General features: G+C 44.9%; 47 protein-coding genes (1 of these 47 only partly in view). 20 read left to right on the plus strand and 27 right to left on the minus strand.

Translation table 11 applies throughout. The features are described from left to right. The first annotated feature begins 191 nt into the window (after positions 1–191). Positions 192–1,337 (plus strand): DUF748 domain-containing protein, encoded by a 1,146-nt coding sequence (locus ALT761_RS19610; protein ID WP_129740447.1) that lies wholly within the window; start codon positions 192–194, stop codon positions 1,335–1,337. A gap of 92 nt (positions 1,338–1,429) precedes the next feature. On the opposite strand, the gene ALT761_RS19615 is transcribed toward ALT761_RS19610, so the two are convergent. Both ALT761_RS19615 and ALT761_RS19620 read right to left on the minus strand, forming a co-directional pair. Then, positions 1,430–1,690 (minus strand): SlyX family protein, encoded by a 261-nt coding sequence (locus ALT761_RS19615; protein ID WP_129740448.1) that lies wholly within the window; start codon positions 1,688–1,690, stop codon positions 1,430–1,432. Positions 1,691–1,698: 8 nt separating this feature from the next. Next, complete coding sequence (locus tag ALT761_RS19620) at positions 1,699–2,631, minus strand: WD40 repeat domain-containing protein (protein ID WP_129740706.1); 933 nt, start codon at positions 2,629–2,631, stop codon at positions 1,699–1,701. 196 nt (positions 2,632–2,827) lie between these two features. Between ALT761_RS19620 and fkpA the strand changes: the two genes are divergently transcribed. Beyond that, on the plus strand, positions 2,828–3,607 hold the full coding sequence (fkpA, locus tag ALT761_RS19625) for an FKBP-type peptidyl-prolyl cis-trans isomerase (protein WP_129740449.1): 780 nt from the start codon (positions 2,828–2,830) through the stop codon (positions 3,605–3,607). 252 nt (positions 3,608–3,859) lie between these two features. Here the strand turns inward: fkpA and ALT761_RS19630 are convergent, their stop codons facing one another. Then, positions 3,860–4,147 (minus strand): hypothetical protein, encoded by a 288-nt coding sequence (locus ALT761_RS19630; protein ID WP_129740450.1) that lies wholly within the window; start codon positions 4,145–4,147, stop codon positions 3,860–3,862. Between the two features lie 175 nt (positions 4,148–4,322). Here ALT761_RS19630 and greB point away from each other — a divergent pair, with 175 nt between their 5' ends. Together greB and ALT761_RS19640 are read left to right on the plus strand one after the other, a co-directional pair. Further along, a complete protein-coding gene (gene greB / locus ALT761_RS19635; protein WP_129740451.1) occupies positions 4,323–4,808 on the plus strand; it encodes a transcription elongation factor GreB in 486 nt (161 codons plus the stop codon). 162 nt (positions 4,809–4,970) lie between these two features. Beyond that, positions 4,971–7,343, plus strand: coding sequence for a Tex family protein (locus ALT761_RS19640; RefSeq protein WP_129740452.1), 2,373 nt, complete (start codon positions 4,971–4,973; stop codon positions 7,341–7,343). A 187-nt stretch (positions 7,344–7,530) separates the two neighbouring features. Here ALT761_RS19640 and ALT761_RS19645 read toward each other — a convergent pair whose 3' ends face one another. The 3 genes from ALT761_RS19645 to bioH form a co-directional block, all read right to left on the minus strand. Next, a complete protein-coding gene (locus ALT761_RS19645) occupies positions 7,531–8,601 on the minus strand; it encodes a putative metalloprotease CJM1_0395 family protein (protein ID WP_129740453.1) in 1,071 nt (356 codons plus the stop codon). A gap of 17 nt (positions 8,602–8,618) precedes the next feature. After that, on the minus strand, positions 8,619–8,951 hold the full coding sequence (locus ALT761_RS19650) for a hypothetical protein (RefSeq protein WP_129740454.1): 333 nt from the start codon (positions 8,949–8,951) through the stop codon (positions 8,619–8,621). A gap of 201 nt (positions 8,952–9,152) precedes the next feature. Beyond that, positions 9,153–9,974 carry a pimeloyl-ACP methyl ester esterase BioH gene (bioH, locus tag ALT761_RS19655; RefSeq protein ID WP_129740455.1) on the minus strand — a complete coding sequence of 274 codons (822 nt, stop codon included), beginning with the start codon at positions 9,972–9,974 and terminating at the stop codon, positions 9,153–9,155. Positions 9,975–10,135: 161 nt separating this feature from the next. On the opposite strand from bioH, the gene ALT761_RS19660 reads away from it, so the two are divergent. Further along, entirely contained in the window at positions 10,136–10,855 is a 720-nt protein-coding gene (locus ALT761_RS19660) for a ComF family protein (RefSeq protein WP_129740456.1), read from the plus strand. 46 nt (positions 10,856–10,901) lie between these two features. Here the strand turns inward: ALT761_RS19660 and ALT761_RS19665 are convergent, their stop codons facing one another. Further along, positions 10,902–13,526 (minus strand): M14 family zinc carboxypeptidase, encoded by a 2,625-nt coding sequence (locus tag ALT761_RS19665; protein ID WP_129740457.1) that lies wholly within the window; start codon positions 13,524–13,526, stop codon positions 10,902–10,904. Positions 13,527–13,639: 113 nt separating this feature from the next. On the opposite strand from ALT761_RS19665, the gene nfuA reads away from it, so the two are divergent. The 6 genes from nfuA to ALT761_RS19695 all read left to right on the plus strand — a co-directional run bounded on the left by nfuA (position 13,640) and on the right by ALT761_RS19695 (position 17,593). Continuing rightward, positions 13,640–14,218 (plus strand): Fe-S biogenesis protein NfuA, encoded by a 579-nt coding sequence (gene nfuA / locus ALT761_RS19670; protein WP_126872128.1) that lies wholly within the window; start codon positions 13,640–13,642, stop codon positions 14,216–14,218. Positions 14,219–14,235: 17 nt separating this feature from the next. Continuing rightward, positions 14,236–14,469 carry a hypothetical protein gene (locus tag ALT761_RS19675; protein WP_126872129.1) on the plus strand — a complete coding sequence of 78 codons (234 nt, stop codon included), beginning with the start codon at positions 14,236–14,238 and terminating at the stop codon, positions 14,467–14,469. Between the two features lie 191 nt (positions 14,470–14,660). Then, positions 14,661–15,353 carry an aspartate/glutamate racemase family protein gene (locus tag ALT761_RS19680; protein WP_129740458.1) on the plus strand — a complete coding sequence of 231 codons (693 nt, stop codon included), beginning with the start codon at positions 14,661–14,663 and terminating at the stop codon, positions 15,351–15,353. Positions 15,354–15,389: 36 nt separating this feature from the next. Further along, positions 15,390–15,773, plus strand: coding sequence for a VOC family protein (locus tag ALT761_RS19685; RefSeq protein WP_013786722.1), 384 nt, complete (start codon positions 15,390–15,392; stop codon positions 15,771–15,773). A gap of 113 nt (positions 15,774–15,886) precedes the next feature. Beyond that, positions 15,887–16,540: a class I SAM-dependent methyltransferase gene (locus tag ALT761_RS19690; protein ID WP_129740459.1), complete on the plus strand. Its 654-nt coding sequence runs from the start codon at positions 15,887–15,889 to the stop codon at positions 16,538–16,540. A gap of 60 nt (positions 16,541–16,600) precedes the next feature. Next, complete coding sequence (locus ALT761_RS19695; RefSeq protein WP_129740460.1) at positions 16,601–17,593, plus strand: AraC family transcriptional regulator; 993 nt, start codon at positions 16,601–16,603, stop codon at positions 17,591–17,593. A 39-nt stretch (positions 17,594–17,632) separates the two neighbouring features. On the opposite strand, the gene ALT761_RS19700 is transcribed toward ALT761_RS19695, so the two are convergent. After that, complete coding sequence (locus ALT761_RS19700) at positions 17,633–18,901, minus strand: MATE family efflux transporter (protein ID WP_232043503.1); 1,269 nt, start codon at positions 18,899–18,901, stop codon at positions 17,633–17,635. 23 nt (positions 18,902–18,924) lie between these two features. Here ALT761_RS19700 and ALT761_RS19705 point away from each other — a divergent pair, with 23 nt between their 5' ends. Further along, positions 18,925–20,298, plus strand: a complete 1,374-nt coding sequence (locus tag ALT761_RS19705) for a polysaccharide deacetylase family protein (protein ID WP_129740462.1) — start codon at positions 18,925–18,927, stop codon at positions 20,296–20,298. Here the strand turns inward: ALT761_RS19705 and ALT761_RS19710 are convergent, their stop codons facing one another. The 6 genes from ALT761_RS19710 to ALT761_RS19735 are packed head-to-tail and all read right to left on the minus strand — an operon-like array spanning position 20,299 to position 24,837. Next, positions 20,299–20,892: a GNAT family N-acetyltransferase gene (locus ALT761_RS19710; protein WP_129740463.1), complete on the minus strand. Its 594-nt coding sequence runs from the start codon at positions 20,890–20,892 to the stop codon at positions 20,299–20,301. It lies immediately after the preceding gene. Between the two features lie 15 nt (positions 20,893–20,907). Then, positions 20,908–21,576 carry an SCO family protein gene (locus ALT761_RS19715; RefSeq protein ID WP_126872136.1) on the minus strand — a complete coding sequence of 223 codons (669 nt, stop codon included), beginning with the start codon at positions 21,574–21,576 and terminating at the stop codon, positions 20,908–20,910. After that, complete coding sequence (cyoE, locus tag ALT761_RS19720) at positions 21,573–22,523, minus strand: heme o synthase (RefSeq protein WP_126872137.1); 951 nt, start codon at positions 22,521–22,523, stop codon at positions 21,573–21,575. The genes ALT761_RS19715 and cyoE overlap by 4 nt, the downstream gene beginning before the upstream one ends. Beyond that, positions 22,516–23,583, minus strand: a complete 1,068-nt coding sequence (locus ALT761_RS19725; RefSeq protein ID WP_129740464.1) for a COX15/CtaA family protein — start codon at positions 23,581–23,583, stop codon at positions 22,516–22,518. Before ALT761_RS19725 ends, cyoE begins: the two co-directional genes overlap by 8 nt. Before the next feature lie 8 nt (positions 23,584–23,591). Further along, a complete protein-coding gene (locus tag ALT761_RS19730) occupies positions 23,592–24,137 on the minus strand; it encodes a hypothetical protein (protein ID WP_129740465.1) in 546 nt (181 codons plus the stop codon). Beyond that, positions 24,130–24,837, minus strand: a complete 708-nt coding sequence (locus tag ALT761_RS19735; RefSeq protein ID WP_129740466.1) for an SURF1 family protein — start codon at positions 24,835–24,837, stop codon at positions 24,130–24,132. The genes ALT761_RS19730 and ALT761_RS19735 overlap by 8 nt, the downstream gene beginning before the upstream one ends. 33 nt (positions 24,838–24,870) lie before the next feature. Here ALT761_RS19735 and ALT761_RS19740 point away from each other — a divergent pair, with 33 nt between their 5' ends. Continuing rightward, positions 24,871–25,080: a DUF2909 domain-containing protein gene (locus ALT761_RS19740; RefSeq protein WP_129740467.1), complete on the plus strand. Its 210-nt coding sequence runs from the start codon at positions 24,871–24,873 to the stop codon at positions 25,078–25,080. A gap of 24 nt (positions 25,081–25,104) precedes the next feature. Here ALT761_RS19740 and ALT761_RS19745 read toward each other — a convergent pair whose 3' ends face one another. The 7 genes from ALT761_RS19745 to ALT761_RS19775 all read right to left on the minus strand — a co-directional run bounded on the left by ALT761_RS19745 (position 25,105) and on the right by ALT761_RS19775 (position 36,722). Then, entirely contained in the window at positions 25,105–26,001 is an 897-nt protein-coding gene (locus tag ALT761_RS19745; RefSeq protein WP_126872141.1) for a cytochrome c oxidase subunit 3, read from the minus strand. A 25-nt stretch (positions 26,002–26,026) separates the two neighbouring features. Then, positions 26,027–26,614 carry a cytochrome c oxidase assembly protein gene (locus ALT761_RS19750; RefSeq protein ID WP_129740468.1) on the minus strand — a complete coding sequence of 196 codons (588 nt, stop codon included), beginning with the start codon at positions 26,612–26,614 and terminating at the stop codon, positions 26,027–26,029. Between the two features lie 100 nt (positions 26,615–26,714). Continuing rightward, the gene (gene ctaD, locus ALT761_RS19755) at positions 26,715–28,328 is read right to left on the minus strand and encodes a cytochrome c oxidase subunit I (RefSeq protein ID WP_129740469.1); all 1,614 of its coding nucleotides are present in this window, start codon (positions 28,326–28,328) and stop codon (positions 26,715–26,717) included. Positions 28,329–28,337: 9 nt separating this feature from the next. Beyond that, entirely contained in the window at positions 28,338–29,513 is a 1,176-nt protein-coding gene (gene coxB / locus ALT761_RS19760; RefSeq protein WP_442858134.1) for a cytochrome c oxidase subunit II, read from the minus strand. A 584-nt stretch (positions 29,514–30,097) separates the two neighbouring features. Continuing rightward, positions 30,098–30,724, minus strand: a complete 627-nt coding sequence (gene lexA, locus ALT761_RS19765) for a transcriptional repressor LexA (RefSeq protein WP_013786738.1) — start codon at positions 30,722–30,724, stop codon at positions 30,098–30,100. Between the two features lie 140 nt (positions 30,725–30,864). Then, the gene (locus tag ALT761_RS19770) at positions 30,865–34,452 is read right to left on the minus strand and encodes an FG-GAP repeat domain-containing protein (RefSeq protein WP_129740470.1); all 3,588 of its coding nucleotides are present in this window, start codon (positions 34,450–34,452) and stop codon (positions 30,865–30,867) included. Between the two features lie 155 nt (positions 34,453–34,607). Then, complete coding sequence (locus ALT761_RS19775; RefSeq protein WP_129740471.1) at positions 34,608–36,722, minus strand: TonB-dependent receptor; 2,115 nt, start codon at positions 36,720–36,722, stop codon at positions 34,608–34,610. Between the two features lie 209 nt (positions 36,723–36,931). Between ALT761_RS19775 and ALT761_RS19780 the strand changes: the two genes are divergently transcribed. Continuing rightward, the gene (locus ALT761_RS19780; protein ID WP_232043504.1) at positions 36,932–37,486 is read left to right on the plus strand and encodes a GNAT family N-acetyltransferase; all 555 of its coding nucleotides are present in this window, start codon (positions 36,932–36,934) and stop codon (positions 37,484–37,486) included. A gap of 145 nt (positions 37,487–37,631) precedes the next feature. Further along, entirely contained in the window at positions 37,632–40,079 is a 2,448-nt protein-coding gene (gene plsB / locus ALT761_RS19785) for a glycerol-3-phosphate 1-O-acyltransferase PlsB (protein ID WP_129740472.1), read from the plus strand. Between the two features lie 193 nt (positions 40,080–40,272). On the opposite strand, the gene ilvA is transcribed toward plsB, so the two are convergent. The 3 genes from ilvA to ALT761_RS19800 are packed head-to-tail and all read right to left on the minus strand — an operon-like array spanning position 40,273 to position 44,628. Beyond that, positions 40,273–41,814, minus strand: a complete 1,542-nt coding sequence (ilvA, locus tag ALT761_RS19790; RefSeq protein ID WP_129740473.1) for a threonine ammonia-lyase, biosynthetic — start codon at positions 41,812–41,814, stop codon at positions 40,273–40,275. Further along, positions 41,811–43,661 (minus strand): dihydroxy-acid dehydratase, encoded by a 1,851-nt coding sequence (ilvD, locus tag ALT761_RS19795; protein WP_129740474.1) that lies wholly within the window; start codon positions 43,659–43,661, stop codon positions 41,811–41,813. The genes ilvA and ilvD overlap by 4 nt, the downstream gene beginning before the upstream one ends. A 34-nt stretch (positions 43,662–43,695) precedes the next feature. Next, complete coding sequence (locus tag ALT761_RS19800; protein WP_129740475.1) at positions 43,696–44,628, minus strand: branched-chain amino acid transaminase; 933 nt, start codon at positions 44,626–44,628, stop codon at positions 43,696–43,698. A 447-nt stretch (positions 44,629–45,075) separates the two neighbouring features. Here ALT761_RS19800 and ALT761_RS19805 point away from each other — a divergent pair, with 447 nt between their 5' ends. Together ALT761_RS19805 and ALT761_RS19810 are read left to right on the plus strand one after the other, a co-directional pair. Then, the gene (locus ALT761_RS19805) at positions 45,076–45,690 is read left to right on the plus strand and encodes a trimeric intracellular cation channel family protein (protein ID WP_129740476.1); all 615 of its coding nucleotides are present in this window, start codon (positions 45,076–45,078) and stop codon (positions 45,688–45,690) included. 90 nt (positions 45,691–45,780) lie between these two features. Continuing rightward, the gene (locus ALT761_RS19810; RefSeq protein WP_129740477.1) at positions 45,781–47,295 is read left to right on the plus strand and encodes a YifB family Mg chelatase-like AAA ATPase; all 1,515 of its coding nucleotides are present in this window, start codon (positions 45,781–45,783) and stop codon (positions 47,293–47,295) included. A 108-nt stretch (positions 47,296–47,403) separates the two neighbouring features. Here ALT761_RS19810 and ilvY read toward each other — a convergent pair whose 3' ends face one another. Beyond that, positions 47,404–48,270, minus strand: a complete 867-nt coding sequence (ilvY, locus tag ALT761_RS19815) for an HTH-type transcriptional activator IlvY (RefSeq protein WP_129740478.1) — start codon at positions 48,268–48,270, stop codon at positions 47,404–47,406. A 154-nt stretch (positions 48,271–48,424) separates the two neighbouring features. Here ilvY and ilvC point away from each other — a divergent pair, with 154 nt between their 5' ends. After that, on the plus strand, positions 48,425–49,903 hold the full coding sequence (gene ilvC / locus ALT761_RS19820) for a ketol-acid reductoisomerase (RefSeq protein WP_129740479.1): 1,479 nt from the start codon (positions 48,425–48,427) through the stop codon (positions 49,901–49,903). 84 nt (positions 49,904–49,987) lie between these two features. Here ilvC and ALT761_RS19825 read toward each other — a convergent pair whose 3' ends face one another. Both ALT761_RS19825 and ALT761_RS19830 read right to left on the minus strand, forming a co-directional pair. Continuing rightward, positions 49,988–51,235, minus strand: coding sequence for a multidrug effflux MFS transporter (locus tag ALT761_RS19825; RefSeq protein WP_129740480.1), 1,248 nt, complete (start codon positions 51,233–51,235; stop codon positions 49,988–49,990). A 196-nt stretch (positions 51,236–51,431) separates the two neighbouring features. Then, positions 51,432–53,417, minus strand: a complete 1,986-nt coding sequence (locus ALT761_RS19830) for an alpha/beta hydrolase family protein (protein ID WP_129740481.1) — start codon at positions 53,415–53,417, stop codon at positions 51,432–51,434. 335 nt (positions 53,418–53,752) lie between these two features. Here ALT761_RS19830 and ALT761_RS19835 point away from each other — a divergent pair, with 335 nt between their 5' ends. Both ALT761_RS19835 and ALT761_RS19840 read left to right on the plus strand, forming a co-directional pair. Next, positions 53,753–55,570, plus strand: a complete 1,818-nt coding sequence (locus ALT761_RS19835; RefSeq protein ID WP_129740482.1) for an autotransporter assembly complex protein TamA — start codon at positions 53,753–53,755, stop codon at positions 55,568–55,570. Further along, positions 55,567–57,671, plus strand: the 5' portion of a protein-coding gene (locus tag ALT761_RS19840; RefSeq protein ID WP_129740483.1) for a translocation/assembly module TamB domain-containing protein. The gene runs 1,765 nt beyond the window's last position; 2,105 of the gene's 3,870 nt are visible here — the first part of the coding sequence; its start codon is at positions 55,567–55,569; the stop codon falls past the right edge of the window. Before ALT761_RS19835 ends, ALT761_RS19840 begins: the two co-directional genes overlap by 4 nt.

The following is a 57,671-nucleotide window of genomic DNA, read 5'->3' on the forward strand; positions in this document are numbered from 1 at the left end:
GCAGTAACTATTACGCATTCTGTGAAGATCCCGCCCACATTCGGCGTATCTTTACATAATGCGGCGTTAAAAAGCGCCATCTCCCACCACATTAACTCACTGATAAATAAGAGTTACTCAACCTCACCATATTTACATTAGGGTAACTTCGGGCGGCATAAATCTTGAAATACTTTTTTAAAGGAGTATTTATGAAAACCGCAAATCGTTACTTATTTATTTCGCTCGCCATTGTACTTGGATTGCTCATTATCATTCGTATGAGCATGCCTTATGCGGCCCAGTGGTATATCAATAAAACACTTAGTCAGCCGGGTGAATACAGCGGCCGAGTAGGTGACGTAGATTTAATGCTATGGCGCGGTGCTTATAGTTTAGAGCATGTGTTGTTGTACAAGTCTAACGGGCAAGTAGACAAGCCATTGTTTCGCGCCGATAAGGTTGAGTTCACATTGAACTGGCGCCAACTTATCAAAGGAGCCGCAAGCGGTACTGTAAACCTTACTCGCCCTGAAATTAACTTTGTCGATGGTGCCACCAGTGATAACAGTCAAGCCGGTAAAAACGAAGATTGGCTCAATATTGCAAATCAACTGTTCCCTTTAAGTATCGATAAACTCAGTGTTTCAGATGGGAAAATTGGTTTTTATAACCCTGAAACCTCGCCTGTTATTGATATTTCGCTGCACGATATTCAAGGTGAAGTCACGAATCTAGTGAATAGCGATACGTTATCTGACAATCGGGTGGCTAACGCTACAGTGAGCGCACAAACTGCCCAGCAAGGTACACTGAACCTTAAAGCAAAGCTAAACCCTGCCACAAAAAATCCCACTTTCGATCTCAATCTTCAAGCCGATAATGTGGCACTAATTAACTTTAAGAACCTGCTGGATACCTACGCGCCATTCGACTTAGAGGCTGGCTCACTTACGCTGGCTGCCGAAGTCGCTGCCGATGATGGAAAAGTAAAGGGTTACATAAAACCCATTTTGCACCATGTGGAAGTATTTTCATGGAAGGGCGATATTGAACGAGATGGCGATGGATTTCTTGAAGGTACCGTAGAGCTATTATCGGCTTTTATTACTGAGATATTTGAGAACCAAAGTGAAGATCAAGTTGCTACTCGCATTCCGATTGAAGGGGATTTAAGTAGCCCAGATACCGATGTATTTAGTGCGCTGGGCGCCATTATCAAAAACGCTTTTATCAAAGCAATCAGCGGCGACATTGAAGAGTCGGTAGAGTTAGAAACCTTATCTGAACCCGCATTGCCTGATTCAACCAAATCGACTGAATCAGACAGTCAAAGCACGTCACCTGATACGCGCTAGCTTTCTATGCACTAGCGCTCTGCGCCCTAACACAACAGGCCTTATCGAAACATCAAGACTCGCTAGTGTTTCGAAAGCTAGGGTTCGGGTTATTAATAATGGGGAGGCGGTGTTTCTTCTGAGTCTTTGGCCATGTTCGAAGGCTCAATTGACTTAACCTTGTCGATAACATGGCGTAACTTATAGGTAAGCTCATCTAGTTGTTGCTGCTGCGAAGACAGCGCTTCGTTTAAGGCTTCAATAGTATGCTCTTGAAACGCTATTTTCGTTTGGAGCTCTTCAATACTGCTGTTCGTACTATCGAGTTCTACCCTAAATGCGACACTGTCAGTACCACTATTTTTATCTTTCATAATCTACTCTATTTACTGCGCTGCCATACTTCGGCAAGACCACTGCTACTTTCTGTCACAATATTACCATCGGACATAAAGCCAACGCCATAAACAACTGCAGTTGGCGGTGAAACAGTGTCTCGTGATGCAACCTGCCAAGCATCCACTTCCTTTCCACTATTCAAATCCCATAAATACACTTGGCGTGATGGTGAGCCTGTTAGCAAATACTTACCATCATCAGAAAATACAGCATCAGTGAAGATTTTTTGTCTCGCAATAAAACTCAGCCCACTAATGGCCTCGCCAGTTTGCACGTTCCACACTTGTGATTTGCTTTGGCTATCGGCAGTAAAGGCGAAACGGCCTTTGTCGTCTAACGCCACTTTAGTTACCCGAGAAGGGTGCGTGAAGGTATGAATTATTTGCCCTGTATCTGTGCTCCATAAATACGCGATATAGTCGTTGCCACCGGTGAGCGCAAACTTGCCATTCGGGGAAATATCAATAGAGTTCACTTTTTCTTGATGCCCTAAAAACTCTAACCTGCGCTGAGTTTTAGGCTCAAAGAACATAACCTTACCATTCGAACGAGCCACCAAAATGCCATTACCGTTATTCGAGATAGCGACATCACGAATAGACGCTTCGTCAATACGCCAAAAACCAATTGGGTCGCCGGTTTCAATGCTCCACAGCGCAAACGCTTCTCTGTCAGCAGTGACTACATGAGTATTGTCGGCTGATATATGTAACGAAACGACTAAATTATTGCCTTCCCCTTGATGGCTCCATTGATATAAAGGGGTGTCTTCGCCTATTCGCCATACATTGATGCCATTATTGATACCTGATACAACGGAGATAGTGCCATCCGGCGATATATCAGCTGCATAGGCCCCTTCTTCCACATGCCGCCATTGTTTAATTGGCGTGGTCTCAGGGAAGGTACATCCTATAGATCCACTTATTAATAAGGTGAGTAACAATAATCTGGGGAACATTTGAGCCCTAAACATAATCAAATAGGTTTCGCTTTGTGAATGCTAGGTTTAACATAGCATGGATCACGCATCTTTCACTATCGTGCAGACTGCCCTGGATGCAGCAGTTTAAACATAGACGCATGATGATAAAAATTTATGGAGACGTTTTATGCAGAAGTCGCTTGTTGCCTTATCTACTATTGCTGCCCTAGGCCTTTTTGCCTGTCAGCCAAATACCTCTGATGAGGCCGCTACTACCGGCACTGACATCGCTGAAACCGCCGATGTTTCGACAGAATCAATGACAGACGTACAAAAACAAGCGTACGCTATGGGTGCAAGTATGGGCTTGTTCGTGAGCAACCGCGCACAACAGCAAGAGCAACTGGGCTTTCCGCTAGATGAAGCGGCGTTGAAAGAAGGCTTTGAAGATGGCCTTAACGATACATTGAAATTTACCCCACAAGAAATTCAGCAAATTGCTCAGCAAGGCGAAGAAGTACTTCGTGCTAAGCAACAAGAAATGGCGCAAAAGGCCGCACAAGACAATATTGAAGCCGGCGCGGCGTATTTAGAAGAGAACGCCAAGAAAGATGGCGTGACTACTACCGATTCTGGCCTTCAGTATGAAGTGTTAGAAGAAGGTGAAGGCGCAAGCCCAGCAGCTGAAGATGTCGTTAAAGTTCACTACCGTGGCACATTGTTAGACGGTACTGAATTCGATTCTTCATACAAGCGTGGTGAACCAGCTCAATTCCCACTTAACCAAGTTATTCCTGGTTGGACTGAAGGCGTGCAGCTTATGAAAGAAGGCGCGAAGTACCGCTTCCATATCCCTTCTGATTTAGCTTATGGCGAACGTGCTACGGGTTCAATTACACCTAACTCAACGCTAATTTTCGACGTTGAATTGCTAGAAATCATTAAAGAAGAAGCGGCTGCTGAGTAATATCACGCCGCGCTTTAACGCTGTGTAGCGGTTACGCTTTTGCGTTTGCCACTAACAATAAAAGCCGACACTTACATAAGTGTCGGCTTTTTAATGCGTTAACTAAGGGTAGTACTAGAAAGAACGAGTATAAGTGAAGGCTGCATTACAGACATCGCTACAAATACAGCAAATGCACACCTTGCCTGGAAGGTGTATTAGACAGTTAGCCATTCGATAACTCGCTGTTTATGCGGCCTATCGACAACCTATTTAAGTATGACGTGGTGGCGCGCGACGCCGTTCACGCTGCACTTTAAATACCGCAAAATGATTTAACAGATATTGCCCAAGCTTATACATCAATAAGCCAATCACGAGATATCCTGCGGTTATCAGGCTATCCATACGTACTACAATATCAAGCAAGCCGTACAGCACCATCAACGCGCCAGTTAAAAACAGCATGAACCCCGCTATAGTGCCGCCCATTGAACTGTTAGTTTCAGCTCGGCGCCTGTCTACAGGCTTTTTTTCCACCTTTCGTGCTTCATCTTCCATTCGAGTTTCCCGCTCATTAGCCGGTTGTTATTTATACTGCGACAACAACCTAAAGGTTTATGTTCAATATTTGCACAAAGTGGTTTAAATGGGAGATTTCGACGCATTTGTTTATTGCGTTCTATTAATTCACCCACATACACTAGCCATAAGATTTCAATTTAGCTAAATAATTGTGAAAACACCACTGATAACACGAAAAGGATATTTAAAGTTAAAACAGGAACTTGACCACTTGTGGCGGGAAGAACGACCTGAGATCACTCGAAAGGTAACCTGGGCTGCCAGTTTAGGTGATCGGAGTGAAAACGCAGATTACCAATATAATAAGAAAAAATTACGTGAAATCGACAGGCGAGTACGCTACATACGTAAGTGCTTAGAAAACCTGAAAGTAGTGGATTACAGCCCCGAACAAGAAAATAAAGTTTATTTTGGTGCTTGGGTAGAAATTGAAAATGAGCAAGGGCAGGTACTAGAACTTCGCCTTGTGGGTTACGATGAAATATTTGGCCGTCGAGATTACATTTCTATCGACTCTCCTATGGCACGAGCCTTGGTAGGGAAAGAAGAAGATGATGACATTACGGTAAAAACTGAAACAGATGTTAAAGAATGGTGGATAAACCGTATCTGGTACGATCCAACCGATAAACTGTAATAAAGTTAAAACGTTTTCCATGAATACTGACCATACAATCAGGCTTCTCCTGACCCGTCGCGGTGGTATAATTGCCGCCAGTTATTCCAACTAAAATGAAAGCGGTGTAAAAAGGCTAATGCTAGCCACTACATCCTTATTTGCTATTGCCTAGAGCGTATTATGATTATTAACAAAATTGCCGAAGAACTTGCCGTACAAACTTCCCAAGTCAGTGCTGCGGTTAAGCTTCTTGATGAAGGTTCAACGGTGCCGTTTATTGCACGTTACCGTAAAGAAGTCACTCAAGGGCTAGACGACACTCAGTTACGTACGCTTCAGCAACGTCTTACCTACCTTCGAGAACTAGAAGACAGACGCCAAGTCATCTTAAAATCTATTGATGAACAAGGGAAACTGTCTGATGAGTTGAAGCGCACTATAACCGGCGCTGACAGTAAGACCACATTGGAAGACTTATACTTACCTTTTAAGCCTCGTAGACGCACCAAAGGGCAAATAGCCATTGAAGCAGGTCTTGAAGGCTTAGCAGATACCTTATTTGCTAACCCTGACCAACCTATCGACGAATTAGCCGCTGAATATGTTAATGCCGAAAAAGGTGTGGCTGATATTAAAGCCGCGCTTGAAGGCGCTCGCTTTATTTTAATGGAACGGTTTGCTGAAGATGCGGCACTGCTTGGTAAAATTCGTAGCTACCTTGTTGAAAACGCACATATTAAAAGCACAGTAGCAAACGGTAAAGCGCAAGAAGCGGTTAAGTACAAAGACTATTTTGAACACAGCGAAAAGTACAAAAATGCGCCCTCGCATCGCGCCCTTGCTATGTTTCGTGGTCGTAACGAAGGCATGTTGAATATTCAACTTGATGCCGACCCACAGCAAGATGATGCCAGTGCGCCTTCTCACTGTGAACACCTTATTGCTAGCCACTACAATATTATGCACCGCCAACGTCCTGCCGATGACTTCTTAGCGCAAGTAGTGCAGTGGACGTGGAAAATTAAAATCGCCTTACACATGGAAACTGAGTTATTCAGTGGCCTTCGTGAACGCGCTGAAGAAGAAGCGATTGAGGTGTTTGCTAAGAACCTTAACGATTTGCTAATGGCCGCTCCTGCTGGCGCTAAGACCACCATGGGTCTTGATCCTGGTCTGCGTACGGGAGTAAAAGTCGCCATCGTTGATAAAACGGGCAAAGTTGTCGCTAAAAATACCATTTTTCCCCATGCACCTCAGAATCAGTGGGATAAATCACTGCGTACACTCACCACCGTATGTAAGCAACATAAAGTTGAGCTTATTAGTATAGGTAATGGTACAGGCTCCCGTGAAACCGATAAGCTTGTAGGGGAAATGCTGAAAAATAACCCAGAGCTAGGTGCACAAAAAATCGTGGTAAGCGAAGCCGGCGCATCGGTTTATTCTGCCTCTGAATTAGCCTCAAATGAGCTACCTGATTTAGACGTTTCCATACGTGGTGCAGTTTCCATAGCTCGTCGTTTGCAAGACCCGCTAGCCGAGCTTGTAAAAATTGAACCTAAAGCCATTGGTGTAGGCCAATATCAGCATGACGTGAGCCAAAGCCAGTTAGGTAAATCTCTCGACCGCGTTATTGAAGACTGTGTAAATGCTGTGGGTGTAGATTTAAATACGGCCTCACCCGCGCTACTTAGTTATGTGTCTGGGTTAAACAAGACGCTGGCAAATAACATTGTGCAATTTAGAGATACTAATGGTGCCTTCGACAATAGAAAAGCGCTAATGAAAGTCGAGCGTTTGGGGCCAAAAGCCTTCGAACAAGCCGCTGGATTCTTACGTATTGTAAATGGAAGTAACCCGCTAGATGCGTCTGCGGTTCACCCCGAAGCTTATCCTGTGGTTGATAAAATTGTGGATACGGCCGCAGTAGCGGTTAACGATCTTATCGGCAACACAGAGCTACTAAAAACCTTATCGCCTGATACATTTACCAGTGATGCTTTCGGCTTACCCACGGTAAAAGATATTTTGAGCGAGCTTGATAAGCCAGGCCGCGATCCTCGACCTGAATTTAAAACTGCCACCTTTAAAGAAGGGGTAGAGACCATTAAAGATCTTACTCCAGGTATGATTTTAGAAGGTGTTGTGAGCAACGTTGCAAACTTTGGTGCCTTTGTTGATGTAGGTGTTCACCAAGATGGTTTAGTGCATATTTCAGCGCTAACCAACAAGTTCATTTCAGACCCACGGGATGTAGTGAAGGCAGGCGACATCGTAAAAGTTAAGGTACTTGAGGTAGACGTACCACGTAAGCGTATATCGTTTACTATGCGTTTAGAAGATACCCCAACCTCGTCGAATCAAGCAGGCAAAAGCAATAATAGCAATGGCGCTGCTAACGCAAAGTCTAATGGGAGTCCACGAGCTAATGGGTCTGTGCGTGGTAATCCACGCGCAGATAAGCCCAACAAGCGTGGTGGCGGACAAAGCCAGCAGCAAAACAGCGCTATGGGTAACGCCTTTGCCGATGCGTTCGCTAAAGCAAAGAAATAACGCCTAACGCCATTGTTTACTCGCGCGATTATAATTTTAAAGCCAGCATACATGCTGGCTTTTTTGTATCTGTCTGTTGGAAGTTTGTATTTATGAGAGTGGCGCTGTTAAGAACACATATTGTTGGTCGTGGGCGGTAAACGGGGCTAAACAAGCGCTATAAATATTAAGAGATAGGCACCAAACCCTAGGCGCTAGCGGAAAAACCTTCACGGAATGGGGTATAGGCTTGAGTGTAGAAATTTTGGATGCGGCCAATACGGGCTGAATTGGCTTGGCTTTCTTGGTCACTGCCGCTATTGGCTTCATCTTGTAAGGCTTGGTCACCAAATGCTAATGAGCGCGTATCAAAACCACCACCAATCTCATTTGAAGCTTCACTATTACTTTGTGCTCCTTGGCTCGCGGCGCTTGGTGATCCTTGGCTTACAGTATCTTGCTCAACCGTTTGCGCTTGTAAAACAGCTTCGTCTAGTGCCCTTGTAGGGCGTTCAACACCTGCATTATCGGTAATTTCATCAATATCAGGGGGCGTGATATCTGATGCGCTAGGCGATACCGATGATGTTGTAGCGTTGTCTTCAGCGATTTCGCTGCGAGCTTCAAACGATTTTTGAGTAGCTTCTGCTGCCACTTTTAAATCTTGCGCCGAAGGCTCAGCTGGGGCAAGTGCAGCAGCACGGACTTGCTGCATTTTACGAAGGGTTTCTTCAGGGCTATTTAGTTCAGAAATATCAATCGACACTTCACCATCGGTAACATAACGCTTGTTATCTGGCCCAGTGGTATATTCATATTGCGGCGACCCTGCATATTGTCCACCCGCAGCGGCATGCGCCTGCTCGTGAGTACGGACCTCTTGATCACGTGCCTCTAAGTTACTTATCTCTTGCTGTTCTTCTGTTTGCTGTTCAGGCTGTGAGGCTTGCTGTTGGCTTGATTCCTGTTGATCGTGGGCATTTTGTTTACCCGCGCTTTCATCAGAGCCATTGTCTTTTTGTTCGCCAAACACGCTTTCAAACGCGCTTTGCAGTTCAGTTTGGACTTGGGGGCGATCGTAGGTAACAGGCGCAGGCGTTTGTCCCGGATTTCGAGCTTTGTCACTGTCCGAACCTAGGCCTTTTTGCGATGCCCCTTTTTCTGCATCTCCCGACTGAGGGATAGTTTCACGTAATGCATTGTCTCGTCTTGCAGACTCAGTATTAACGTTTGCAGTAGGGTACGCTATGGCCGTGAGGATAGGGGTAACAATGTTCACATTACACTCCTACACTACTACGCTAACGTATCGATTATGGTGCCTATGGTGTCATTAGCCACATCAAGCACCTTGGCGGAAGCCTGAGCATTGATACTGTTGATTTTCAATGACAACAGATTTGTGGTGACATCATCCTGAGGAGAGGGAAGTATGTTGCGTACATTCTGTAAGCTTTGGGTGGCAGCATTGGCTAAAACCGCTTGCGGATCTCGCTCTGCGTTCGTGGTTTGCTGGGCAATATTAGACGCAGCCTGCGTAATACCATTACTGGCATTCTGCAAACCAAATTGTCCGGACAAAATCGCCGAATTTATATTGTTACTATTTACACCTGATATACCAGACATACACTACCTCTACACTCTCATGTGCAATTATTAACCAAATTGCACTAAATGAAAAGGTCTGTACCGCTCATAAGACTTAACTGGCTGTGAAAACGAGCAATATTCTTTCCTCGCGCCTAGTCTTTCACTGGCTCGAACATTAAGGCGCATTAACTCGCAGCCACTATACAACACCTAAACACAACATAAAAAAGCATCGGGTCACGATGCTTTTTGTTGATATACACTTGATGCAAAGCTAAACAAAATATCGGCGCTTTGTTGAGGGTGAGAAATAAAAGGCGCATGTGCTGCGTGGGGTAACACCACCGTATCAGCTTGAGGATGCAACTCGCAAATACGATCTATGCCACTGGTAGGCACTAGGCTATCTAAGCGACCATATAATCGAAGAGTTGGCACCGTTATACGGCCAATGTCTTGGCGTAAATCTTCTGTAGAAAGAATTCTCAAGCCTTGTTTCAGTGCGTGCTGGTCAGGTTCTGGGTATTCACTGATATGCCCGCGAATGGCTTTGATATCTTGGCGGGCAGTATCGCTACCCATCGCTTGAATAGCCAAAAAGCGCTCTAGCGTTCTATTGTAGTTACTCTCTAACTGACTTTCGAACATGGCCAGTAAATCACCTGCAATACCAGGCCAGCAAGGGCCAGCGATGAATCGAGGTGTAGAGGCTATCGTAACTAAACCTTTAAGCGCTAAACCCTTAAATTCTTTGCCAATTAAGGCCAATCTTTGCGCCACCAAACCACCTAAAGACCACCCTACCACTATACTTTCTGGTGGAATATAAGGTGCTATCATTTGTGCTAAAGACTCAGCGTCATAAGGGGAAGGCACGTGCTGAGCGTTTTCACCGAAACCGGGAAGATCGATAGTGGTGACTCGAAAACTATTCGTTAAATAGGGGATAAACGAGGTAAAAGCGCCACTATTCATACCCCAACCGTGAAGGAAAACCAGATCGTTTCCTGTACCTTGAGTTCGGGTGACAAGCGGTGTGTTTGTATGCAAATCTTTCACTGTATACATCCTTTGGCTGTTGCATGAAGAAGCAAACCTAATAGGCTGCCATGTATGCATGATTACCCATTATCTCAAAAAATGCTTAAAGACACGTCATCGTACTGTCGCTACGTGTGAGAAAAAGCGACTTAACATAGGAATTCAAAAATTCACGTACTATGAATCTTTCATGCTTACTATGTTATCAGGCAAGTCCTGCGCCAGTATGTCATTGGTGTGAACATGATATATTTTTTTTCTCGGCCAAAGATCACGGTAATAATCTACTGTCTTTTGGGCCAGTTGGTCGGCACGTTAAGCATAGTGCGTATCAGCAACTGTCGGTACTGGCTTTACATACTTACCCAATAACCACCTTAATTCATGGCTTTAAGTTTCAACATTCACTCACTTCAGGGAAGGTTTTAGCCAAGTGGTTTGTCGGTAAACAGCAACACTTAGCTCATCATACACCGCCTCTACCACACACCACGGCGCAACTTCTCTTACCAGTGCCTTTAAGCTCGTGGCGGCTGGCAACGCGGCATTATAATCAGGCTGCAGTGCTCGCTAAATCCATTGGTAGTGCACTGAATATACCCATTTGCACCAATTGGGCGATTCGACAAGGTATGTCTGCTCAGCATCATCTAGGGAAAGCACAAAGGCTTCAGCATGCTAAGCAGGTGTTTTCATTAACGCCACAATGTATTGATAAACTAGTCGCTTCTAACCCTGATCTTAAGCGCATTGCCATCGTGGATGATGTCATCACTACCGGTGTTACGGTAAACGCCTTAGCAAGCTTATTGAGAGCGCGCTACCCACAACTTAGTATTTCAGTGTGGGCAATGACCTTTACACCGCCCCCGAAAAGCTCACTGCTGGCAGCAAGGTAATCGAAACCGCTACCGCTACAATTCTTACTACCTAAAAACTAGCGACTTACTTAAGAAAGCCTGATTGATAAATAGCATTACTAAGCATTTTGTTCGTACCATACCAATAGCCTCGGAATTGGGTATTGTCGGTAAACCCAATCACTACACCTTTACCTTGCTTTGTGGTTATCACAGCAGGCGTTTCGGCAATAAGTTTCACTAGCTTTTCATCACTGAATCCTGCCAGCAATGGCGCTGAGGTATAACGCGCTGGCGTAGTGAATGGCGTGTAATAATTGTTCACCACCATATTACTGGTTTTAAACATAGGCAGTGTGGCGTCGGTATAACCGTAAAATAGTGGATGGGTGATATCTATTTCAGCTTCATAAACCGCGCCAGCCACCAACTTTCTTGCGTATAACGCCGATTTATCGCCAAACGTTAGTTTGTCTTCATCAAACTTACTGTCTATTTCTTCTCTATCTACTATATCGGCGTTTAACCATTCATTGGCTGCAAAATAACGAAGAGCTGATTTTTGTCCAATCAACACACCGCCATTTTTAACCCAAGTAGATAGTGCGTCTATCGTATCATTCGTCAGCGAATAGCGACCACTGGCAAACACAATATGGGTATAGCCTGACTGTAGTGCGTTACCTAGCTTTTGTTGCTCCACAATACTAACCGGCAACCCCACTCGGGTATCAAAGTAGTGCCACATTTCGCCCACTTCATATTCACTTACGCCCTCACCCCCCACTAGCAATACTTTAGGCGCTGAAATGGGCTGGATTGAGCGGCTTCCAATATCACTGCCTGTAGGCGTTAACCCACTTGCCAGTGCGTAAACCGGAATTTTTAATGCGCTAGCCTGTTCTGTCAGAAGGTTAAGTAAGTTATCAGGTTGTGCTAACCCCGTAGGAATAACAATGCTTCCCGAGGTAAACGTATGGCGCTGATTATTAACCAGCTTAGCTTCAAATGCATTTTCGCTACTTCTTACACTTACCCCTGCTTCTAATAACGATTGAAGCAAGGCTGGCGCGTAATAATCGTTCCATGAAAAGGCGTATGCATAGGCATTGGCAGGTAACGAATCGCTAAGTACAGGCATTGCTAGTTGTGCATTGGCAGCTGTTTTTACGTCGCGAACATCCCGCTTTTCAACCACTTCAAACGGTAAATTAAATGCCATCGCCATGTTCCACGATGACACGTCGTAGAAGGTGTTATTTTCAAACGAGGTTTGGGTTGAGAATATGGACGTGATGAGTCGATACTGCGCTTGGGCGGCAGGAATATAGATAGCACGATTAGCGCGAAAGGTTTGCTTGCCTATTTCAGAATCTTTGCTTACCACCTCGAACTTAATGTTGTGCTGCTTAAGCAGCGACAACATGGCGTTAAACCTGCCGCTATCATTCGATTCACCCACAATGTAACCGCTAATATCACCGTCTTTTGCTAGTGCTTGGGTGTCTTTAACAAACGCAGACTGATAATCTAAAATAGCCAGTTTATTAGCAAGGGCGCCTTCAAAAGTACTTAACGACGTTGTAATTTGGTTTGCGATGGTGGTAGAAAATGCCAATGGCCCGTTGATAGATTCTTGTAAATGCCCGCGAGAGCTCGCTTGTTCGAATAAAATACCTATACTGCCATGTAAATCAGGGTAGGTACTGCCTTTACCGGCGTAAAAGTCGTCAAATGCTTCTTCCGAGAAATACAGCTTTCCTTTTTTATCAAAGGCTTTGGCATGATAAGCCGCCAACGCTTCGGTTAAGGTTACGTTCCCATCCGGTGTAATCGGGTTTTTACGCGAACGTACACCCGGCTGAAAAAAGTAGGTACTATCGGTGCCCATTTCATGAAAGTCGGTAAGAATATGCGGGCGCCAGTAGTGAAATTGCTTTATACGCGCTTGGGACTCAGGGTGAGCCAACAACAACCAGTCACGATTTAAGTCAAACCAATAGTGGTTCGTGCGCCCTGATGGCCAGCCTTCATCATGCTCACGGGTATTACTATCTGCAACAAGTTGCTTTCCTTTGTGCATATTGGCCCATTGCGCGAAACGAGATAACCCATCGGGGTTGAAAGATGGGTCTAACAGCACAATATTGTTGTTCAGCAACGCATCGATTCGCGTACCTTGCCCAGCGGCTAAGTAATAAGCTAGGGCTAATGCAGCATTGGATCCTGAAGGCTCATTACCGTGAATGCTGTAACCCATATAGAAAATAAGTGGCGCACCCGCTTTTACTTTATTGCCTGAATTCATGGCATCGATATGCGCGGTACGCATACTTTCTATATTTGGACGGTTCGACGGTGCAGTAATGGTAAGTAGCAATAGCTCACGATTTTCATGGGTTCTGCCGGTGACTTCTAATGAGATACGGTCGGAATGATTGGCCAATACACGCATGTAGTGTGTAAGTTGATCGTGACGTACGTGCCATTGACCAATGTTCGCACCCAGTACTGATTCTGGCGTCGGAATATCTGGATTATATGTCACATCGGTTGGTAAATAGGCATGAACCGGTTTACCGCCCTTATCGAGAGTGACCATATTGGCATTTGCCGAAGCACATACGCACAAGGCGGTTAACACTACAAATGGCGCAAGCCATTTTTGAAAATTCGAGTTTGAGGCGGTGCGAACCAAAGTTGCGAGCATAGTGATATCCGTCTTGTCGTTATGCGGTTACATCGAAACTAGTCAATACTTGACTGTTTTAGTCAGGTAAATTTGTTATCATTAACCAAATTTTTAATTAATAGGACTTACTGATGATTACTATATCAGAAGAAGCCCAGGCTCACTTCGTAAAACTGTTGGATAAACAAGAGACTGGCACAAATATTCGTGTATTCGTCGTAAATCCGGGCACATCGAGCGCCGAGTGTGGCGTGTCCTATTGTCCGCCAGATGCCGTTGAAGAAACTGATACTCGCTTAGAGTTCAATGGTTTCAATGCAGTGGTAGATGAAGAAAGTGTTCCATTTTTACATGAAGCAGAAATTGATTATGTCACTGATCAAATGGGATCTCAGCTTACACTTAAAGCGCCTAATGCAAAAGCACGCAAAGTCGCTGATGATGCGCCTTTGGCTGAACGCATAAAGTACATGATTGAAGCTGAAATCAACCCTCAACTTGCTAGCCATGGCGGCCAAGTCATGTTGGCTGAACTTACCGAAGATGGCTTTGCTATTCTTCAGTTCGGCGGCGGCTGTAACGGTTGTTCTATGGTTGATGTCACGTTGAAAGACGGCATTGAAAAGCAAATGCTTGAGCAATTTGCTGGAGAACTAAACGGTGTTCGTGATGCTACTGAACATGAAGCCGGTGAGCATTCTTACTACTAAGATGTTGTATCTCAACTATGTTTGATGTGCACAAAAGCTGGCGACGATTTAAATTAGGCCTTGCCTTGTTCGTTGCTGGCGTTGTGCAGCTTTTCACGTTAAGTCATCTAAGCACCTTCCTTTACTATTATTCTGTTACCACCTTGCTGGTAGGCTTTGTGATTGCCATGTCTGGCTATATAGGCATTTTCATGCAGCGTTTCGCCTTTTTAAAAGACAAGAAAATCCCCTCTAGCTTTAAAGACGATTAGTCGTTTACCTTCCGTTTTTTCACTCATACGTTTTCTTACATACTTTTGCTAATTCTCACGTTCAATGACCTTGTACTGGGCCGCTGATTGCACGTAGTCTAGTATTTATAACCTTACATTGGTTGTTCTTAACGTCATGTTTGTGACGGTTTTGCATACGTTTTTTGTCGTGCTTATTAAAGGGGGCTTAGATGAAAACCATTGGGCTTATTGGTGGTATGAGTTGGGAATCAACGGTTAGCTATTACCAAGTAATTAACCGGCTGGTGAATAGCCAACTTGGGGGACTACACAGTGCAAAAATATGCCTCTACTCGGTTGATTTTGCCGAGATAGAAGCTTTCCAGCGTAGCGGTGAGTGGGATAAAGCCGCCGATGCGTTGAAGCACGCCGCCCAGTCATTGGAGGATGCCGGCGCCGACTTTCTACTTATATGTACCAACACCATGCATAAGGTCGCTGCACAGGTAGCAAGCGCAGTAGCCATTCCTTTGTTGCATATTGCCGATGCCACCGGCGTGGCCCTGTGTGAAAACTCGGTCAAAAAAGTGGGCTTGTTAGGCACCCAATTCACCATGGAACAGGCGTTTTACAGCGAACGATTAGCGCAACAGTTTGATTTAGATGTAGTCGTGCCAGATAGTGACGACAGATTAGCCGTACATAAAATTATTTATGAGGAATTATGCAAAGGGGTTATTTGTGAAAAATCCCGTGACGCGTATATTGATATTATCAACAAACTAAAGGCGCAAGGTGCACAGGCCGTTATTTTAGGCTGTACCGAAATTGCCTTGTTGGTAAAGCAGTCAGACACTGATATGCCTCTTTACGACACCACAGCGCTTCATGCTGCTGAGGCTGTGAAAATGGCGCTAGAATAATCAGATAACAATATTTTGCCTATAAAAGGAAATGCTATGTTTAGTCATGTAATGATTGGCGCGAACGACATTGAAGCCTCGAAGAAATTTTACGATGCCTCTCTTGCTGTATTTGGATACGATGAAGGTGTTTACGATGAACACGGGCGTGTTTTCTACTTCACCCCGAAAGGTGTATTAGCCCTTACCAAGCCAATTAACGGCGAAGCCGCTACCCACGGGAATGGTTCAACGATTGGTCTTGCGGCGGCAAACCCTGGGCTTGTTGATGAATGGCATAAAGTGGGCGCAGCCAATGGCGGTGTTCCTTGTGAAGATCCTCCCGGTATTCGTGGTACCGAAGAACGCCAGTTGTACCTTGCGTATTTACGCGACCCTTCTGGCAATAAACTATGCGCAACTCACTTCGTTAAGAAATAGCCGAGAGTTTTTACACAGCTTTGAGCTTACAAACAGCCTTGAGCTTATAAACATCTACGATAAGCTCGTCAGTGCTACACTGGCGAGCGATTAGTCAAAATAGGTAAGCGACCATGACACCAGTAGAAACCGGGCTTGCTTACGATCAAATTACCCAGCGCTGGACTCGCCCAGAGTTTAATCGTAACAATGGTATTGCTCAGCATAAGGTCGCATTATCATTTCTTGACGTATTTCCGTCAGAACATGACTCCCCCCGAGCAACCTCAAATCTTCCGCCCTTAGCCCTTGATGTAGGGTGCGGATGTACGGGTAGATTTATTGATTTACTGCATGACAACGAGTTTGTTGTAGAGGGCATAGATATCTCAAGTGAGATGCTGACGTTAGCCAGAGAAAGGCACCCTAACAACACGTTTTATTTTGGTGACATTTGCACCTTCAACTTGCCCCATCAGTATCGTTTTATCAGCGCTTGGGACAGCCTGTGGCACGCACCACTTCACAGCCAAGCGGCGCTAATTACCAAACTTTGCAATGCACTACAGCCAGGTGGCATATTGATATTTAGTTGTGGCGGTGTGGATGAACCCGGCGAACATACCAACACCATCATGGGGCCTGAAGTTTATTACGCTTCACTAGGTATCAACGGTTATGTGCGCCAAATTATCGAAGCCGACTGCTTTATTCGGCATATTGAATACGAGCAGTTGCCCGAGTTTCATACCTATTTTGTGGTGCAAAAGGCAATACCGCAAAAATAGTCGGGTATTATTTTATTCAACTTTGTATTGTTTGCTTAACTTAAATAACGCTAGTAACGAATGAACCCTTTATATCTTCGCCTTGATAAGGTTGCCGACGCCATTACAAAAGCGCCCGCGCGTGCCAGTGACCTTAGTCAACTTGCCTCCCTCGCGTGTACCTCTGAGTACCATCTTCATCGCGCATTTAACGCAAAGTTTGGTATTAACATTGGCGACTACGCTAGACAGCTTCGGTTGCACGAAAGCGCGTATAAATTAGCGTTTCGGCCACAAAAACGCATATTGGATATTGCGATAGAAGCGGGATTTAGTTCCCATGAAGGCTATGCCAAAGCCTTTAAAAAACATTATCGCCTGACGCCTTCAAGCTTTCGAAAAACACCTAACATTGAAGCGCTACATCTAGGCACGCTCGTCACCTCGCTATTAAACGCAAACGAAAAAGGAACGTCGGTACTTATGAACGCTTCACATAACGTAAATAGCGCTTCTGAAAATCATCAACTCGATGTGTCAGTGGTTCAATTTCCAGCCCTAGAGATTGCGATGATGATGCATGTCGGCCCACCTAGCCGCATTATGAGCACGGTAGGTGAATTTATTACGTGGCGCAGAGAAAACAAGCTTCCTCCATCCACCAACCGCACTTTCAACTTACTGTATGATGACCCTGACAACACCCCACATGAGTTTTACCGGTTTGGTGTGGCGTGCCAAATTTTTGCGCCTATTACTGGGTCAATTCCTGCGCCAAGTAGCCAGCCCGCAAAAACAAGCGATCCTATCGCCACGCAGCAGTCTACAGTTACCAATCACGCTAACGTCATCACCACTACCATACCGGAAGGTTACTGCGCTAAAGTCCGCCATATTGGCACCGATGCAGCGTTAGGGGCGGTGGTGCACGGTTTATATCACCAGTGGTTGCCTGATACACAATTTGAACTAAGAGACTTTCCTATTTTTTTAGAGCGTATTCGCTTTTTCCCCGACGTAGCCGCACATGAAGCCGTTACCGATATATTTCTGCCTATCGAGATTGCTAAGTGATGTGGCCTTTTCCTTTGGCTAGGCTTAATTTGGTTTAGATTAGCTGTCGCACAATGCATTGCGCTGACTTAGCCGTTCGAAGCTCCATCCAAGCGTAATACCACGAGCAAGTAAGAACGCCAGCAATGCATACCACAAGCTTATATTGCCGAGAGACTGAGTAAAAAACCATACGGGGAAATATACTGCGATAGCACTAATAATCATGGTGTCGCGCATAGAAGATGACTTTGTAAGGCCAACAAATACACCGTCGTACAAAAAGCACCAATGTGCCAGCAGTGGCAGAATAACCATTAAAGGAAGGTAGGTTAATGCTGCGCTTACAATATTTTGATGTTCAGTTAGTAAGCTTATTATACCGTGACCGCCAAAATAGAAGATAGCGCTGTAGCCTATTGCAAAAAGCGATGACCAAAATAACCCTTGGTACGTTCTGCGTTTTATTTCTGACGCATTGTTTGCGCCTTTGGCTTCACCCACCAGCGCTTCCACTGCGTAGGCGACCCCATCTAATCCTAGCGCTATTAATACGAAAAACTGCAGCAGAATAGCATTCACTGCCGCCGGCATTTCACCGAACCGCACGCCTTGTATCGTCAAAAACGCTAAGCAGGCTTGTAGCGCTAAATTACGCAATAGCATATCAGTGTTGAGCTTCATCAGTATTTTACGCGCTGCACGGTTGAACCAGCTTGCTTGTGGAGTAATACCTCTCACTTGCTTTAAGGCAACATACATCGCCATAAATGCCATGGAATATTCAGCAATAATACTGGCTAAGGCAACTCCAGCCACCGACATAGACAGCCCGTAAACGAAAGTAATATCTAATCCTGCATTCACGAGGTTGCCGATTATCTGAATAATCATCACCGTGCGCGTTTTTTGCTGGCCCACCAAATAACCGATAAGCGCTAAATTAAGCATAGCCGCTGGCGCGCCCCATACTCTAACCTGATAATACTCCGTCAAATGCACCGCCACTGCATCTGATGGGCTCGCCAATGCCAGTCCTGCTGTGAGTATAGGCGCTTGTAATATGAGCAAACCCAGCCCTAAAATTGAGGCGACAGCAAGGGTCTGCCAAAGCACTTTGGCAGAGGAAAGTGTTGCATCTTTATGCCCTCTTGCCTGTGCGCTTAAGCCTGTTGAAGACATGCGCAGAAAACCACACACCCAGTAAATTTGGGTAAGAATAAGCGCCCCAACTGCCGCACCGGCTAACATGGCGGGCGCCGACATATGCCCTAAAACAGCCGTATCCACCAAACCTAGTAAAGGAGTGGTAATATTGGCCAAAATCATGGGCAGCGCTAAAGTGAGTAAGCGTGTATGATCGTGCCAAAACGACTCAGATTGGTGTAGAGATTGCTTATGTTTATGCTCTTGCACTCGCTTTTGCATTAATTATAGTCTCTGCATTAGTAGAACGCCGTGCTGACACGAAGTACAAAGCACTGCTATTAAATCAACTTCAACTCGGAGAAAACATGAAGTTTATCATGCCTTTCAATATCATTTCGTGGATTAAATGTGACGCTATATTGGCGCAAATGAAAGGCAACCGACCACACTGGTTAGCACTTTTCTCTCTTGTTTGTTTTTCTGGCTATAGTCTGGCTGCTACTGATAACACTACGCAGCCAACCCGTGAAATTCTCACTCAAAACGGTGTTATTTTGCTGTATCATCATGTGTCTAACCACACGCCGAAAAGCACCAGTATATCGCCAGATATGTTTAAACAACATATGGTGTATTTAAAGCAACATCACACAGTTTTGCCTTTAGCAAAAGTCGTTGATGCTATCCAAAGTAAAACACCTCTGCCTGCCAACACTGTGGTGATAACCTTTGACGACGGGTACGAAAACATCCTCAAAAATGCCCACCCGATTATGGTTGATATGGGCTTCCCGTATACAATATTTATCAACCCGGGGGAAATTGGTACCAATAGAAGCCAACTCACGTGGGCACAAGTTGAGGCAATGCATAACGACGGCGTTACTTTCGCTAACCATACACTTGACCACTTGCATATGCTGGATGGCAGAGTTTCTTCCAACGGCGCTGATAGCGGAACTAATGACGAAGCATGGCTTAATAAGGTATGGCAGAATGTTGCTGAAGCCGAGGCTATTATTGATAGCAAAATTGGCGAATCACTTAAATATCTGGCCTATCCCTTTGGTGAGTTCAATCAAAAGCTAGCAGATAAGCTGGCGCAAGAGGGCTACATTGCGTTCGGACAGCACTCAGGCGCTGTAGGCCCTCACAGTAATTTTCAAGCATTACCTCGCTTTCCTGCAGCTGGCCCTTATGCCAACTTAACCACACTAAAAACTAAGCTAAACAGTATTGCTATGCCGGTCTTATCGACCAGCTTTGAGGGTGAGCATATCCCAGAGGTAAATCGAGATACGGTGCAAGGTTCTAGTGACGAATCGAGAGTCCCCCCTATAACGCTAACGATTAAGGGCGATGATGTCCGCTTAAGCCAAGTAAATTGCTTCTTTTCAGGCTCTGTGGTTGAAACCAACGTTGAAGGCAATGCGGTTACCTTCAGTATTACTCAAGCACTTCCTGTAGGCCGTTCGCGAGTAAATTGTACCGCTCCGAGTAACTCTCAATCAGGAAGGTATTATTGGTATTCTCAGCCATTTTTTGTTGCAGATAAGAACGGGAATTACCCAGATTAGTTAAGCTGAAAGTGCATGAACAAAACGCACGAAGGTGCCGTTCACTGATTGCTCTTTAAAATTAACGTTTTGATAAAACCGAATGGCAGCAATATTACTAATTTGCACGTCTAGCACCAATGCCTGCTTTTTAAGTTCTATGGCGTAATCACGCATATGGGCAATCATAGCCCTGCCGATTCCGCCGCGCCGAGCAATGCTATCTACCGCCACGTGACCTAGCATAAGCTCTGTTGTACTTGGCGGCGTTAAGCCTACAGCAACCGCTTGATTACGCATTAGCACTGCCATTGCATCATCGAGATTGTAGAAGGTGGTAATACTGTCTAACGAAGCACGGTCAAATACTGGCCCCAACTTGGTATGCCACGCCGTAATGACACCTACAACAACGTCATCGACTACCGCAACCCAGTGATTATTGCAGCCATATTGCCCATACTTACCTTTCCATGCATGGGTTAAAAAATCGAGAGTATGACTTGTATCGCCATTGCCAAAAACGGAAACCAATAGATCTTCAGCGGCACTTAATAATAAGGGAACCGCTTGGTCAGCATCAGACACAAGACCTTGTCGGATTTTTATATCCATGCCTACCATACCTACCTATAGTGCCGAGTTTGAACTAAATGATGATGTAATCGCTGGCATATCATTGAGAATTTGCTGTGCGTCACTAATCGACAACTTGCCAGGCTCACGTTTTGGTTTAAAACGCCCTATCACCTGTGCTTTAGGATTAATAAGCACTACCGACGCACTATGATCGACAAGATAATTAGGATTATCTGTACTTTCTGCAATCGCGTACATCATGCCCAAGTTTCGAGCGAAGGGAAACAAGGCTTTATGCTCACCGGTCGCGGCAATAAAGTTGGGGTTAAAGTAGCTAATGTATTCGTCGAGCCGAGCTATTGAGTCACGGTTAGGATCAATAGAAATAAACACGACTTTAATAGGAAATTCAGACTCAATAGCCTGCATTTGTGGGTAAATGCTGTTCAATTCGGCCATCGTAGTCGGGCAAATATCAGGGCAAAACGTATAACCAAGAAACAACAAGCTCCACTGATTTTCTAGCGAAGCTTGGTTAAATTCATTTCCTTTGCTGTCAGTCAGCGAAAAAGGCGCAATGGCGCGAGGCTCAGGGTAAGCTTGAAAATATTCGGGAGAACTGCCATTAGACTGCCCCGTTGGCGACAAATAAATTGCCCCAAACACACCAGTCAATAATGCTAATAATGCAACAACGCCTACAAAAATCCGTCGGTTCATAAACTCAGTGGTACGTAGTGATCGAATAACAATACTACAAACAATACCATGAGATGAACAATTGAGAACTTAAAAGTTTTCATCGCGGTTTGGCTAGTGGCCGCAAATTTCAGTTTTACCGCGTAATACATAAAACCAACGTTAAGAAGTGACGAGCCAACAAGGTAAATTAAATCACTCATGCCCACCAAGTAAGGCAATAGGCACACCAAGCTAAGCAACACGGTATAAAGTAGCACCGAGGTTTTAGTAAATTCTATTCCATGGGTAACCGGCAGCATGGGCACTTTCGCTTTCGCATAATCTTTTTCGCGATGAATCGCCAACGCCCAAAAATGCGGGGGAGTCCACGTAAATACAATGAGTACTAACAACAACGCATGCGCATGAATTTCCCCGGTGACAGCAGTCCAGCCGAGAAGCGGTGGTGCAGCACCTGCGATACCACCAATCACAATATTTTGCGGCGTAGCCCGTTTTAAAAACATGGTATACACCACGGCATAGCCCACCAAGCTAGCAAGGGTAAGCCAAGCGGTAAGCATGTTCACCCATATGCTCAATACAACAAAGCCCATAACGCCAAGGGCCGCTGCAAACCAAGATGCTTTGGCGATACTCACTTTGCCTTTAGCCACAGGCCGATTGAAAGTACGTGCCATTTGGCTATCGATTTTATGGTCGACCACATGATTAATCACTGCGGCCGATGCCGACAACATACCAATACCCAGTAATCCACACACCAACGCGGTTGCGTCTACCCAGCCCGGCGAGGCTAAGCACATCCCCACTAACGCCGTGAGTAAAAGTAGCATCACCACATTAGGTTTTGTCATTTCGTAATAGTCGCGCCAGCTGATCTTTGCGTGCGAGCGGCTCTTTACTTGCGGGCTTGGCGACTGCTTACCTGCAACAGCGTTATTCAAAGGGATAGATTTAGCCATGATGACCTCCAGTAGAGTAGGAGAAAGAAGAGGTTGAAGGAGCAACTGACCACGTCAGCCATATCAATGTGAGTAACAGCATGGCGGCAACCGCATTGTGCGATACCGCGATAAACAAAGGTAAACTAAACAAAACGTTACTTAGACCAAGCGCCACTTGTACGCATAACACCCCAAGCATGAGTACACACCCTTTTTTCACCGCCGGTGACAACTTACTGCTTCGTAACCACATGAAAGCTAATACCGTAAGGTAAATAAAGGTAATTACAGCGCCGAACCGATGCACGATATGCATGGTGGCTCGCTCACCGTAATTGTGTGCGCCAAACTCATAGTTTTGTGCTTCGGGCACACTGTACGCGCCTTGAAAATCTAACCGCTGCTGCCAGCCCGGCTCACAAATAGGCATATCGGTACAGGCGAGGGCAGCGTAGTTGGCTGATGTCCAGCCGCCTAAGGCTATTTGCCCTACTAAAATCGCCATACCTAAAAATGCCATTGCAGTCAGCTTGTTGTTCTTATTCGGGTATTGGGCCCCCTCGCGTAACGGTAGCGCCGTATTGCTTTTAGGTTGTTGCACGCTAACTGAGCTGTGTTTTCTAAGGCGTAAATAAAGTAAAAATAAACAACTTAGTACCGTAAAGCCTCCTAACAAATGCCCCATAACCACCACAGGCAATAAATTAAGGGTGACGGTCCACATGCCAAGCGCCGCTTGAAAAGTTACAAGACCGAGCAGCAACAAAGGCAGCTTAACGGGTGTGCCTTTATGGCGCTGCCTTACCGCGATAATGGCAATCGCCAAAATACATAGCCCTAACGCCCCTGCAAAATAGCGGTGAATCATTTCGTTCCATGCCTTATGCGCTTCTACTGGGCGCTCCGGAAACGCTGTATTGGCCGCAGCAACTTTCTCATCACTTAACGGCACGGTAAGGTTACCGTAGCATCCCGGCCAATCAGGGCAACCAAGGCCAGCGTCGGTAAGGCGAGTATAGGCCCCTAAAATGATGACTACTGCGGCAAGAAAAAGGCTAAACAGCACCAGTTTTTTCATAGCACCTCCTACCCAATTCGAGACAGTTTCAGAAGCTTTTTAATGTCAGCCAGCATGCTTCGGCTTTCCATTACAGCAGTGCTTCTGTCACTGTCTATTTGGTAATACAACATGGCGTTATTTAAGGTATCGACGATATACACACTTTGCTGTTTAAGGTTGGTGATAGGCGCATCGCTGACGCTCAAGGTATGCACGTTGGCGTACTCAGATAGTTGCTCTAGTGCTGTTACATCACTTTTTCCAGTGAACAAAACTAACGCTTGTGCCCTGTCAGACTCTTTGCCTAAGGCCAGCCACACTTGGTTAATGCTAAACAATGCATTTTCACAAATGGCATCACAATTTTCGGGCAAGACATACAAAAAGCGCCATTTTGGCTCTGTGCCTTCTAAAAGCGATGAAACATCAATGGTAGGCTGCAGCAACGCACCTTTATTGGTAGCACCTTGGTTGAACCAGTCATTTTCTAACGCAAGCTTAGCTAAAATAACGGGTAGCACGAACACGGCGACCATAATAATTAAGGTTTTCTTCGAGGCCGGATTACTCATATTGACGTCCTTTTTTCATAATTGCGAAACCGCCAATCAAGGCGGCTGCGATAGCAAGACCAAACCATTGAATGGCATAACCCAAGTGCTTTTCAGGCGGCATAACAACACGGTTATAACGCCTAACAAAAAGGTCATTCTTTGCCGTAAGTACTACGACATAGGGTAATAAGTTAAGTGATAGCAATTCACTGGCGGTACTGATTGAAATTTGCTGAATACGTGCCGGAAAGCGTGATGCTGATGTAAGCGTTTCTTTTACTAACGGGTTATGACTGGGCTGACTCACCACCCCTTCAAATTGTTGTGAGTGGTGGCTAATTTTCACAGCTGGTAGCGAGCGCGATAAATCTGGTGCAGGCAACCAACCATAGTTAACCAAAACCCACCCTGCGTTGGTTTGCACTGGCGCCAGTACGTCGTAACCTACTCGTTGTTCATGTATTTGGTTATCGAGCAATAACACCTTGTCGCCGTTTGGCGTACCTTCAAAAGAAACGGTTCGATCTTCGGGCGCTTTCATTGAAAAGGCATCGATGAGCGACAAGCTTTCTTTCCCCTGTTTTTCGGTTATGCTAGCGATGCGTTGTTGCTTTTGTGCCATTCGGTCTAGTTGCCAGAACCCCAAGCCACACATCGCCATTACAGATAAACTCGTAATGACGATAGCGATTAATTTGGATGCTCTCACCTGATTCATTTGGCTAACCTGCACACTACTATTGAGGTTTATATGTTGGTAAAAATAATCTTGGTTGCGTTGGTACTTTTCATGATCGTTAACCTTTTTATGGCCATGCGTGTCATGATGAAAAACGATCCCAAAGACGGTCCTATGAGCAAATACATCGGTCGCAGGGTGCTCACTTCTGCCATCATTGTGATTTTAATTTTAGTGGCAATTGGCACCGGTTTAATTACGCCAAACCCTCGACCATACTAGGCTTGGAGGCGCTTTTATCTGCTTTTATAAAACGTAAACAAAGATATAAAGCATGACCCACACCACATCAACGAAGTGCCAATACCAACTCCCAGCTTGAAAAGCAAAGTGGTTGTGCGGTGTAAAATGTCCTTTTAGCACTCTAAAAAACATGACAATAAGAATGATGGTGCCAAGGGTAACGTGCATACCGTGAAAGCCCGTCAGCATGAAAAAGGTATTGCCGTAAATGCCTGACTGTAGCGTTAGTCCCAAGTCACGGTAGGCGTGAACATACTCTTCCACCTGTAAGAATAAAAACCCAATTCCCAACAAGATAGTGATGCCTAACATGACGGTGAGTTGCTTGCGTTTGTTCTGCTCCAAACCTACATGGGCAAAATGCAATGTAATTGACGATATAAGTAAAATAACTGTATTAATAGTGGGTAAACCAACGGCACTCATTTCTTGTGTAGTGATGCCCCCAGGGGTAGATACTAGCGGCCACATGGCTTCAAATGTGGGCCATAGCACTTCGTTAGTCATCGCATTATTCGATGCACCGCCTAACCAAGGCACTGAAATGAATCGGGCGTAATAGAGTGCCCCGAAGAAGGCTGCAAAGAACATAACTTCAGAGAAGATAAACCAACTCATGCCCTGTCGGTATGAACGTCCTAATTGGTCGCTGTATAGCCCTGACATAGACTCATCAATTTGGTTTTTGAACCATCCGACCAGCATCACCATTAGCACTACAATCCCTGCTAGGAGTATGTGCCCGCCATAGCCGGACTCTCCTTTAGTGGCTTCAATCACGAAGTTGCCCGCGCCAACGGCAATTAAAAATAACGCCACCGCACCTACAATAGGCCACGGGCTTTGTGCTGGTACATAATACTTCTGATATTCGGGGTACTTCTGATATTCTTGCTGCATTACTCTCTCCTTATCCCAATACCTGTTATTTACCACTTTCAGGTTGAGGGACCATGTAGGGATTCGGTTTTGTTTTCATGTCACTCGCTCGCGCGGTCACATCAAACAGGGTGTATTGCACAGTAAAATAACTAATATCTTCTGGAAGCTGTGGGTCGACATAAAACTGCATCGGCATATAAGCCTCGGCACCAGCGCTTAAAGGCTGCTGGTTAAAGCAAAAGCATTCCGTTTTATTTAAATATAGCGCTGCCATACCCGGCGACACCGATGGAATAGCTTGCGCCATCATATTGTTAGATGCCGGATTTCTTACGTAAAACGACACCGTATTAAGCTCCCCTGGATGCACTTTCATACGGCTAGTTTGCGCACGAAATTCCCACGGCATACCGGTATTCGTTCGGGTGATAAATTCCACCGTTATCTCACGGCTTTCATCTATTTCGACAGACTCATATACCGCTGCGGTATTTTCGGTTTTTCCATTAATACCGGTAACATCGCAAAATACGTCGTAAAGCGGCACTAAGGCGAACCCAAAACCAAACATGCCAAACACTATAACGACGAGTTTTATCACCATTTTGTTGTTTGCATTTGCTTGTGTCATGGTTACCTCCCGTGCCTACTTTTTGTGCTGATACATCACCACAATTTAGCGACTACATTACCTGCTTTGCCTTCATTACCTGTGCTGCTTGTCTTATTTCCTACTTAACAACGGGCGGCGTTTCAAAGGTGTGATAGGGCGCAGGAGAGGGAATTTCCCACTCTAGTCCCTCAGCACCTTCCCACACTTGAGCGGATACTGGCTCACCTTGCTTCTTACAGGCCTTAATTAACAATGCTAAGAAGATGAGCTGTGACAGCCCAAAGGCAAAGCCGCCAAGACTTATCCACTTATTAAAGTCGGCAAACTGTAAGGCGTAGTCAGGAATACGACGTGGCATACCCGCCAGCCCCACAAAGTGCATAGGGAAGAACAACACATTTACCGACACTAGTGAGCACCAGAAATGCCATTTTGCTAGCCCCGTGTCGTACATTTTGCCTGTCCATTTTGGTAACCAGTAATACACCGCAGCCATAATCGAGAAGATGGCGCCAGTGACCAGTACGTAATGGAAATGTGCGACCACGAAATAGGTATCGTGGTATTGGAAGTCCACCGGCACGATAGCCAGCATTAATCCTGACAAGCCGCCGATGGTAAACAATACGATAAACGCAATGGCAAACATCATGGGCATTTCAAAGGTTAGAGAGCCCCGCCACATAGTCGCCACCCAGTTGAAGACCTTCACGCCTGTAGGCACCGAGATAAGCATAGTGGCAAACATGAAGAACATTTCCATATACACCGGCATGCCGGTGGTAAACATATGGTGAGCCCACACAACAAAAGAAAGCAGCGCAATAGAGCCGGTGGCGTACACCATTGATGCGTAGCCAAACAGCTTCTTACGGGAAAACGTAGGGACAATTTGAGAGATAATACCAAAGGCTGGCAATATCATGATGTACACCTCAGGATGCCCAAAGAACCAGAAGATATGCTGGAACATAACGGGGTCACCGCCACCTGCCGCATCAAAGAAGCTGGTGCCGAAGAACTTATCCGTCAGCACCATGGTAACCGCTCCGGCCAACACCGGCATTACTGCAATAAGCAAGAAAGCAGTAATAAGCCAAGTCCATACGAATAAGGGCATTTTCATCCATGTCATGCCAGGAGCTCGCATGTTGAATATGGTCACGATGACGTTAATGGCGCCCATAATGGAGGAAATACCCATGATATGTACCGAGAACACGAACAATGCGGTTGAGTCACCACTATAGGTGGTAGAAAGTGGCGCATAGAAGGTCCAACCAAATGCAGGGCCGCCGCCTTCTAAAAATAGCGAGCTAAGTAGAATAAGAAAGGCGCCAGGTAATATCCAAAAACTCCAGTTATTCATTCGCGGCAGAGCCATGTCTGGTGCACCTATCATCATAGGAATTAGCCAATTGGCAAGCCCTGTAAAGGCTGGCATTACCGCACCAAATACCATGATAAGACCGTGCACAGTCGTCATTTGATTAAAGAAGTTTGGCTCAACAATCTGTAATCCAGGCTGAAATAGCTCAGCACGGATCACCATGGCCATGGCACCACCAATCAAAAACATAATAAAGGCGAACCATAGATACAAAGTGCCTATATCTTTATGGTTAGTGGTAAACAACCATCGGGTTATTCCTTTTGGAATATGGCTATGATGGTCATGATCTTCGTGATGCGCCGAGGTATCCGGCGCAATGACATCAGTTGCTTTACTCATTACGCACTCCTAGTTCCCATTAACAACGGCGTTAACATCTTTGGCCTGCACCATATCACCCGTGTTATTGCCCCACGCATTTCGTTCGTAGGTCACCACAGCCGCAATGTCTTTCAGGCTTAACATTTTTCCAAACGCCTGCATGGCCGTACCGGTTTTACCGTTCAACACAATATCAATATGTGCAGTTTGGTCTTCAAGTACCATCTCACTGCCTTTAAGCGCAGGGAAAACGCCGGGTAAACCTTCGCCGTTAGGCATATGACAAGCCGCACAAGTGGCGTTGTAAACCCGCTTGCCTTCATCCATAAGTTCATCCATCGACATATTCATCGACAGTAAACGCTGCTCTTCTTCTTTCGCTTGGCGAGCGGCTTCTTCTTGTTCGTTTATCCAAGCATCAAATTCAGCAGGCTCTTTAGCAATGACCACAACCGGCATAAAGCCATGATCTTTGCCGCATAGCTCGGCACACTGTCCACGATAAACACCAGGCTCATTTACCTTTGCCCAAGACTCGTTAATAAACCCAGGGTTAGCATCTTTTTTCACTGCAAAGTCCGGTACCCACCACGAGTGAATAACGTCATCAGAAGTAATAAGAAAGCGCACTTTTTGCCCTGTGGGGATGACCAACGGACGGTCGACCTCCAACAGATAGTTCGTGCCTTTTTCGAATTTGTTTTCAATTTGCTCTCGCTGCGTCGCCATTAACGAATAGAACTCAACGTCCCTGTCCATATACCGGTAGTGCCACTTCCACTGGGAACCAGTAACGACAACGGTAAGATCGGGTTCGCTGGTATCTTCCATCGCTATAAGGGTTTTAGCGGCAGGAATAGCCATAAGAATAAGAACGATGAAAGGCACGACCGTCCATGCAATTTCCACTTTTACATTTTCATGGAAGTGAGCGGGCTTAGCGCCTCTGGATTTACGGTGCAAGTACATGGAGGCAAACATAACCCCGAAAACTGCAACAGCAATTGCGATACAGATAAAGAACATCAACATATGCAGGTCGTAAACTTGACCACTTATGTCTGTTGCGCCTCGGCGCAAATTTATGGAAGAGCCTTCGCCCGTTGCTGCATCAGCAAACAGTAGTGGCGAGGTAAGCAAAAGTGGAAGCCCGTAAAGCCACTTTGTCACTTGTGTCGCCGCTTGTGTCGTTACTCGTTTCACTCAACACCTCCGTTATAACAGAAGCATTGACGCACTGGTTGCGCTGCGCTTCTGGCAACTGATACCCGAAATCCAACTTTTAACTTAACTATCTAGCCTTAGTTGTAAACCAAAGTTGCAGCTATTGTTATTATTTTGTTAAATACAGTATAAGAATTGCTCAATAAAACGCACAAGTCTAGTCTTTTCTGAGAAAAAACAATTGCAGCGTTGAATTTTTAATCAAAAGTTGTATGTAAGAGAAATGACACATACAACAGCGTATGGATGCTGTAGCGATAATTAGTGAGCTTGTTTGAAACGCTCATTTTGAACGAGATAGGCAAATAGAAGCTGCCAATAAGTTTCTTATAATCAAAAGCTAGTTGCGTAATTTTGATTATTTTTCAAACAAAATAGGTGACAAAAATAGCGCTAGCTAGCACTGAAAAAGGTGACATAAATAGAAGAAAATATGTGGGAGCGGTATCTGGTGGCTTTTAAGAGATTTCTTAGGCTTAAATACGATTATGGTGTAAGCAAGGTATGGTAAACATACAAAAAAGCGGCCTATAAGCCGCTTTCTTTACTAAATAGCTAAAAGGTTACATCCAGTCAGCATTTCGAATAACACCAACGGCAATCCCTTCAATGGAGAAAGGCTCTGACGCTAAGTCGACTTTAATAGGTGAAAATTCATCATTTTCAGCGTGAAGTAATACTTCGCGGCCACGCTTTTCAAGGCGTTTAACAGTAACGTCTTCATCGACACGTGCCACTACCACCTGCCCATTATGGACATCCGTAGTACGATGCACGGCTAGCAAGTCACCATCAAGTATACCAATGTCTTTCATACTCATACCGCTTACACGAAGTAAGAAGTCAGCGTGAGGCTGAAACAGGGCAGGGTCGACCTTATAATGAGACTCTATATGCTCTTGCGCTAGAATCGGCTCGCCCGCAGCCACTCGGCCAATAAGAGGAAGCCCTTCTTCTTCAGGGGTTTCATCTTCAAGAGGAATATTCAACTTAATACCACGAGAAGTGCCTGGAAGGATTTCGATGACGCCTTTACGGGCCAACGCTTTTAAATGTTCTTCAGCGGCATTTGCAGAACGAAAACCTAAATGACGGGCAATTTCTGCACGGGTAGGCGGCATGCCAGTTTCGAGCATCGTTGTTTTTATAAGCTCGAGAACTTCTGTTTGTCTTGCTGTGAGTGGGCGCATAAAAGACCTGTCTGTCTATACAGTTCCTGTAAGTATATACACCTAAAAGGAAATGACAAGCATTGGATGCTATTTACATGCTTCGAACACTTGCCATAAAAAAAGAGCCCTACCTTAGTAGAGCTCTCTGCAAACATCTACTAATGCACCCATATAGCGCTAGAATAGGTAGACGTTTGTATTTCAAGGTTCCCTGAATCAGCTTTGCGCACTTTCAAATTTCCGTAATCTTGACCTTGCCGACTTGCAAACGCAGGACCGCGCCACCTTACAAAGCCATCGGTTCCAAAGCTAACAAGATGGCTATAAATGTTAAGTGAGAAATCGGCTGTATTATGGCTAACGCCAATAAGATTCTGGTTTTGTTCAGTAGTTACGTCAGCTTGAATATTCGTTATATCTGCAGGTATGCTCGCACGCAAGCTCTCGGTAAGCGCCTCACCAGAAAAGTCATAAACAATCAGCTCATCATCATAATTCGTACACGCTAATTCCGGCTGCTCATCTGAGTCTGCATTAATAGTAATTAGCTGATCGCATATACCGTCCACCGACGCGGCTTGTGATAGTCCTGCATCGGTTATCTTTAATACTTCCATGCCAGACTCGTTAGTTGTCAACGCTACAAATGCACTTCCGTTTGAAATAAAGGGAGCGAGGTGCGTGACATGACCGATATTATAGTTAGCAATAATCAATTGGTTTTGAATATCAAAAATATTCAGTTCAGTCCCAATCATTACTAATGCGTCAGTGAAGCCATCGAAATTCATGTCTAAGGCTTCAATTATGCCAATATTGCTATTACTACTTGAATCATACTGCCAGTGAACCTCACCATTGTGTAGCTGGATAGCGGCGAAGCTTCCATCGTAATAATTGGTTGTCGATGTAAACAAGTCGCCTGCACCATCATTGTTAAAGTCGGTTGCTATAGAGTTAGTGCCTGCGCCCCAGTTCTCTGAAACTGTATCACTTAGTTCTATATTTCCCTCTTTATCCAACATGATATAACGTGACGAGCCATAGCCACTTTCAGTTGAAGAAATAAAGAATATTGCACGCTCATCATTGTCGATGACATTTGCCCAACCAGCTGACGAAAAGCTATCTAACTGTACTTCCGCAGTATTTTCTTTGATAGTAATTGTGCTGCCATTCAGTTCTGCGGTGATAAGTTCATCAGCGCCAGTAGTCGAAACACCGGTTCCCCACAACACCTCTGTTGAACCATCATTATCTATATCACCCACTGTAATTGATGTTACACCATGGTCTTGTGAACTCACTCGCCATAGCTCACTCAAATTACCATCGATCATTGTGTAGGCAGTAACGTCTCCCCATTGGCAATCGCCGACAAGGAGGACAGATTGTCCAGACAAAACTGCATCATTGATATCGCATGTGTTGAAGTTATCAAAATTATCCAGCTGCACTTTGGTAATCGCTGAGTACACCTCAATATAACCCCAATAATCAGCACCCACGATTTCACTCACACCATCCCCGTCAAAGTCAGGAACCGCAATATGCGCATCGCCGAAACCATTACTTTTGACCCACTGGTTTTCACCAGTTGCTAAGTCATAAACGAAACCACTATTAGCGACAAGCTCCAGTGCTGAATCATCATCAACATTGGCGACAGCGATTTCTTTTGCATTACCAACATTAAAACTAAATAGCGTAGTTTCTGGTGAATCTAAGGCAATAACATTGGCCGTGGTATCATCGCTATAATTTTCAGCAGCAACGAGGTAAATAAGCTCTTCGATACCATCGCCATCGATATCGGTAAGGATAGCGCTCTTAATTTCCAAATCACTTTCGATCAGACTTTCAGCCATTTTATTTGTGTCGGTAATTACCGATACGCCATATTCTGTCACAACGAGAATATCGTCTTTATCATCGCTATTCACATCGCTAATCAATACCTGACGAAGTAATCCGTCGGTTGGGAGCATATATGGATATAACCACGTTTGCTGATAGCGCCCATTAATCAATGAAAGTGTGAATACATTGGAATTAGAATCTGTAGACACTAGTTCGTTGTTACCGTCCCCGGTTATATCTGCTACATGCATAGCATTATTTTGACTAGGTACTAGCAATCCAGAGCGAGCAAGAGTGATATCTCTGTCTGATAAAACGGCCACATCACGCTCAATATACGTTTGTGGATCTGAACTGTTATCAGAAAAAGTAAATGTAAAATACTGCACTGGAAATAGTTGTTCATTAGGGACTTGCCAGCTAATTACACCATTATCAGATAACGTTACTCCATCGGGTCCAGCTATTAAACCAGCCCCAGTTGAAGACTCTCCAGTATCTGGGTCGTTAATTAGCACACTAAATTCTACATAATCGCCGGCTTGGATTTCGTCGGGCAGATTGTCGATAACAACCTCTGCAGGACTGTCTTGAAGTTCAATCTCTAGTGGCCATGATTCCACAACGTTAACACCGTCTGACACCACGGCTGATACTTGTAACTTATCGCCAAAAACGGCCACATTGGGAGGTAAGGTGGCTTCTGTATAATCGTCTAAAAGCACCTCATTCAAATACCATCGGTAGCTAATAGTCAGTTCTTCGTTAGTATTATCTGGATCATAATATTCGGTTGGTTCGACCATAATAGTTGAGGTTGTGTACACCTCGTCCCACCAAGGGTCTAGCAAATACGGCGTGCCAACATATGGGGGTAGCGAGAGTTCATCTATCGGTAATAGTGTTTTGTCGTTGTTTCCATACAGTAACTCGTAAACGTCATTGTAATAAACACCCATATCGAAGACTTCATCGCCATCAGTATCAACCACAAATTTGACTGGTCCCTGTTCGAAAATAAATGCGGCTTTATTCGCGCCCTCCATTAAAAATGTAGTCTCATACAGATAAGGAGGATATTCGCCATTAACATCTAGTAAAATGCTAACTTTTCCCACATCACCAATATAAATATCACCTTCCATTGAAACAGCATTCGAGTAGTAGCTATAGGTCTCATTCGACGTTGTATCGATTTTGTAGCTTTTGTCGCCTATTCTCGCGGTAATGTAGTTTTCAAAAGTATCGCTATAGCCAGTTTCATAATCGGTTCCAGTATTTTTATAAGATGCGTAACCAGATAACGTCGTAATAACGTCATCATACGCCCACTGGAGATCGCCAAAATACGTTACGAAATGGAAGTTATCTTCACTTAATGACAATATATCAAGCGCTGCACGACCATTTAGGGTCACATCGTCATAATAATATTGGCAATTTGAGTATGTTAGCGAAAGCTTAACTGTTTCATTGCTCTCTATCTTACCAAGATACCTTACCGTTCCTCTTTCACCACACTGGTAGGTAGCATCTACATTTCCGTTAGCATCTATTGCATCAGAAAAGTCTTCTTCCCCTATACTGGGAATGACCAACTGAGATTCACCAAATAATAGGGAATAAGCTTCTTCGGCTATGGAAGGGGTCATTTCTGGGCTTGCGTTGCTACCGGCATAGTCTTCGTTAGCGATAGAAACCGCAGCACTTTGCAACTCACTAGATGTGTAGTTAGATGCGTCCTGAATTTTTTCTATGGAAGTAATAGGTGCTGGCAGCGGAGTTGGCGTGACTGGAGGGTTGGAATCTGAACCACCTCCACCACCGCAGGCAGTAATTGCTAGTAAGCTTGAAGCAAGCACAGAAATACAGACAAGTTTATTCACTTTTTATCGTCCTTGATTTTTATTTTTCGGGGGTAAAAATACCCTAGTGATATTATTTGAACAATAAAAATATGCTTAAAAACTTCGAAATGGGTTAAATTTAATGTAAAAAGCGGCCATTGGGCCGCTTTGAGTATTGACTTTGATTGTTCGTATTAAAACTTATATTGCAAACTCACGCGCGCATTAAGCGGCTCGCCGGTGGCAATATTGTTGTCGTTGTGTGCTGACGGGAAATAGTCTTCATCGAATACGTTTTCCACGTTTAGCTGAAGTTTTACGTCTTCGCTGTAATCGTAATACACTGCAGCGTCTACGCGAACAAAGTCAGGCAACTCAACGGTATTATTTAAAGAGGCATACTGCTCAGATTGATAAATCACGCCTAATGCAACACGCCATTTATCGTTAACTTCATACTGGTTCCATAACGTCAGCATGTGTTCTGGTAGCTGTGCTAAGTCGCGATTTGCCAGTGCGCCGTCTACAATGCGGCCCATTTCTTCGCCATCAAGGTTGCTATACCCAGCATTTATTACCCAACGCTCTGAAAGCTTGCCCACCACTTGCACTTCAAAACCTTTGGTTTCGGTGCCAGTTAAAATAGACGCTTCTGGATTGTTAGGATCCTGCGCTGTGCCGTTTTCACGTTCAACTTCAAATGCCGCCGCGGTTACGCTAAGTGAGTCAGAGAAATTCCATTTAACGCCAATTTCTTTATTTTCAAATTCTTCAGCTTCCAGCGCTTGGCTTGTAAGCGACAAGGAAAGGAATTGATCACCTGAACGAGGTAAAAACGATTTGCTGTAACTGGCGTAAATCGAAACTGATTCTGCTGGCTTGTAAATTAGGCCTGCACGAGGAGACACTTGTGAATCAGAGCTTGAAAGAAAACCACTGTTACCATCGTCGGCACCGTTAGCTACTTCAATACTGTCTACCACATCGATATCAAAATTATCGTAGCGAAGACCGGCAACCACAATCCAATTCTCGTTAAGCTTAATTTCATCTTGCACGAACGCTGAGGTAAAGGTGACGTCTGACGCACGATCTCTTACTGGGTCTGTCAGCGTCATTGAAGGAATAACCAATGGGTCGCTAAACACAAAGGATACTTGGTCGTCTTGGCTGTCTGCAAAAAATGCATCACGACGAGCATTTTCTGTATCTTGGCTGCCGTACTCCATTCCTGTTAGTAAGGTATGGTTGATATCACCTGTTGCAAACTGCCCGATAAGGTTTAATTGAACCAACGCATTCTCACGAGTAGTGGTATCGCGATAACCGTCTAACGTAACCGTACCTGCATCAGCGTCAAAATTAACGGGGTACAAGTTTTGATAAGCTTTGTCATAGTCAGCAAACTGAACGGTACCGTTCAAGTTCCAATTCTGCGATAGTGCATGATCAACTCGAACACGGGCAATATGTGCTTCAAGGGTAGTATTGTTGAAATCTGGATCACCAAAGTAGGTGTCGTCATAGCCTTCTAGCGGCGCACCATCTAATGAAGGTATACCTCTATCGACTAAACGGTCATCGTTCACGTATTCGTAAGATGCAACCACCGTGGTGTCGTCGTTAGCCATCCATGTATAGGTAGGGTTAATGGCGTAACGTTCACCATCTTTAAAATCACGATGATTATCAATACTGTCAAACACACCGTTAAAACGAAAAGCATTGTTCGCATCTATGGATTTATTGGTATCTACACTAATAGAACCCGCACCAAAGGTATCAATACCTGCTGACAAAGTGGTGAAATCTTCTGCACTACTGGCCACTTTAGTCACACGGTTAACCACGCCACCGCCACCACCACGGCCAAATAAAAGCGCGTTCGCGCCACGCAATATTTCAACGCGCTCTAAATTATATAGCGGGCGAAAGTACTGAACGTCGTCACGAAGACCATCAACAAAGAAATCCGCAGTGGTGTTCTGACCACGGATAGTCACTTGATCGCGATGATCTTCACCCAAGCCAATGCTCACACCTGGGGTGTATTGCATAACATCAGCAATGCTAAACAATGCTTGTTCTGAAATTTGTTCTGCGCTTACAACAGATACTGACTGCGGCACGTTAACTAATAGTGTAGGGGTTTTAACCGCTGTGGCGACTTGTTGGCCAAAGAATGCGCCGCGTACAGTAATACGCTCAACACTTTCTTCTGACTCAGTTATATTTTCTTGAGCCAAAACAGATGTGCCATAAAGTGCTAATAGAACAGCAGTAGAAATAGTTGCTTTACCAAGTTTCAAGCAAGTCTCCTCGAGTGATAATCCAAACAGTATTGAAAATGATAGATATTCTTATTTAGAACGGATTCTAGTCAGATTTTTTGGTAATTAAAAGGTGTATTAATAAAAATTAAACTTTTGTTATAAATGCCTCCGTCAGCTTAACGAGACAGTTTATTGAAACCGGCCTTTCGAATGGGCTCAGTACCTTCAATGGAATTTACGTCAAGATGACAAGTTTGCGATTAAGGCATAAAGTAAACCTTCTTCTAGCTATGCTTAATCAGAGTATTAATACCATCATGTTGCATTACCTCGACTATACCCCCGAGTTGGCCCCCCATTTCGACCGCATAAATAGAGAGTGGATAACCAAGATGTTTCATTTAGAGAGTATTGATGAGGCTGTTATTGGTTACCCGCAGCGCAACATTATCGACGAAGGCGGATATATTTGGTTTGCTGAACATCCCGACTTTGGCATTGTAGGTACATGCGCATTAATGAAAAAAGGAGAAGGAGTATTCGAACTTACTAAGATGGGAGTGGTCAGTGAAGCCAGAGGATTAAAAGTAGGGGAAGGCTTGTTACAGCATGTGTTGAATCACGCCCCTGCCATTGCTTTTAATACACTATTTCTTTTAACCAATAAGAAGTGCGAAGCCGCCATTCATCTTTATGAGAAAAATGGCTTTGTTCATTGTGAAGAAATCATGCAAAAATTTGGTTGTGCTTATGAACGCTGCGACGTGGCAATGTATTATAAAGGTACTGTCACCAACTGATGGGTGAGTAAAAAGACGCTCAATCAATATGCTATGGCGACGATTTATACTAATGATGCTTTCAAACAGCCCCACGCCCTCTGCAAGACTTTGCATGAGATGTGGTACACTTCTCCCGTTTTAATTTCATAGGATTACAGAATTCATGTCGTGGATGCGAAAAGCCCTTTTGTCGCTATTTCATTATCCTGTTAAGTTGCTGGTTAAAGCCCACAGCATTCCCGTAAACGTAGAAACTGAGCTTGGCATTGATAAGTCGAAGCCCATCGTTTACTTGCTTCCAGCAAACTCGGTAACCGATCAATTAGCGCTTAGAATGTCAACAGAAGCACTAGGCCTACCGAGCCCGACTGATACGCTTACGTTGGCGGGTAGAGAATACCCTTCTACATTGTTTTTGCGTAAAACCCAGCCGATATTTCGTTCACAAGCAGACGATACGGGTATTGAAGATGTATTTACTGACTTGTTTCATTTGCACAGAGATCATCATCAATTAGATCTTCAAGTGGTTCCGGTGTTTGTAACCTGGGGCCGAGCGCCTGGCCGAGGAACGCCAGGGTTAGCCGATCTTATTGCCGACAATGCAGCGCCAAGTTGGCTAAGAAAACTCTTTATTGTGATGTTTTTAGGCCGCGATAACTTTATTAATTACTCAAAAGCGGTATCGGCTCGCGCCATGTCAAATCAACATGGCAGTGATAAAAGCATTGCACACAAGTTAGTACGTGTAGCAAGTACTCACTTTCAGCGTAAACGCCAAAGCATGACTGGCCCTACCTTGTTGGAGCGCCAAGAGTTGAACAACAGCGTACTAGGTTCTGATGCCGTGCGCCGCGCTATGGCTGAGGAATCGCGCAGTAAAAAAATTACTCATGAAGCGTCGAAAGACAGAGCGCAATCATACGTTACCGAAATAGCGGCTGATTACCGCGAAGGACTTATACGTTTTGGCGACCGACTGCTTACTCGCATTTGGAACAAAATTTACAATGGTATTAGTGTTGGCCACTCTGAACGTATTCGAGAATTAGCCGCAAACGGCCATGAGATTGTTTACGTGCCTTGTCACCGCAGCCACATGGATTACCTTTTGCTGACCTACGTGATTTATCATGAAGGTATGGTAACCCCTCACATTGCCGCCGGTATTAACCTAAACTTCTGGCCGGTGGGTAAGATTTTCCGCCGTGGTGGTGCCTTTTTCTTACGCCGAAGCTTTGCAGGTAATAAGCTATATACCGCCGTGTTCCGCGAATATTTAGAGTTACTTTTCAATAAAGGCTATTCAGTTAAGTATTACCCTGAAGGTGGCCGCAGCCGAACTGGCCGACTCATACCGCCCAAAACAGGCATGCTAGCCATGACCATTCAGGCCATGCTGAAAGGGGTAAACAGGCCAGTTAGCTTGGTGCCAGTCTATATTGGTTACGAAAACGTGATGGAAGTGAAAAGTTACCTGAATGAGCTTAAGGGTACTAAGAAGCAAAAAGAATCGAACTGGCAAGTGTTCTCGGCTATTCGCAAGCTTAAAAACTACGGTCATGGTTATGTAAACTTTGGTGAGCCTATTCAGCTGAATCAATTTTTGGAAACCCATGTGCCAAATTGGCGTGACTGCCGTGATGCTGAGCCAGAGAAAAAGCCGGCATGGTTAACGCCAGCGGTAAACGAGCTGGCTAACAATGTAATGACCAGAATTAATCGTGCAGCAGCGGTTAATGGCATGGCGCTAACGTCACTGTGTTTGCTGTCATCGAAAACACAAACCATGAGTGAGTCTGAGCTTAAACAAGCGATGGGCGACTTTATTAGTTTGTTCAAGAATGTGCCTTTCAGTGCCGATGCCACCATACCTGATGCTAGTGCGAAGGAATTGTTTGACGATACCTTGAAGCTTGGCAAGTTTGAGGTTGAAGAAGACGACTATGGTCGGTTAATTAGCCCCAAACCTAAGTCAGCGGTTTATCTGACCTACTATCGCAACAATATTTTGCACTTATTTGCATTGCCGGGCTTAATTATGGCCTGTGTATTTGCTCATAAAGGCACAAGTAAAGCGACAGTATTTCAGTTAATTGCTGCGTTATACCCACTACTTCAACGCGAGTTATTTTTACACTTGTCTCAAGACGAAGCCCTTACTCATACCGATGCGCTTATTGATGCATTAGTCGACCAAGGTCTTCTGCGAGTCAAAGAAGGTGATTTACTTCCACCAGATGCTCAGCAAAAGCAATTTCATTCAGCATGGCTATTGAGCCGCTGCATGCAAGAAACCTTGCAGCGTTACGCGGTAGTGCTGACTATTTTGGATAAAGAAAAAGTGATTAGTCGCGGGGCACTCGAACGCACCAGTCGCCAAGTGGCAGAGCGTTTATCTACCCTTTATGGGTTAAGCTCCCCAGAGTTTTACGATAAGAACGTACTGTCTAGCTTTATTAGTGCGTTAAAAGATAACCATTGGTTAGATTCTACTGAAGATGGAAGCCTGAAATACTCTGAAGAGTGTGAAGCGCTTCGCGAAGACGTGATGGCACTAGTATGGCCTGAAATGACTCAGCATCTTGAGAATGTGGTATTGCATAACTAGTTTACTTCGTCGATTGGAATGCAGCTAGCTACTCGATAATCGGCTGCACACTGAAGAGACTGTTATCGATGACACAAAAAAGCCGAAACGTTACATCGTTTCGGCTTTTTTATTGATTTGGAATACGCTTTACCTCGCCCCAAGGTAAGCCATGCTTAACTTGAAGCGAGGTAAAGCGAAAACGGTTTGCTCTTTACTTAGATGGTTGTGACAAGAAGAACTTATAGGCAGGATCTTCTGTGACTTCATCTACTTTGTAGCCAAGTTCAATAACATGCTCATTGAAAGCCTCTCGGCTTTCAGGGGCAATATCAAACCCAACCAACACTAAACCTTCTGCTGCCCCGTGGTTGCGATAATGGAACAAAGTAATGTTCCACGATTCACCTAAGGTGTTTAAGAAGGTTAGCAATGCGCCAGGGCGCTCTGGAAATTCAAAGCTGAACACTTGCTCGTTTAGAATGGCCGGTGGTCTTCCACCTACCATGTGACGAACGTGTAGTTTAGCTAATTCGTTATTGGTTAAGTTAAAGCACTGGTAGCCTTTATCTTCTAAGTCGCTTTGCAGGCTTAAGAACTCTTGCTGGCCGCCTTTTAATTTAACCCCAACGAAAATATGGGCTTCGTCATCATTCGCGTAACGATAGTTAAATTCGGTAATGGCCTTTGCGCCAACACATTCACAAAACTGCTTAAATGCCCCTTTGCGCTCGGGTATTTTCACCGCGAATACAGCTTCTTTTTGTTCGCCAAGTTCACAGCGCTCAGACACATAACGCAAAGTATGAAAGTTAATGTTGGCACCGCATAAAATGCCGCCTAGCTTCTTACCCGTAAGGTCGTGCTGCTTGGCATACTTTCGAATAGCAGCTACAGACAACGCCCCTGCAGGCTCAGCAATAACTCGGGTATCATCAAAAATATCTTTAATGGCACCACAGATTTCGTCGTTGCTTACCGTCATGGTTTCATCAATTAAGCGATTGCACAGCCTAAAGGTTTCTTGCCCCATCACTTTAACGGCAACGCCATCGGCAAAAATACCTACGTTTTCAAGCGCGGTGGGCGAGCCTTCTTTTTGCGCTAAGGCAAAACAAGCAGACTCTTCCGATTCAACGGCAACAATTTTAATCTCTGGCTTTAATTGCTTTAAGTAAACCGCAATACCGGCCGCTAAACCGCCACCGCCTACCGCAACAAATAAAATATCTAGGTTAGGGTTTTGCTCTAGCAATTCCCGTGCAACGGTTCCTTGACCCGCAATAACATCAGGGTCATCGAAAGGCGGTACAAAGGTGTAACCATGTTCTGCACAAAGCGCTTTCGCGTGACCACTAGCTTGATCGAAGCTAGTGCCGTGAAGGACAACATTTACATGGTCGCCGCCAAAGCGACGTACTGCATCAACTTTGATATCAGGGGTAGTTTCAGGCATCACAATGGTGGCCTGAATGCCCTTGCGCCTAGCGCTGTACGCCAAACCTTGTGCGTGATTACCCGCTGAAGCACCGATAACACCGGCACTAAGCTGTGCTTCGCTTAACGAACTTATACGGTTGTAAGCGCCACGTAACTTAAATGACTTTACCGGCTGCTGATCTTCACGCTTTAAGAATATTTCATTGCCTAATTCGGCAGACAACAACGACATGTAAGAAAGCTCACTGCTTACGGCTACGTCGTAAACAGGGGCTAATAGAATTTTCTTTAAATAGTCGTGATCGCTAACGGTCATAGATTTTCCAGTTTCGATACATCACGTACTGCGCCTTTATCCGCACTGGTGGCCAATGCAGCAAAGGTTTTCAATGATGTTGATACTTCACGAACGCGATCTTTCGGACGCCAAGGCTTATCGCTGGCTTCCATTTTCGCGCGACGCTCTGCGAGCTCTTCATCGCTAATAGCGATGTTGATACTGCGATTTGGAATATCAATTTCAATCTTGTCGCCGTGCTCAACTAAACCAATACCACCGCCACTGGCAGCTTCTGGCGAGCAGTGACCAATCGATAGACCACTAGTACCGCCCGAGAAACGGCCATCGGTAACTAACGCACACGATTTACCTAAGCCTTTCGACTTCAAGTATGAAGTGGGGTACAGCATTTCTTGCATACCCGGTCCGCCACGTGGGCCTTCGTAACGAATAAAGACCACATCGCCCGCTTTCACATCGTCAGCCAGAATACCGGCAACGGCATCATCTTGGCTTTCGTAAATGCGTGCAGTACCAGTGAACTTCAAGATAGAGTCATCAACACCAGCGGTTTTAACAATACAGCCATCTTCGGCCACATTACCGTATAACACGGCTAGGCCACCTTCTTGGCTAAAGGCATTTTCAACTGAGCGAATACAACCATTCTCACGGTCGCTATCTGCTTCATCCCAACGACAGCTTTGGCTGAATGCTTGGGTAGTACGAATACCGGCAGGGCCTGCACGGAAAAATTTAATCGCGTCGGCATTGTCTGGGTTGGTGATATCCCAGTCTGCAATGACTTCAGTCAGCGTCTTACCTAACACATGGTTTGCATCACCATGCAGTAAGCCACCTTTGTTTAATTCATTCAAAATACCTAATACGCCACCTGCACGGTGTACGTCTTCCATATGGTATTTCGGGGTAGACGGTGCCACTTTACAAAGGTGGGGAACCTTACGTGACAGTCTATCGATGTCGTTCATAGTGAAAGGTATTTCACCTTCCATTGCTGCTGCTAACAAATGCAAAATGGTGTTAGTTGAACCCCCCATGGCAATGTCTAAGCTCATGGCGTTTTCAAAGGCATTAAAGTTAGCAATGTTACGTGGCAACACGCTTTCGTCATCGTCGCCATAATAACGTTTACATAGCTCTACTATTTGCGAACCTGCTTTTTTAAACAAACCTTCACGGTCAGCGTGGGTCGCTAGCATTGAACCGTTACCCGGAAGCGATAAGCCGAGAGCTTCCGTTAAGCAGTTCATTGAGTTTGCAGTAAACATTCCTGAGCATGAGCCACAGGTAGGACATGCAGAACGTTCGATTTCGTCGGTATCAGCGTCACTCACTTTATCGTCGGCAGCGGCTACCATGGCATCCACTAAGTCGAGTTTGATGATTTGATCAGAAAGCTTAGTTTTACCCGCTTCCATCGGACCGCCTGATACAAACACAACAGGTACGTTTAAGCGCAATGACGCCATTAACATTCCTGGCGTAATTTTGTCGCAGTTTGAAATACATACAATGGCGTCGGCGCAGTGCGCGTTCACCATGTACTCTACTGCATCAGCAATAATTTCACGGGAAGGTAAGCTGTAAAGCATGCCACTGTGGCCCATAGCAATACCATCATCTACCGCGATAGTATTAAATTCTTTTGCTACACCACCGGCGGCTTCAACGCTTCGTGCCACTAATTGACCCATGTCTTTTAGATGCACATGCCCCGGCACAAACTGCGTGAAAGAGTTAGCAATAGCAATAATAGGTTTACCGAAATCAGAATCCTTCATTCCCGTTGCACGCCATAGAGCGCGTGCGCCGGCCATATTTCTACCTTGCGTAGTCGTTGCAGATCGTAACTTGGGCATAAAATCCTTCCCGTTTAATAAATAGCTAAATTAATTACTTGTAGACCGGTGTTAACCAGTTCCATTTGTCTTCAGTAGTACCGTTGAAAAGACCGAAGAACATATCTTGCACTTCTTTGGTGATTGGGCCACGGCCGCCCGCACCTACTTCAATTCCATCTACACTGCGTACTGGCGTTACTTCTGCCGCGGTACCACACATGAAGACTTCATCCGCTAAATACATAGCTTCACGAGGAATGTTTTCTTCGCGAACTTCGTAGCCTTTGTCTCTAAGTAGCGTCATGCACGTATCACGAGTAATACCTGGAAGAATGGCTGCAGTTTTAGGCGTAGTAATCACAATGCCGTCGCGAATAACAAAAATGTTTTCGCCTGCACCTTCACTAATGTAACCGTTAGTATCAAGGGCAATACCTTCACCATAGCCATGACGACGGGCTTCCATCGAAATAAGCTGTGAAGACAAGTAGTTACCACCGGCTTTAGCACCAGTTGGCATAGTGTTCGCTGCTAAGCGGTTCCAAGAAGAAATACCTGCATCTACACCATTTTTAAGGGCTTCTTCACCTAAGTAAGCGCCCCACTCAAATGCAGCAATGGCAACTTCAGCTTCTGTACCAAACGGCACTTGAAGTCCCATACCAATATCACCGTAAAACGCGATAGGGCGAATGTACGCTGATTTCAATTTGTTCTCACGAATGATATCAAGGGTAGCTTGGTTAATTTGATCTAGCGTATATGGAATGGTCATACGATAGATTTTCGCTGAATCGAACAAGCGACGGTTGTGATCGTTTAAACGAAAAACACAAGTGCCTTGATCCGGCGTGTTATATGCGCGTACACCTTCAAATACAGACGAACCGTAATGAATAGCATGCGTCATTACGTGAACAGTAGCGTCTTTCCAATGTTTCAGTTCGCCATTAAACCAAATATGTTCGGCAGGTTGCTTAGCCATGAGTAATCCTTCAAAAATTGAGCGTAAAGCCCGAACCGCGTATCGCGGAAATATTAATACCGAGACGAATGATACATGACAGTGCGCGAGCGCCCAATACGCTGGATGCAATACGCGACGCGCGGACACATAAATTTACGCATCTGTGCTTTATCACTGACATTGAAACACTGTCGTTTGTCGTAAAAACAAAGGACATCTAGTAAACAAAATGAGCTTATGCCATTGAGTTTAAAGATTTAATTGACGAGCACCACCCAGTTCCTTGGATGAATGCTAAAATGAATGGTTGTACAATAGGGCTATGGCTTTTTCACCCCAATTAAACGTGAATTGGCCGTTACACGATTAATATGCGCAAAGAAATAGCATGAAACCGTTGCCAAAATCAAGTATTTTGCGGCTCAAACGCGTATTTCACGAGATAAATAAGGGTATCGCGATACAATGATAGACTGGTTTCACTGGTTAAATTTAGCAGGGGTAGCAGTGTGTGCTATTTCTGGCACCCTAATGGCCTACCAAAAACGAATGGATGGGTTTGGCGTTATTGTCTTGGCAAGTGCCACCGCCATTGGTGGCGGAACATTGCGAGACATGATGTTGGATGTGCCTGTATTTTGGATTGCCGATAACGATTACCTGTACACCACGCTGATTGCTGCTTTTATTCCTATCATTTGGTTACGAGTTAGTCCGCGCTTCCCTTATCACTATTTGCTTATTGCTGACGCCTTTGGATTAGCGCTATTTAATGTAGTGGGTATTGAAAAGGCCTTAGCCAATGACACAGGTATTGCAGTGGCTATTGCCATGGGAACCATTACAGGGGTATTTGGTGGTTTGTTACGTGATGTTATATGTAGAGAAGTACCATTAGTCTTAGGCGGGGAACTCTACGCAACGACCTGTATTGTGGGGGGAATGGCCTACGGTCTCGCCATGTATCTTGGCTTTGAGGCCCAATGGTGCGGTGCAGTTGCCCTTGCAACCACGGTATTAATGCGGTTAGGCGCCTTGCGCTGGCACTGGGAAATGCCGGTCTTCTATAACGAAAATTAGTCCTTCTTCTTGCCTTAAGTACAGTTTCAGCTTTTACCATGCTCACTTAAAGTATTCCCTTTAAGGTACTTCCTTCAAGAGCAACAAAGTATGAGCATGGCAGTAGTTAAAACCTTTGCGGGGCAGGGCGTGGCAGCCCCCGAGGTATCAGTAGAAATTCACTTGGCCAATGGTTTACCGGCGTTTCAGTTGGTAGGTATGGCAGAAACCAGTGTAAAAGAAGCCCGAGAGCGGGTGCGCAGTGCGCTCATCAACAGTGGATTCGATTTTCCCGCTAAACGTATAACCGTAAATTTAGCCCCCGCTGATATTCCTAAGTATGGTGGGCGTTTCGACTTACCCATTGCAGTAGGTATTTTGGTGGCATCAGGGTATCTCCCTGACACTAGCGTACTCAACATCGCCTTTGTAGGCGAACTCGGGTTAAACGGTGAAATTAAGCCAGTAAGTGGCCTTGTTCCTGTTTTAATTGCAGCAGCCGACGATGACACACCCCTTGTTTTTCCGGGGGTTAACGATGTAGAAGCCTCGTTAGTATCCTACGCGACTCGTTACCCAGCGTTTGATCTTTTATCGGTTTACGAGCATTTGGCGAATAATAAAAAACTTAATAAAGGTCAGCCCTTTAGCTCGTGTTCTTCCTCTACTAGTAGTATGGGTTGGGATGATATTATTGGCCAAACACAAGCCAAACGTGCTTTAACTATTGCGGCAGCGGGTAGCCATAATCTTCTTATGGTTGGCCCTCAAGGGACGGGAAAAAGTTTGCTAGCCAGTAGGTTACTTGCCCTATTACCCCCCATGACTGAACAAGAAGCCTTAGAAGTAGCCTCCATTCATTCGGTAAAAGGGGAAAATTTAAATGTAGAGCGTTTTTTAAAGCGCCACATGCGCAGCCCACACCATACAAGCTCTGCTGTAGCGCTTACCGGCGGTGGCTCGCAGCCTGTACCTGGCGAAATCTCGTTAGCGCATAATGGGGTATTATTTTTAGATGAGTTACCGGAATTTGGCCGCCGCGCATTAGATGTACTAAGAGAGCCATTGGAAACCGGTGATGTACATATATCGCGGGCGATGGCGAGCGCTACTTACCCCGCCAATTTTCAATTAATTGCGGCTATGAACCCTAGCCCCACCGGGGATATTGACGACAACCGTTTGACCCCACAGCAGCAGTTGAGTTATTTAAATAGGCTGTCTGGCCCCTTATTAGACAGAATAGACATACAAGTAGAAGTACCCAGGCTTGCCAGTTACGATTTATCACCACCAGTAAATTCTGAGTCTGACTCCATGTTAGATGCCAGAGAAAAGGTATTAAGGGCAAGAGAAGTGCAACTTCTTCGCCAAGGAAAGCCCAATGCACAGCTTGCCGCGGGAGAGCTTGCTGATTTATGTCAGCTAACCGATAGCGATTTACGCTTTTTACAAGCAGCTGCTAAGCAATTAAATTTGTCGATGCGGGTATTCCACCGCACCCTTAAGGTAGCGAGGACACTGGCAGATTTGTCAGAACAGCCTACGGTTACTCGCGCCCATTTAGCCGAAGCGCTAGGTTACCGCGCATTGGATACCCTAATTAAGCAGCTCAGTAGTCAGTAGCCCATTAGGTGATACTCAACAGCAAGTAGCATGAAAGCTTAATGCCTAGCCTTTATCGTCCAAGCTTATTTGTAGCTTAAATCTCTAAACACCTCATCATTAATTAGATCAGGGAGCCATTTCCAATTGTAAAAACGCGTTGATAAGCGGCTCGTTTTGCTTATCTTGCAAGCAGCATAGCCCTAGTCCATAGGGCTCAATATCATCAACTGGAATTTGGGTTACCAAGCTCGCCATACTGGAATGATCAAGCACCACTTTGGGCACAAAACCCACACCGCATTCTAACGCCACCATGCTGACAATGGCTTCATTACCTCCAACCGAAGCATACACATTTGGCCTAATAGCATGCTCTGCAAACCAGTGGTAAGCAATGCGTCTGGTAGGCCCATGCTCTGGCATGATCACCTGATGTTTAGTCCAATCTACCTGCGTCAATTGGGTTAACCGCCAGTCTCGCGGCGCAATCAGCACTAAAGGTACGTTATCTAAAGGGGAAAAATGTAAGTCTGTAGGCAAGTCAGGCGTATAAATAGCTATCGATAAGTCACATTCTTTCTGCTTTACCTTATCTATCGCTAGTGCAGGGTCGCCGGTAATTAAGCGAATATCCACACCAGGATGCTGTGCCCTAAACTGACGCAATATAGCAGGCAAATGACTTTGACTGGCCGTTACAGAACAAAACAAACTTATCTCTCCTTGCAATGAATTACTGTCTTCTCGCAAGTCTATCTTCAATTGTTGCCAGTCTTTTAAAGACTGGGTAGAGAACGAAAGCAGTTTATGACCACTATGAGTAAGCGCCACTTTACGGTTGTCACGCTTAAACAAGGTACAACCTAATTCATCCTCTAGCCTTTGTATAACGCGGCTTAGCGTAGAAGGCGACACATACATAGCTTGCGCGGTATCGCCAAAATGTAGGCTGGTGGCAAGGTGTGTAAACAATTGAAGGCTACGAAAATCCATAGTGTTTCACTTATTGCAATATTATCTTGCAAATATATCATTTTCCAAAACAAAAGAAATCCCTTAATCTGCGTAGCAAGTCGTCATAGACGAGGTCGTCAACGCCACGGTTGGTTGTTGATAATGACGAAAATGAATGTTGTTCGGAATTTTTATGGCTAATTATTTCAATACCCTATCGCTACGCCAGCAGCTAGATCAGCTTGGCCGCTGCCGCTTCATGGCACGCGAAGAATTCGCTGACGGTTGTCAGTTCTTAAAAGGCAAGAAAATTGTCATTGTAGGCTGCGGTGCTCAAGGTCTTAACCAAGGCTTGAACATGCGTGACTCTGGGTTAGATGTTTCTTATGCGCTGCGTCAAGCAGCCATTGAAGAGCAACGTGACTCTTACAAACGTGCTACTAGCAATGGTTTTACCGTTGGTACCTATCAGGAATTAATTCCTAGTGCTGACTTGGTATACAACCTAACGCCTGATAAGCAGCATGCAAGCGTTGTAGAAGCGGTAATGCCGTTAATGCAAAAAGGCGCAACACTTGGATACTCACACGGCTTCAACATTGTTGAAGAAGGCCAACAAATCCGTAGCGATATTACGGTGGTTATGTGTGCACCTAAGTGCCCAGGTACAGAAGTACGTGAAGAATATAAGCGTGGTTTCGGTGTACCAACTCTGATTGCCGTTCACCCTGAGAACGACCCTGAAAACAAGGGTTGGGATACTGCTAAAGCGTTAGCAAGTGCAACAGGTGGCGATCGTGCAGGTGTACTTGAGTCTTCGTTCGTAGCTGAAGTTAAATCTGACCTTATGGGTGAGCAAACCATTCTATGTGGTATGCAACAAGTTGCTGCAGTACTTGCCTTTGAGAAAATGACCGCTGACGGTATTGACGCAGCGTATGCTGGTGCACTTATTCAGTTCGGCTTAGAAGCTGTTACTGAAGCACTTAAAATTGGTGGCGTAACCAACATGATGGACCGCCTATCAAACCCAGCTAAAGTGAAAGCGTACGATTTGTCAGAACAACTTACTGACATGCTTCGCCCACTGTTTGAAAAGCATCAAGACGACATCATTAGCGGTGAGTTCTCTCGCACTATGATGGAAGATTGGGCAAACGGCGATGCTAACCTACTTAGATGGCGCGAAGAAACCGGTGAAACTGGTTTTGAAAACGCACCTGTCTACGAAGGTGAAATCAGCGAGCAAGAATTCTTTGACCACGGCATCCTTTTAGTTGCCATGATCAAGTGCGGTGTAGAAGTGGCCTTCGACGTAATGGTTGAAGCGGGTATCTTACCTGAGTCTGCGTACTACGAATCACTGCATGAAACACCACTTATCTCTAATACCATCGCGCGTAAGCGTTTGTATGAAATGAACGTGGTAATTTCAGACACAGCAGAATATGGAAACTACTTGTTTGCGAATGCAGCAATTCCAATTTTGCGTGAGAAATTTATGCCTACTATCGATACTTCAGTTATTGGTAAGGGATTGTCAGAAACCTCTAATCAGGTTGAAAACAAGCGCCTTGTTGATATTAACGAAGCTATTCGCACTCACGGTGTTGAGCAAGTAGGTAAGACCCTGCGTGGCTACATGACTGACATGAAAGCCATCATCGGTTAGGACAGTTTCTGTCGTTAGGTGCTTTATATAAGCCCTCTTGCCCGACCAATTTGGTCGGGCTTTTTTATGCCTGCTTGTTTTTTCCTATTCCCCGCATTCGCGAACCCGCTCTGCATATCTCACCGCAAAATAAGCCAATACAAAGAAGACAAAAAAGCCAATGCCTATGGGGTATAAATTACCGTCTAAAAAGCTATCTACGAACAGCGCAATAGGCACAGAAAACAGGCTTGAAAGGGAACCAATAATAGCAGCACCAAGCCCTGCCATATCCCCTAATGGCTGCATGGCAAGTGCGTTTAAGTTACCGAATAAAATACCCACAAAAAAGAAACCAACAAACATGGTAACAATGGTAAGCACAAGTGGCGGCAACCCATCATAGGCGAGCAATAATGCAAGATAGACAACGGCAAACCCGTTAACCCCTTTAAGGGCAAAGCGACACAAGCGGCGCATGCCGAATTTCATTACCATGGTGCCGTTGAAATAAGACGCTAAACCAATCGAGAATGCCAGCACTGCGAATATATAAGGAAACATATCGCCTACACCGTAATACACCTGAAAAATGGTTTGTGAGGCACTTAAATACGCCAGAAATGAACCGAAAATACCCGCCATCGCGAAGGTATAACCCATCACCGTTGCATGAGTAAGGATAAATTTTGATGACAAGTAAAACTGCTTAAATGAAAACGGCCTGCGTTTATATCGTGGCAAAGTCTCGCCTTGGCGACTGAAAAACCATGTACCCGCTAAGGTTGCTACAACCAAAAATAGGGTGAAAATATGAAACCACCCAAAAAAGGTCATTACTGCTTGGCCCACCATAGGCGCTATCATAGGCACAAGAATAAACACCATCATAATAAATGACATCACCCGCGCCATAGCGTCGCCCACGTACAAATCGCGAATAATCGCCATTGCGGCAATACGCGGTCCTGACACACCAAAGGCTTGTATCACACGGCCCACCAGCATGGTCTCTAAATTGGTCGCCGACATGCACACAAAAGTACCAATCGCAAAAATAAACAGCCCGATCAAAATGGTAAGCCTTCTACCACGACTATCTGCAAATGGACCGAAGAACATCTGCCCAAAGGCCATTCCCATAAAGAAAACAGTCACAATAAGATGGGTATGGTGCGGCTCGTCTACGTTTAGCGTCTCACCTATTTGCAGTAGTGCAGGCAGCATAGCGTCAATGCTTAACGCCACCAACGATGTCATGGTAGCCATCAGTGCTACAAATTCAATTAACCCTAAAGGGGGCTTTCCTTGAGGCTGGCCAGCATTAGGCGCGGTCTCGCTTGAATGGGACATAATTTCTCTATTTAACGAAGAAGGGGGTAGAAGTTGTGTTGCTCAGTGTGATGATTGCTACGTTAGTGCATCATAATTGCACGCTGAATGGGCAGAAGTGTAACGTAAAGATGAACAAAAAGCCGCCAGTTTCACACGATTTGGTCGTGGAACTTGGCGGCTCTGGCTTTTTTAAGCGTACAGTGTGAAAAAAGGTTTATTCTGTTTTCAGATACTTATCTAAGAATGTATCCATTTCAGCAAAGAAGCGATGACGGTTACCCTGTATAGACAAGTAATGGTCGCCCGACTCTAGCTCGACATATTTAAATGTTTTATCTAAATCTTCTAGTTCGTCGGCCATGTAACGACTTTGCAATGGTCTAACGATGCGATCTTCTTCGCCATGTACCAATAAAATGGGCGTTTTTATCCCTTCTGCATTGTAATAAGGAGACCGCGATTCCAAGTCGTCAAAGTCATCACCAATTTGGTCTTTCACCAAGTCTGAATTTACAAAGCGTCTGGCGTGTATAACGATATGCTTTAACGAGCTCACACCGGCAAAGCTGACTGCGCATTGAAACAATTCAGGGGTTTTCACCGCTGCCATTAACGCAGCATAGCCACCATAGCTCGCGCCAACAATACACATATTGTCTTTAGTGGCATAGCCTTGCTCAACCATCCAGTTTGCTGCATCGGTAATGTCATCTTGCATCGACAAACCCCAGCTTTTCATCTGGCTTTGCGCAAAGTCGAAGCCGTAACCTTCCGACCCTCTAAAGTTAGGACGAAGCACGGCGTACCCTTTGTTTGTAAAATACGAGGTCCAGTAATCGAAACCACTAAAGTCTCGCGCACCGGGTCCACCGTGTGGATGAATGATCGTTGGAAATGGACCTTCTCCTTTCGGCAGAGTTAGGTAAGCTTCAATTTCCATATCGTCGCGGGCTGTGTAGGTCACCAAATTATGCTCGGTTAACATGCCCTCTTCTATTTGAGGGTACTGCTGAAACAAGAAATCTAGTGACCCTTTATCTCGATCACCTATGAAATAGGCGCCTGGCATAGTGTCTGACTCAGAATAAACAATGTATTTTTTTTCATCACGGCTAAAACTAACTAGCGTATTGGTATAGTCGACTAGCGCTTCGTCGAGGCCGTTTTGCAGGGCAACATAACGCTCATCCCAATAATGTCGGCCATCGTGACGAATACCAATAGCATCTTGTGTAGCGGGCGAATAAATTAAGCTACCATTAACGTCATAGCCTTCATCAGAGAAAATTTCTGTGTGTTCGTTGGTCTCTAGGTTTAGCGTAAACAAGGCTTTGTAGTCACCCTTGTAACCGCGATAGTAAAGAATGTTGGGATCAAGACCAAACCCGAGAGGCATTTCACCTTTTTCACTCATTGCATTGTAACTAAACAGGGTACGCCACGTATCATCTTCTTTAAGTAATACGTGGCGCTCACCGCTGTCATAATCTAGCGTGATGCCCACGCGAACATTATGCTGTCGATCAACTACCCAGTCTCTGATACTGCGCTTCCCACGCTCCAATCTTGTGGTGCTGCCAGTATAGACATTCACTTTAAATACAGAGGGAAGGGCGAAAACTTCTACATCGATGGCCATTAAGATGTGTTCAGGGTCATCAGGTAGCCAATCAATCACATTGTCTTGAAATTGGGGGACACGATTAGGGTCTGCCGCTCTTCGTTTCAGTCTTCGCCAATCTAAAAGGTGTTTAGGTTTTTCGCCTTGCGCATCGAAGTTCATAGCGAGTAGACGAGTATCATAAACCCGCGTGTTACCACGACGACTTTCATAACGAGCACTAATAACTATCCGCTCATCGTTAACCCACCGGTACCAATTGATCTTAACTTTTTCATTATCGGAATGAATAAGATAGTGAATTTTACCTGTAGTAAGGTCAAAAGTTGCTAACACCGATAGCTCGTCGGGTTCATTAACGTTTTTCACAAACGCAATTTTGTCGCCTTTAGGCGACAGCGCAGGAGTTCGGTAAGCGGGTAGGGCACTAAATACGGTGTAAGGAAGAGGCGGTGAAACAGTTTCTGCTGGCTCGGCGGTATTTTCGTCACTTAGTGCACAAGCGCTGACTAAGCTGAATAAAAATAAAACCACTAAAGAGGTAACTGAGTGAATAAACGAGAACAAACGACAGCGCATATATTTTCCTTTGCTTATTAATAAACCCTTATTGAACTATTCATCCTGTGATTAGCTCGAAGTTTCTACCACTATACAACATTTTATAATTTAAAAAGAAAGTTCAATTGTAATAATTGGTTACATTCAGACAAAACATTACACTACAAAGTGCTTAACATTAACCTGTACTTTAGTTGTGCTTTTTTACTAAATACACAGTATACAAAGGGGTATGGTATTATCAGCATCGTCGATGCTGTGTTGCTTATCTCGTATCATATTAGCGCCCCCTTTTTTCGTAAAGGCTGAAACCGCGCCGTCTCTTTTTTTGCTACAAGGAATCGCATTTCTCAATGCCACTGTGCTTTCTATCTTCTTTAAAAACGCCGCTAACGGGTATTAAACCCCGGCGCTACCAAGGGTACGCTCTTCGATTTTTATCGCTGTGCCTATTGGTGATTTTCATCGCCTCTGCTCATGCAGTTACCTATAAAATCAATGGGGTAAAGCAAGACAAGCTTAAAGATAATATTCGCCTGCACTTGAACAATTTAGACGTAGAAACTGAGCTACTGAATGACCCATTCTGGCAAGATGAAGTTATCGCTACAGTAGCCACCGCTGTGCAGCCCTTTGGCTATTACAATAGCAATGCAACGGTAGAAGTCACTAAGGACGATGAGGTCGTTGTAACCGTTTCACTTAGCGACCCTCTTCTTGTATCAAAGGTCACCCGGGAAATTATCGGTGTAGGCCGAGAAGATAGCGACTTTAGAAGCCGTTTTAATGCGTTTTCACTTAAAGAAGGAGATGTACTTAATCAGCCCGTTTACGAGTCATTTAAGTCATCGATGTTCAATTATGCCCTATCTCATGGTTACTTTGATTTCTATTGGCAGGCCACGCGGTTAGATTTAGTTAGAGAAGAAAAAGAAGCTAATATTCTGCTCATAGCCCAAAGTGGCTCTCGTTATAACTTTGGTAAATTGAAATTTATTGGGGAAGACAAAGCAAAAGCGATTATTAAACGACTAACTCCGTTTGAAGAAGGTGAGCCTTATTCTTCAGCAAAGTTGTCTGACTTCAACCGTTCGTTAAATCAATCAGGGTACTTCAACCGCGTTATTGCCCGGCCAGTAGTAAGTGACGCTGAAGGGCTGAATGTCCCGATTGAAATTTCGCTAGCACATCGCCCCCGAGATGCGTTTGATGTCTCTATTGGTGCTGCTACCGATACCGGCCCTCGAGTCACTTTAGGCTGGGAGCGCCCATGGGTAAATGATCGCGGTCATTCGATTTCCTCTGATATTTTTATCTCTCAACCTGAGCAATCGGTTACGGCAGATTATCGCATTCCGATGCAGAACATCACTAAAGATTACATTAGCTTTGAAGCGGGTTATCAATTTATTGAATACAGCAACACATCTATTGAAAGTGAAACCTTATCACTTGCGGCTCACCGTTATTTTCAAGAAGATCATTCGCCTTGGCAACACGATGGCTCTATTACCTATTTACGAGAAACCTACGATCAAGGTGAGACTGACAACACCACAACGTCACTGATACTGCCGGGCTACTCTATTACCTATATCACCAAAGATAACGACCTTAATATTAACAACGGCAATTATTTTCAGTTTTTGACCCAAGTAGGGCGAGATAATCTTGGCTCTGACATCAATATCGTAAAATCTGTAATGGAAGGCATGGTCATTCGTACCTTTTCCGACGTACATCGGTTTTCTATTCGAGGCGAACTTGGCGCAATTAAAACCAATGACTTTTCGCAAGTTCCGACATCACTGCGATTTTATGCTGGTGGTGATCAAAGCATTCGCGGCTTTGACTACCGAGAAATATCTCCCACAGAAGACGTTATCAACCCTGAAACGGGTGATACAGTAACCGATGCTGCCATTGGTGGAAAATACTTAGCCACTGCCAGTGTGGAATATGCTTATCGCATTGCACAAAATTGGCGTATTGCCGCCTTTACTGATGCGGGTACGGCAACCAATGATTTAGATACCACATTAACTTACAGTGTGGGTTCCGGCTTTCATTGGCTGTCTCCTATAGGCCCAGTGCGCGTGTACGTAGCTCGCGGATTTGCACCAGATGAAAAGACATGGCAGGTGCATCTGATGTTGGGGCCTGAGTTATGAAAAAGCGCACAGTTTCAACCATTCTATTAACGCCTGTGCTTATCGTGGTGTTTGTTTACGGTTTATTAATAAGCCCATTGGGTGGGCCAACCATTCGCCTTGTTGCCAATAACCTAGTGAGTGGGCTAAGTATTGAAAGCATTGAGGGCGGCCTGGCCGACAATCTCACTATTACAAAAGTTGAGTGGGAAAATGCGCAGTGGCGAGTAAAAACTGACTATGCGTACCTTGATGTCACGTGGCGCTGTATTTTTGAACCTAGAGTTTGCGTGAATGAAGTTAACGCCAACGATATTGTTGTTGAGCAGTTAAGCGCTACCCCAGAAACTGAATCAACCGAAGAAACGGGAAGTTTGACGCTGCCTTTACCTATAGAGGTCAACCAAGCCCAAGTTAAGCGCTTTACACTAAAAATGTCGGGGCAGACGGTTGAACTAGGGAAATTAAACTTAGATGACTTCTTCGGTAACGAGACGCTGGCGATTTCATCGCTATCGCTTGAAGATTTGGCCGTAACCCTCCATCAAACCGACACTTCCGCTCAAGCTACAGCCTCTTCGACTAACGCAAACAAGGATGATGCTGCTTCTGAAAGTAGTACTGACAATAGTGCCACGAAAAAATCACTGCCAAAGTCCTATTCGCTATCGTACACCGCCCCAGAACTGCCGACGATTTCATCGCCTATTCCAATAAGTATTGATGAGTTTTCATTGAAAAATGGCACATTGAATCAAGGCGATTCAGCCCAAACTTTATCGGTATTTGCCTTTGAGGATTTTGAATTTGCGAATGCCAGTGTGTCCTTGGCCAATTTAAATGTGGAACACCCTCAAGGAACACTCAATGGCGACATTGCCATCACCCTAGATGGTGCCTATCCGTTATCAGTTTCACTGAACGGTAGCGGTATGATGAGCGACAACCAGCAGCAAGTAGACTTTCAAGCATCAGGGTCGTTAGCAGCGCTTGAAGCTGACCTTAAAACTGAAGGGGCGATGAATGCAAAAGTGAATTTGTCAGCCGATGTACTTAGTGACAACCTACCCATTTCATTTAGCGCAACGTGGAAGGAACAACCCTTACCCACTATGGAGTCGGGCACCTTGCATGATGGTGCGCTAACGTTGAACGGCACCATGGGCGACTATATTCTAGATGGCGGCGCAGCCGCTACCTTACCGGATATCGGCAAGGTACCTGTAGCGCTAAATGTGGTGCTAAAAGAACACAATATCTACGTGAACGAAGCCAAAATTGAAGCATTGGAAGGCAGTATTAGTAATACCGGTACCTTGTATTTAGATGAGGCTATTTCTTGGGAAGGAAACACCACCTTTACCAATGTCTCAGGGGTTCAGTTTTCCAAGTACGCGCCAGAGCAATTAGAGGGCGGTTTTACCAGTGTGATGCAGTACACAGAAAAAGGCCCCCAAGTCAGTATTCGGGAATTAGATCTTAAAGGCATCTTGCAAAACAAACCCTTCTCGGTGGCAGGATCTTTTGTGTACTCAGGTCCAAGCGATTTATTGGTTGCCTCTTTGGCCGTTGAACAAGCCGAAAACAAAATTAATGTGGTAGGGCAACTACTTAATAAGCGTTACGTTAATGCTGATATCGGCCTTGATATAGCTGCCATTGCCGACCTTTACCCGGAAGTAGCTGGGGCGATATCTGGCAATATAAAAGCCACAGGCCCATGGACTAACCCCGTTGCCAAAGGCGCAATTAATTTTTCAAAAATTGCGGTGTCGCCTGCACTTTCAAATGCAGCAGCCCAACAAGGCGAAATCAACGGCAAGCTTGTCATTGACGGCTCATACACAAACCATAAGGCTGACCTCGATGTGACCTTACCGGAGCATAGTGTTGCCCTAAGCGTTGCAGGAAAATGGCAAGACAATACTTGGGCTGGAAAAATTGAGCAGAGCAAATTAAAACTCGCCAATATGCAGTGGGCGTTGTCATCTCCTTTCGCGTTAAACGTAGACACTGCTCCCTTTAGTGCTAACGTGGGCGAACACTGCTGGCATTCAAGAGAAGAAGGTGAGCTTTGCATCACCAGCTTGAACTACCAAGAAAACAAAGCGAAGTGGAATGT

The organism is Alteromonas sp. 76-1 (genome assembly GCF_900654235.1).
GTDB lineage: Bacteria > Pseudomonadota > Gammaproteobacteria > Enterobacterales > Alteromonadaceae > Alteromonas > Alteromonas naphthalenivorans.

Excerpts from the sequence above, each read along its gene's own strand:
- ALT761_RS19630 (WP_129740450.1), bottom strand. The coding sequence starts at position 4,147 with ATGGAAGATGAAGCACGAAAGGTGGAAAAAAAGCCTGTAGACAGGCGC.
- ALT761_RS19675 (WP_126872129.1), top strand. The coding sequence starts at position 14,236 with ATGTTTGATGTGCACAAAAGCTGGCGACGATTTAAATTAGGCCTTGCC.
- ALT761_RS19805 (WP_129740476.1), top strand. The coding sequence starts at position 45,076 with ATGATAGACTGGTTTCACTGGTTAAATTTAGCAGGGGTAGCAGTGTGT.
- ALT761_RS19835 (WP_129740482.1), top strand. The coding sequence starts at position 53,753 with ATGCCACTGTGCTTTCTATCTTCTTTAAAAACGCCGCTAACGGGTATT.
- ALT761_RS19615 (WP_129740448.1), bottom strand. The coding sequence starts at position 1,690 with ATGAAAGATAAAAATAGTGGTACTGACAGTGTCGCATTTAGGGTAGAA.
- ilvC (WP_129740479.1), top strand. The coding sequence starts at position 48,425 with ATGGCTAATTATTTCAATACCCTATCGCTACGCCAGCAGCTAGATCAG.
- ilvD (WP_129740474.1), bottom strand. The coding sequence starts at position 43,661 with ATGCCCAAGTTACGATCTGCAACGACTACGCAAGGTAGAAATATGGCC.
- ALT761_RS19685 (WP_013786722.1), top strand. The coding sequence starts at position 15,390 with ATGTTTAGTCATGTAATGATTGGCGCGAACGACATTGAAGCCTCGAAG.
- ALT761_RS19730 (WP_129740465.1), bottom strand. The coding sequence starts at position 24,137 with ATGAGTAATCCGGCCTCGAAGAAAACCTTAATTATTATGGTCGCCGTG.
- ALT761_RS19690 (WP_129740459.1), top strand. The coding sequence starts at position 15,887 with ATGACACCAGTAGAAACCGGGCTTGCTTACGATCAAATTACCCAGCGC.
- ALT761_RS19745 (WP_126872141.1), bottom strand. The coding sequence starts at position 26,001 with ATGCAGCAAGAATATCAGAAGTACCCCGAATATCAGAAGTATTATGTA.
- ilvY (WP_129740478.1), bottom strand. The coding sequence starts at position 48,270 with ATGGATTTTCGTAGCCTTCAATTGTTTACACACCTTGCCACCAGCCTA.
- lexA (WP_013786738.1), bottom strand. The coding sequence starts at position 30,724 with ATGCGCCCACTCACAGCAAGACAAACAGAAGTTCTCGAGCTTATAAAA.
- ALT761_RS19825 (WP_129740480.1), bottom strand. The coding sequence starts at position 51,235 with ATGTCCCATTCAAGCGAGACCGCGCCTAATGCTGGCCAGCCTCAAGGA.
- ALT761_RS19610 (WP_129740447.1), top strand. The coding sequence starts at position 192 with ATGAAAACCGCAAATCGTTACTTATTTATTTCGCTCGCCATTGTACTT.
- ALT761_RS19665 (WP_129740457.1), bottom strand. The coding sequence starts at position 13,526 with ATGCTCGCAACTTTGGTTCGCACCGCCTCAAACTCGAATTTTCAAAAA.
- cyoE (WP_126872137.1), bottom strand. The coding sequence starts at position 22,523 with ATGGCTAAATCTATCCCTTTGAATAACGCTGTTGCAGGTAAGCAGTCG.
- ALT761_RS19750 (WP_129740468.1), bottom strand. The coding sequence starts at position 26,614 with ATGACACAAGCAAATGCAAACAACAAAATGGTGATAAAACTCGTCGTT.
- ALT761_RS19735 (WP_129740466.1), bottom strand. The coding sequence starts at position 24,837 with ATGAATCAGGTGAGAGCATCCAAATTAATCGCTATCGTCATTACGAGT.
- ALT761_RS19780 (WP_232043504.1), top strand. The coding sequence starts at position 36,932 with ATGACAAGTTTGCGATTAAGGCATAAAGTAAACCTTCTTCTAGCTATG.
- ALT761_RS19695 (WP_129740460.1), top strand. The coding sequence starts at position 16,601 with ATGAACCCTTTATATCTTCGCCTTGATAAGGTTGCCGACGCCATTACA.
- ALT761_RS19740 (WP_129740467.1), top strand. The coding sequence starts at position 24,871 with ATGTTGGTAAAAATAATCTTGGTTGCGTTGGTACTTTTCATGATCGTT.
- ALT761_RS19660 (WP_129740456.1), top strand. The coding sequence starts at position 10,136 with ATGAATCTTTCATGCTTACTATGTTATCAGGCAAGTCCTGCGCCAGTA.
- ctaD (WP_129740469.1), bottom strand. The coding sequence starts at position 28,328 with ATGAGTAAAGCAACTGATGTCATTGCGCCGGATACCTCGGCGCATCAC.
- ALT761_RS19715 (WP_126872136.1), bottom strand. The coding sequence starts at position 21,576 with ATGAACCGACGGATTTTTGTAGGCGTTGTTGCATTATTAGCATTATTG.
- ALT761_RS19830 (WP_129740481.1), bottom strand. The coding sequence starts at position 53,417 with ATGCGCTGTCGTTTGTTCTCGTTTATTCACTCAGTTACCTCTTTAGTG.
- ALT761_RS19810 (WP_129740477.1), top strand. The coding sequence starts at position 45,781 with ATGAGCATGGCAGTAGTTAAAACCTTTGCGGGGCAGGGCGTGGCAGCC.
- ALT761_RS19800 (WP_129740475.1), bottom strand. The coding sequence starts at position 44,628 with ATGGCTAAGCAACCTGCCGAACATATTTGGTTTAATGGCGAACTGAAA.
- nfuA (WP_126872128.1), top strand. The coding sequence starts at position 13,640 with ATGATTACTATATCAGAAGAAGCCCAGGCTCACTTCGTAAAACTGTTG.
- ALT761_RS19650 (WP_129740454.1), bottom strand. The coding sequence starts at position 8,951 with ATGTCTGGTATATCAGGTGTAAATAGTAACAATATAAATTCGGCGATT.
- ALT761_RS19700 (WP_232043503.1), bottom strand. The coding sequence starts at position 18,901 with ATGATTTTGGCCAATATTACCACTCCTTTACTAGGTTTGGTGGATACG.
- plsB (WP_129740472.1), top strand. The coding sequence starts at position 37,632 with ATGTCGTGGATGCGAAAAGCCCTTTTGTCGCTATTTCATTATCCTGTT.
- ALT761_RS19725 (WP_129740464.1), bottom strand. The coding sequence starts at position 23,583 with ATGAAAAAACTGGTGCTGTTTAGCCTTTTTCTTGCCGCAGTAGTCATC.
- ilvA (WP_129740473.1), bottom strand. The coding sequence starts at position 41,814 with ATGACCGTTAGCGATCACGACTATTTAAAGAAAATTCTATTAGCCCCT.
- fkpA (WP_129740449.1), top strand. The coding sequence starts at position 2,828 with ATGCAGAAGTCGCTTGTTGCCTTATCTACTATTGCTGCCCTAGGCCTT.
- ALT761_RS19640 (WP_129740452.1), top strand. The coding sequence starts at position 4,971 with ATGATTATTAACAAAATTGCCGAAGAACTTGCCGTACAAACTTCCCAA.
- ALT761_RS19680 (WP_129740458.1), top strand. The coding sequence starts at position 14,661 with ATGAAAACCATTGGGCTTATTGGTGGTATGAGTTGGGAATCAACGGTT.
- ALT761_RS19710 (WP_129740463.1), bottom strand. The coding sequence starts at position 20,892 with ATGGATATAAAAATCCGACAAGGTCTTGTGTCTGATGCTGACCAAGCG.